48 protein-coding genes and 1 tRNA gene are annotated in these 55,141 nt (G+C 52.0%); 24 read left to right on the top strand and 25 right to left on the bottom strand.

The window, feature by feature from the left end; all coding sequences use genetic code 11:
- The 3 genes from MRY86_RS16560 to MRY86_RS16550 all read right to left on the bottom strand — a co-directional run.
- Window positions 1-181: hypothetical protein (locus MRY86_RS16560; RefSeq protein WP_293571657.1), on the bottom strand; the 181-nt coding region annotated here is incomplete at its 3' end.
- 55 nt (window positions 182-236) lie between these two features.
- Window positions 237-2,087, bottom strand: coding sequence for a hypothetical protein (locus tag MRY86_RS16555; RefSeq protein WP_293568307.1), 1,851 nt, complete (start codon window positions 2,085-2,087; stop codon window positions 237-239).
- Between the two features lie 54 nt (window positions 2,088-2,141).
- Window positions 2,142-4,547, bottom strand: coding sequence for an amino acid permease (locus MRY86_RS16550; protein ID WP_293568309.1), 2,406 nt, complete (start codon window positions 4,545-4,547; stop codon window positions 2,142-2,144).
- Window positions 4,548-4,661: 114 nt separating this feature from the next.
- Between MRY86_RS16550 and MRY86_RS16545 the strand changes: the two genes are divergently transcribed.
- The 8 genes from MRY86_RS16545 to MRY86_RS16510 all read left to right on the top strand — a co-directional run bounded on the left by MRY86_RS16545 (window position 4,662) and on the right by MRY86_RS16510 (window position 15,977).
- A complete protein-coding gene (locus MRY86_RS16545) occupies window positions 4,662-6,071 on the top strand; it encodes a hypothetical protein (protein WP_293568311.1) in 1,410 nt (469 codons plus the stop codon).
- Window positions 6,072-6,205: 134 nt separating this feature from the next.
- Window positions 6,206-9,223, top strand: coding sequence for a fibronectin type III domain-containing protein (locus MRY86_RS16540; RefSeq protein WP_293568313.1), 3,018 nt, complete (start codon window positions 6,206-6,208; stop codon window positions 9,221-9,223).
- 220 nt (window positions 9,224-9,443) lie between these two features.
- Entirely contained in the window at window positions 9,444-9,581 is a 138-nt protein-coding gene (locus tag MRY86_RS16535; RefSeq protein ID WP_293568315.1) for a hypothetical protein, read from the top strand.
- A 76-nt stretch (window positions 9,582-9,657) separates the two neighbouring features.
- The gene (locus tag MRY86_RS16530) at window positions 9,658-10,197 is read left to right on the top strand and encodes a carboxypeptidase-like regulatory domain-containing protein (RefSeq protein ID WP_293568317.1); all 540 of its coding nucleotides are present in this window, start codon (window positions 9,658-9,660) and stop codon (window positions 10,195-10,197) included.
- 88 nt (window positions 10,198-10,285) lie between these two features.
- Window positions 10,286-10,927, top strand: a complete 642-nt coding sequence (locus tag MRY86_RS16525) for a hypothetical protein (protein WP_293568319.1) — start codon at window positions 10,286-10,288, stop codon at window positions 10,925-10,927.
- 390 nt (window positions 10,928-11,317) lie between these two features.
- Window positions 11,318-13,087, top strand: a complete 1,770-nt coding sequence (gene aspS / locus MRY86_RS16520) for an aspartate--tRNA ligase (protein ID WP_293568321.1) — start codon at window positions 11,318-11,320, stop codon at window positions 13,085-13,087.
- A gap of 21 nt (window positions 13,088-13,108) precedes the next feature.
- Window positions 13,109-14,638, top strand: coding sequence for an aldehyde dehydrogenase family protein (locus tag MRY86_RS16515; RefSeq protein ID WP_293568323.1), 1,530 nt, complete (start codon window positions 13,109-13,111; stop codon window positions 14,636-14,638).
- A 433-nt stretch (window positions 14,639-15,071) separates the two neighbouring features.
- Complete coding sequence (locus tag MRY86_RS16510) at window positions 15,072-15,977, top strand: hypothetical protein (RefSeq protein WP_293568325.1); 906 nt, start codon at window positions 15,072-15,074, stop codon at window positions 15,975-15,977.
- A 565-nt stretch (window positions 15,978-16,542) separates the two neighbouring features.
- On the opposite strand, the gene MRY86_RS16505 is transcribed toward MRY86_RS16510, so the two are convergent.
- The 4 genes from MRY86_RS16505 to purH are packed head-to-tail and all read right to left on the bottom strand — an operon-like array spanning window position 16,543 to window position 21,574.
- Complete coding sequence (locus MRY86_RS16505) at window positions 16,543-17,952, bottom strand: hypothetical protein (RefSeq protein WP_293568327.1); 1,410 nt, start codon at window positions 17,950-17,952, stop codon at window positions 16,543-16,545.
- A 3-nt stretch (window positions 17,953-17,955) separates the two neighbouring features.
- Entirely contained in the window at window positions 17,956-19,323 is a 1,368-nt protein-coding gene (locus MRY86_RS16500; protein WP_293568329.1) for a hypothetical protein, read from the bottom strand.
- The gene (locus tag MRY86_RS16495) at window positions 19,304-20,038 is read right to left on the bottom strand and encodes a type III pantothenate kinase (protein ID WP_293568331.1); all 735 of its coding nucleotides are present in this window, start codon (window positions 20,036-20,038) and stop codon (window positions 19,304-19,306) included. The genes MRY86_RS16500 and MRY86_RS16495 overlap by 20 nt, the downstream gene beginning before the upstream one ends.
- 6 nt (window positions 20,039-20,044) lie before the next feature.
- Window positions 20,045-21,574 carry a bifunctional phosphoribosylaminoimidazolecarboxamide formyltransferase/IMP cyclohydrolase gene (purH, locus tag MRY86_RS16490; RefSeq protein WP_293568333.1) on the bottom strand — a complete coding sequence of 510 codons (1,530 nt, stop codon included), beginning with the start codon at window positions 21,572-21,574 and terminating at the stop codon, window positions 20,045-20,047.
- Window positions 21,575-21,910: 336 nt separating this feature from the next.
- Between purH and MRY86_RS16485 the strand changes: the two genes are divergently transcribed.
- Window positions 21,911-22,585, top strand: a complete 675-nt coding sequence (locus MRY86_RS16485; protein WP_293568335.1) for a T9SS type A sorting domain-containing protein — start codon at window positions 21,911-21,913, stop codon at window positions 22,583-22,585.
- 5 nt (window positions 22,586-22,590) lie between these two features.
- On the opposite strand, the gene MRY86_RS16480 is transcribed toward MRY86_RS16485, so the two are convergent.
- The 4 genes from MRY86_RS16480 to MRY86_RS16465 form a co-directional block, all read right to left on the bottom strand.
- Entirely contained in the window at window positions 22,591-23,490 is a 900-nt protein-coding gene (locus MRY86_RS16480; protein ID WP_293568336.1) for an aminotransferase class IV, read from the bottom strand.
- Between the two features lie 10 nt (window positions 23,491-23,500).
- Entirely contained in the window at window positions 23,501-25,402 is a 1,902-nt protein-coding gene (locus MRY86_RS16475) for a tetratricopeptide repeat protein (protein WP_293568337.1), read from the bottom strand.
- Between the two features lie 266 nt (window positions 25,403-25,668).
- On the bottom strand, window positions 25,669-26,412 hold the full coding sequence (locus MRY86_RS16470) for a hypothetical protein (RefSeq protein WP_293568339.1): 744 nt from the start codon (window positions 26,410-26,412) through the stop codon (window positions 25,669-25,671).
- A 92-nt stretch (window positions 26,413-26,504) separates the two neighbouring features.
- Entirely contained in the window at window positions 26,505-26,843 is a 339-nt protein-coding gene (locus MRY86_RS16465) for a YegP family protein (RefSeq protein WP_293568341.1), read from the bottom strand.
- Between the two features lie 242 nt (window positions 26,844-27,085).
- On the opposite strand from MRY86_RS16465, the gene MRY86_RS16460 reads away from it, so the two are divergent.
- Together MRY86_RS16460 and MRY86_RS16455 are read left to right on the top strand one after the other, a co-directional pair.
- Window positions 27,086-27,814 (top strand): hypothetical protein, encoded by a 729-nt coding sequence (locus tag MRY86_RS16460; protein WP_293571655.1) that lies wholly within the window; start codon window positions 27,086-27,088, stop codon window positions 27,812-27,814.
- Window positions 27,815-27,887: 73 nt separating this feature from the next.
- Complete coding sequence (locus tag MRY86_RS16455) at window positions 27,888-28,262, top strand: rhodanese-like domain-containing protein (protein ID WP_293570319.1); 375 nt, start codon at window positions 27,888-27,890, stop codon at window positions 28,260-28,262.
- Between the two features lie 37 nt (window positions 28,263-28,299).
- Here the strand turns inward: MRY86_RS16455 and MRY86_RS16450 are convergent, their stop codons facing one another.
- Window positions 28,300-28,983: a head GIN domain-containing protein gene (locus MRY86_RS16450; protein ID WP_293570318.1), complete on the bottom strand. Its 684-nt coding sequence runs from the start codon at window positions 28,981-28,983 to the stop codon at window positions 28,300-28,302.
- A gap of 154 nt (window positions 28,984-29,137) precedes the next feature.
- Between MRY86_RS16450 and MRY86_RS16445 the strand changes: the two genes are divergently transcribed.
- From MRY86_RS16445 to MRY86_RS16430, 4 genes are all read left to right on the top strand, one after another.
- Window positions 29,138-30,391, top strand: coding sequence for a hypothetical protein (locus tag MRY86_RS16445; RefSeq protein ID WP_293570317.1), 1,254 nt, complete (start codon window positions 29,138-29,140; stop codon window positions 30,389-30,391).
- A 114-nt stretch (window positions 30,392-30,505) separates the two neighbouring features.
- Complete coding sequence (locus tag MRY86_RS16440) at window positions 30,506-32,059, top strand: glycine--tRNA ligase (protein WP_293570316.1); 1,554 nt, start codon at window positions 30,506-30,508, stop codon at window positions 32,057-32,059.
- Window positions 32,060-32,167: 108 nt separating this feature from the next.
- The gene (locus tag MRY86_RS16435) at window positions 32,168-33,271 is read left to right on the top strand and encodes an aminopeptidase (protein ID WP_293570315.1); all 1,104 of its coding nucleotides are present in this window, start codon (window positions 32,168-32,170) and stop codon (window positions 33,269-33,271) included.
- 279 nt (window positions 33,272-33,550) lie between these two features.
- Window positions 33,551-34,282, top strand: coding sequence for a hypothetical protein (locus MRY86_RS16430; RefSeq protein ID WP_044147793.1), 732 nt, complete (start codon window positions 33,551-33,553; stop codon window positions 34,280-34,282).
- 131 nt (window positions 34,283-34,413) lie between these two features.
- Here the strand turns inward: MRY86_RS16430 and MRY86_RS16425 are convergent, their stop codons facing one another.
- The 4 genes from MRY86_RS16425 to MRY86_RS16410 all read right to left on the bottom strand — a co-directional run bounded on the left by MRY86_RS16425 (window position 34,414) and on the right by MRY86_RS16410 (window position 38,266).
- On the bottom strand, window positions 34,414-35,817 hold the full coding sequence (locus MRY86_RS16425) for an MBL fold metallo-hydrolase (RefSeq protein WP_293570314.1): 1,404 nt from the start codon (window positions 35,815-35,817) through the stop codon (window positions 34,414-34,416).
- 70 nt (window positions 35,818-35,887) lie between these two features.
- The gene (locus MRY86_RS16420; protein WP_293570313.1) at window positions 35,888-37,057 is read right to left on the bottom strand and encodes a hypothetical protein; all 1,170 of its coding nucleotides are present in this window, start codon (window positions 37,055-37,057) and stop codon (window positions 35,888-35,890) included.
- Window positions 37,041-37,601, bottom strand: a complete 561-nt coding sequence (locus MRY86_RS16415; RefSeq protein ID WP_293570312.1) for a hypothetical protein — start codon at window positions 37,599-37,601, stop codon at window positions 37,041-37,043. The genes MRY86_RS16420 and MRY86_RS16415 overlap by 17 nt, the downstream gene beginning before the upstream one ends.
- Window positions 37,602-37,675: 74 nt before the next feature.
- On the bottom strand, window positions 37,676-38,266 hold the full coding sequence (locus tag MRY86_RS16410) for an RNA polymerase sigma factor (RefSeq protein ID WP_293570311.1): 591 nt from the start codon (window positions 38,264-38,266) through the stop codon (window positions 37,676-37,678).
- Between the two features lie 121 nt (window positions 38,267-38,387).
- On the opposite strand from MRY86_RS16410, the gene MRY86_RS16405 reads away from it, so the two are divergent.
- From MRY86_RS16405 to pbpC, 5 genes are read left to right on the top strand one after another with little or no spacing between them, the layout of a single operon-like run.
- A complete protein-coding gene (locus MRY86_RS16405) occupies window positions 38,388-39,026 on the top strand; it encodes a ribonuclease H family protein (RefSeq protein ID WP_293570310.1) in 639 nt (212 codons plus the stop codon).
- Window positions 39,027-39,054: 28 nt separating this feature from the next.
- Window positions 39,055-40,095: a hypothetical protein gene (locus MRY86_RS16400; RefSeq protein ID WP_293570309.1), complete on the top strand. Its 1,041-nt coding sequence runs from the start codon at window positions 39,055-39,057 to the stop codon at window positions 40,093-40,095.
- Window positions 40,096-40,129: 34 nt separating this feature from the next.
- Complete coding sequence (locus MRY86_RS16395; RefSeq protein ID WP_293570308.1) at window positions 40,130-40,861, top strand: DUF2071 domain-containing protein; 732 nt, start codon at window positions 40,130-40,132, stop codon at window positions 40,859-40,861.
- Window positions 40,862-40,917: 56 nt separating this feature from the next.
- The gene (locus MRY86_RS16390; RefSeq protein WP_293570307.1) at window positions 40,918-41,373 is read left to right on the top strand and encodes a hypothetical protein; all 456 of its coding nucleotides are present in this window, start codon (window positions 40,918-40,920) and stop codon (window positions 41,371-41,373) included.
- Window positions 41,345-43,720 (top strand): penicillin-binding protein 1C, encoded by a 2,376-nt coding sequence (gene pbpC / locus MRY86_RS16385; protein ID WP_293570306.1) that lies wholly within the window; start codon window positions 41,345-41,347, stop codon window positions 43,718-43,720. Before MRY86_RS16390 ends, pbpC begins: the two co-directional genes overlap by 29 nt.
- A 2-nt stretch (window positions 43,721-43,722) precedes the next feature.
- On the opposite strand, the gene MRY86_RS16380 is transcribed toward pbpC, so the two are convergent.
- A complete protein-coding gene (locus MRY86_RS16380) occupies window positions 43,723-44,880 on the bottom strand; it encodes an FAD-dependent oxidoreductase (RefSeq protein ID WP_293570305.1) in 1,158 nt (385 codons plus the stop codon).
- Window positions 44,881-44,975: 95 nt separating this feature from the next.
- On the opposite strand from MRY86_RS16380, the gene MRY86_RS16375 reads away from it, so the two are divergent.
- The gene (locus MRY86_RS16375) at window positions 44,976-45,416 is read left to right on the top strand and encodes a DUF4293 domain-containing protein (RefSeq protein ID WP_293570304.1); all 441 of its coding nucleotides are present in this window, start codon (window positions 44,976-44,978) and stop codon (window positions 45,414-45,416) included.
- A gap of 90 nt (window positions 45,417-45,506) precedes the next feature.
- Here MRY86_RS16375 and MRY86_RS16370 read toward each other — a convergent pair whose 3' ends face one another.
- The 7 genes from MRY86_RS16370 to MRY86_RS16340 form a co-directional block, all read right to left on the bottom strand.
- Window positions 45,507-45,983, bottom strand: coding sequence for a biopolymer transporter ExbD (locus MRY86_RS16370; RefSeq protein WP_293570303.1), 477 nt, complete (start codon window positions 45,981-45,983; stop codon window positions 45,507-45,509).
- A 100-nt stretch (window positions 45,984-46,083) separates the two neighbouring features.
- Window positions 46,084-46,638: a biopolymer transporter ExbD gene (locus MRY86_RS16365; RefSeq protein ID WP_293570302.1), complete on the bottom strand. Its 555-nt coding sequence runs from the start codon at window positions 46,636-46,638 to the stop codon at window positions 46,084-46,086.
- Window positions 46,639-46,648: 10 nt separating this feature from the next.
- Window positions 46,649-47,134, bottom strand: a complete 486-nt coding sequence (locus MRY86_RS16360) for a hypothetical protein (protein ID WP_293570301.1) — start codon at window positions 47,132-47,134, stop codon at window positions 46,649-46,651.
- 15 nt (window positions 47,135-47,149) lie between these two features.
- Window positions 47,150-47,989 (bottom strand): MotA/TolQ/ExbB proton channel family protein, encoded by an 840-nt coding sequence (locus tag MRY86_RS16355; RefSeq protein ID WP_293570300.1) that lies wholly within the window; start codon window positions 47,987-47,989, stop codon window positions 47,150-47,152.
- Between the two features lie 107 nt (window positions 47,990-48,096).
- A tRNA-Ser gene (locus tag MRY86_RS16350) sits at window positions 48,097-48,184 on the bottom strand.
- A gap of 146 nt (window positions 48,185-48,330) precedes the next feature.
- Window positions 48,331-49,125, bottom strand: coding sequence for a TatD family hydrolase (locus MRY86_RS16345; RefSeq protein WP_293570299.1), 795 nt, complete (start codon window positions 49,123-49,125; stop codon window positions 48,331-48,333).
- A gap of 158 nt (window positions 49,126-49,283) precedes the next feature.
- Window positions 49,284-50,312, bottom strand: a complete 1,029-nt coding sequence (locus MRY86_RS16340; protein WP_293570298.1) for a tetratricopeptide repeat protein — start codon at window positions 50,310-50,312, stop codon at window positions 49,284-49,286.
- A 106-nt stretch (window positions 50,313-50,418) separates the two neighbouring features.
- On the opposite strand from MRY86_RS16340, the gene MRY86_RS16335 reads away from it, so the two are divergent.
- Complete coding sequence (locus tag MRY86_RS16335; RefSeq protein WP_293570297.1) at window positions 50,419-52,032, top strand: T9SS type A sorting domain-containing protein; 1,614 nt, start codon at window positions 50,419-50,421, stop codon at window positions 52,030-52,032.
- 1 nt (window position 52,033) lies between these two features.
- On the opposite strand, the gene tsaB is transcribed toward MRY86_RS16335, so the two are convergent.
- Window positions 52,034-52,720, bottom strand: a complete 687-nt coding sequence (gene tsaB / locus MRY86_RS16330) for a tRNA (adenosine(37)-N6)-threonylcarbamoyltransferase complex dimerization subunit type 1 TsaB (RefSeq protein ID WP_293570296.1) — start codon at window positions 52,718-52,720, stop codon at window positions 52,034-52,036.
- Between the two features lie 213 nt (window positions 52,721-52,933).
- Here tsaB and prfA point away from each other — a divergent pair, with 213 nt between their 5' ends.
- Window positions 52,934-54,010 (top strand): peptide chain release factor 1, encoded by a 1,077-nt coding sequence (gene prfA / locus MRY86_RS16325; RefSeq protein ID WP_293570295.1) that lies wholly within the window; start codon window positions 52,934-52,936, stop codon window positions 54,008-54,010.
- A gap of 80 nt (window positions 54,011-54,090) precedes the next feature.
- The coding region (locus tag MRY86_RS16320) for an Rpn family recombination-promoting nuclease/putative transposase (RefSeq protein WP_293570294.1) at window positions 54,091-55,141 on the top strand (1,051 nt) is incomplete at its 3' end.

The following is a 55,141-nucleotide window of genomic DNA, read 5'->3' as shown; positions in this document are numbered from 1 at the left end:
GTGTGCTTTTCGTTTTGCCGTAGTCAGCACGCCGGGCGAAGGGAGAGCGCCCGGCGAGGAAGCCAAGCCAAGCCACTGCCGGGGCATTCACCCGGTGTGCTTTTCGTTTGACCATAGTCAGCACGCCGGGCGAAGGGAGAGCGCCCGGCGAGGAGGCCAAGCCAGGCCATTGCCAGGGCATTCACCCGGTGCGCTGTAGGTGTGCTAATGGTTTGTAGGCGGGGCAAGCGCCGCAATCACTCACAAATACTCCCGTTCTGGCCACAGAACATCCCATCCGGCAAACCACAGTTCACGAAAGTGGTATTAGAGGCCTCTACCGAACCCGCACTCAGGATTTCCACCTGTTTTATGTTTTCCAGTACACTCCCAGGCTCAAGCACCACCCGGCCGGCAACCTGTAGCGCCTCTATGCGGCCCTCCGGGCAGTCCGTATGCAGTTTGCCGCTTTCTAAAATGAGCTCTCCACCATTTTCTACCGTAATTGAAGCCCCGGCCGGCAGGCTTAACTGACACTGCACCGTCAGGCGGGCATCAGCAGAAATGACCAGGCCGGAACGCAACGCCTGCGGAGCCTCCCACACGATGTCCGCACCCTGGGGAATCACCATATCTTCTGCTGTCGGGCGGCAGGGCACCGGATCAATGGTAAACCCGCCATTCCCATCCGGGAAGCGCTCAAAGTCCGGTTCCAATGCTGCAAAAAAGTGGTGCATCTTTCCAATTTGGCACTCCGTGAGGGCACAGCGCTCCTGAAAATTGCACCCCAGGCGGTTGTAATCGGACTTCCAGGGGGTATCCGCGCAGCCATCGCCTCCGTCAGCATGCTTCTTGTGCGCCTGCAATGGGCTAAGGTGGTCTACCGAAAGGACATGAAAAATCTCCCCGAGCATCCCTTCCCCCAGGCCGGCTTCCGAACCGGGATAATCCACTTCGCAGGTTTGCTCGCCCGGCGTGATGCCATGCTGCCATATGTTGTACACCCCAAATAAAGCCTGGGCGGGATAGTCGGGTACCTGCCCTCGCTGACAACCCATAGAGGAAGTCAGTCCGCCCCCACAAGGCCAATAGCAGTCGTTCTCATCCGGTATACGGGGGTCACCGGGCGGCTCGGGCATCCATTTGCCACCGGTAATAAAAACATGGAAGGCATCCTGGGTCTCCGGAGCAATCAATGCATCATAATCCGGGTGTGAGGGGTCTGGCGATTTCAAATAGCGGTCATCCACCTGATACCAGTACTGATACCCCCCGGGCTTACAGCCAGAGAAGCCGATGCCCCAGCCTTTGTTGTCGGGGTGAAAAAAAACATCCTTTCCCGGTGTGCCGGTATTGAGCAGCCGTATGCGGGCATCTTTCATATGCGGAGACCCATCTGTAGGGTCATCACAAAGGTTACTGAGCACCCCGTTGGGGCCATCAGGATCATCAAACCAGGAGCGGATGATATCAATGTGTTCTGCTGTGAAGTTACCGGGGTCGTCAGGGTGGCGCACCCACTGCCCCAGGCTATCCGGGTGTTCTTTCTGGAAAATATGCACAATGGTTTGCATATAGCGCACCTGGGTAAGCTCAGGGTAATCCGGATCCGGAGCATAATTAACGGATTGGTCGCAGGAAGCCTCGGCTTCTTCCGGTGGCCAGCAGTTGGGATACGGGCCGCCTGTCGTACCCGGAGGGCCGGGGCAAACCGAACACTGCTCGCGGGTGCGCCCGGCACGGCGATTGCGGAAACGGCACTGATCAAGGGCTGTAAAGGACGCCGTGAGCGAAAGCCACGTCTCGCGCGGCGTAGCCTGTATGGGCACCTTTTTAAAAGTATAGGCCCCGCCATCCAAAGCCGACACCTCAACTTCTGCGACCTTCAACAAATACGCTCCTTCGACCCGGAGCAGGCCCTGCGCAGGATGTTCAGTAAAGGTGACTTCTATATCACCATAGAATAGGTCATCGGTCCAGTCGAGCGTCTCCTGATCCTCGCAAAATGCACGCTTGGTCAGCGTCACCTCCACGATAGGGCAATCAGAAGTATTGGGTTGAAGCCACAGCCAGAAGCCAACTAATGCAGATAGGGCAGGAAAAATCATAAGCTTTTAATTCTGAGTCATTAAACGCTTTATGCACACAGGAGATTGCACCCCTTACTTTATCCGGATTTGAGCGGCAGCATTGACAAAGAGCGTATTCCCAATCTCCTCGTACCCTTTAAACAACTCTGCACCCTGATGCTTCACCGGCCCGTCCCGGAAGCCAATGATGGTGAGATCGGCATCCTTAGATTTTTCGGAGATGATCGTCTTGGGATCGATGTCCGGCTTGCGCGGAATGACCTCGATGTTATGCTTGGAAATCGGCAGTTGCCCGGCTTCGATCAGGGTAGACAGGCGTTCGCGCTCTGCCTCGACGTTGTCTTCCGGATAGAGGGCAAATATTTTGATCTGCCCGCGGCTCCACTCCCGGTGCCCCAGGATGATGTAGCCCAAAAGGATCATCAGGTTGGCATTCTCATAGTCGTTGGAGGTGATCCAGATGTGGATGCCCTGCTTTAGCCCGTAGCCCCGTTCCGAACTTCCAAGAATGACCAAATCAAAATCCACCGATTTGATGAGCTTGAAGTTATCCACGATGTCCTCCAGGTTATCGGGTTTCACTTTGCTGAATTCCACGAGCAGCAGGTTGTTCTCGGTACCGGAAATGCCAGGCAGCTGAATGACCTGCGCCACTGCTGAGGTATACGACGGGCTCGTCAGGGTATCAATGTAAATATTGCTGTCGGTCGCCTCTGCCATTTTGATCAGGCGGGCCTTTGAGGCACTTGCTTCCTGGTAGGTGCTGCGCGAAAGGTAGCCATTGATTTTATGGATGTAAGTACCAAAACCATAGCGCTGCGCGATCCACCGGAGCATATCAAAGGCCGCAAGACGGTCGAAGGAGTGCTCAGAAATACAGACCGCCGAAGGGCGCCAGCTGCCGGTCTGCTCCTTGTCGGCTTTCTGCAAAAACACCTGCAACTGACGGCTGATCTGGAAAATCACCCCCTGGAAAATGATCGCAATATTTTTCTTGTCCGGATTGAAGCGGCTGACCAGCAGGTAAATACCTACCATAAACAGCAGCGCCATGATGGCATAACCCGCATTCATAAAAAACATCAGTCCAAAACAGGCAATGGCCCCAAACAGAGAAATGTACCAGCGGGACCGGAACGTAGGGCGGTAGGACGGGTCAGCAGCAAAATGCTGCAGGAAGGAAATCAGGCACAGGGAACCATAAGTCACCATAAAAAACATGGAGATGATTTCCGCCACGGCATCCAGCCCGCCCATCATGATGAAAACGAAGGCCACCACTACGGTCACTACAGTAGCATTAAAAGGTTCATCATTCTTCCCCCTCCCCCGTGACAGCCAGAAATTCACAAACTTGGAAGGGATGAGCTGATCTCGGGCAATGGCCTGCAAGGTACGCGGGGCCACCAGAATAGACCCGATAGCGGAGGAAATGGTAGCCGCAGCGAGACCTACAGGAATCAGCCACCAGCCCTGCCAGGCAATTTCGCCCATCACCAGCCGGCTTGTGTCTGCCAGCTGCTCCGGGCTGGCAGATACCGCCAGCTTGTAGGCAATAAAAACATAGACCACCATGCCCGTCAGCGTCCCCGCAAGCGTACCTAAAGGAATGGAACGCCCCGGATTCTGCAAGTCGCCGGAAAGCCCCACTCCTGCCGTCATACCGGTAAATGCCGGGAAGATAATGGCGAAAACAGAAAAGAAGCTCAAAGCGACAATAGGTGGTATATTCTCCTCTTGCGCGGGCGGCTCGGCCGGGGCCGCTCTCAGCTCTGGCAAATTGGGGTTGGCGGGTGCGGAGCTCACTGCCGTATCGAGCTGAAAGGGCAAAGTGGCAGAATCAATCGCCGGCTGCACCGGATTGACCTCTACCTCCTGATAAGACTGCACATTGGCAAACGGGTCGAGCGGTGTGGTTTTGCCATATTCAGTTTGCCCGGCAAAGAAAGCGATCAGCGCAATGCCCAGGGTGGCCACCACAAAGTACAACATCTTCACCCCCAAATCGGCACCTTTGGAAAGCACCACAATGGTCAGCAGAATCAGTGCCGGGATGCTGACGATCTGTTTCTTATCCAGCAGCCACTCCACCGCAGGCGAAAAGTGATAGGTTTCCTTAAGGTATTCAAACAAAGGGGTGAAAGCTTCTGCGAAAGCGATGATGTAGAACGCCACGCTAATGCCCTGAGAAAAGTATAAAGCGATACCGATAGACGAACCGATCACCAGGCCAAAAGAACGGGAGATGATGTAGTACTCTCCCCCACCCTCTACTTTTTGGTTGGTCGCAATCTCGGCAATCGCCATAGCCGTGGGTATAGTCACGGCGTGCCCGATGAGGATAATAGCGATCGTACCCAGCAGCCCCACCTGCCCCACTGCAAAACCAAAGCGCAAAAACATGACCGCACCGAGAATAGTGGAGATGGCCGTGAAGAATACAGGGGCAGTGCCGAATTTGCGGGCGTTGGTGCTCATTAGGTGTGTACTTTGAGGAGTAAGATACTTCTTGTCGGGTAGTTTGACAAGTTTGTTTCGTGCTGTAGACGCGGGTCCGGCCCATCGTCACACAAAAGGCATTATATTTGCCACATGCAGCAGCCTACCTTTTTTCAGTTTGAATCCGCTACGCCCCGCCGCCTGGGGTACCTCGGCATGTTCGGTCTTTTGGTACTCGCTGCCCTGTTTTACCGGGAGCGGGCATGGATGCTGGATATCGCCTTCCAAACCTTCCTGATGATCAATGACGGCACCGTACAGGTCATGGTCAACCGGTTTGGCTCAGCATTGGTGCAACTGCTGCCGCTGAGCGCTATCAAGCTGGGGGCTCCGGTGGAGGTGATCTCCCTGCTCTACTCCATTTCCTTTCCGCTGCTGTTTCTGGCCTTCTACACGGTAACGGTGCGGGTACTGCGCAACGACTTCCTGGGCTGGGCCATCGTACTACTCTACACCCTCATCGTGTACGATGCCTTTTACTGGGCAACTTCTGAGCAACAGCAGGGGCTGGGCGCGGTGCTGGTCTTTTTTGCCTACTGGCTGCGCTATCCCCGGCAGGAAAAGCCCTGGATGTGGGCATTGAGTGCATTTTCAGTGGTGGCGCTGGCTTACTATCACCCCCTGGTTTTCATTTCCTTTTATTTCTTGTGGGCGTACTTTGGACTGCACTTCCGTGCAAAAATCAACGGTTGGGCCTACTGGGCGCTGGCCGGGTTCATGACCATAGTGCAGGGCGCGAAATCCTGGCTTTCCGCCAACTGGTACGACAATGCCAAGTACAGCTCCTTTTCGGACAACCTGGCCGCCTACTTCCCGAACTACTTTGACTTGCCGGCACACAGCAAATTTATTTATAACGCCCTCACCATTTGGTACGGCTTCCCCGCTTTACTGCTGGTAGTTACCGGTTTTTACCTCTACCGCCGCCACTGGCTTAAGCTCGGGCTGATGTGGCTGACTTGCTTTGGCTACCTTATGTTACTGCACATTGGCTCGCCGGAGTCCGAACATCGCTTTTACGTAGAGGTTAACTATATGGCGTTAAGTATTTTTGTCGGAGTGCCTTTCCTTTTTGAGGTCGCCCCATTGCTCAAAGGGCGCAGGCTGGCTTATCTCCTTGGGGGCATCCTTGCCCTGCGCCTTGGCACCATCGCTATCCACCACCAACCCTTTGAAGCCCGCTGGCGATGGGTGGAACAAGCCGTAGCTGCACCCGAATCCGGCAACCGGTTCTATCGCACAGAAGCAGAAGCACCGATGGATACCCTCCTGATGTCCTGGGGTGTCCCTTACGAAAGTCTGCTGATTTCCAACGCCCGAACCGAGGGGCAGAACGTGCGCACGCTGCTCATCCACCCGGATATGAAAGCCTTTGAAGAACCCCTTGAGCAAGACACGGTTTTTATTACGCCTTTCAAAACGTATCCGGTGCAAGCCCTCAACCCCATTTACTTCCCACTTGGGCAGGGGCGCTATAAAAGCTTACCCGCTGACATACACTAAAACAATGTTTGGAACAGGCTGACAAATGGGGTAAAACTTAGGCCCAGCCCCTGTTTTTCGTGTAACATTTGAACAAATGTGTATTATTCGTAATAGTTATGTTCAGTAACTTCAATACACAAAAACGGATAAGCATGAAAAAAAGACTTCTACCGCTCTTTGCCTTGTTGTTTTTCACCCTTGGCGCACAAGCCCAACGCAATTGCGGCGCCACCGAATACATGGAGCTACAGCAGCAAACCTATCCCAAATTCGAAGAAAACAGACAGCAAATTGAAAAACATACCAGCCGGATGCTCGCACAGCCCGGGCTGAGGTCTGTCAATGGGACCATTACCATACCGGTAGTAGTGCATGTGGTGTACAACAACCAAAGCGAAAACATCAGTATGGCGCAGATTCAAAGCCAGATTGACGTACTGAACGAAGATTTCCGCCGACTCAACCCTGACGCTTCCAATACTCCCGGTGACTTCCAGCCGGTGGCTGCAGATTCAGAAATTGAATTCTGCCTGGCAACGGTAGACCCGCAGGGCAACCCTACAGATGGCGTAACCCGCACCCAAACCTCTAATACCTCATTTGGCACCAACAATACCGTCAAGTTTTCCAGCAGCGGTGGCAAAGATGCCTGGCCCGCTGATCAGTACATGAACGTCTGGGTATGCGACATTAGTGGCGGTATTTTGGGATACGCACAGTTTCCCGGTGGCCCGGCAAGCACTGATGGTATCGTTGTGGACTATCAGTACTTTGGAACAATTGGTACAGCTACTGCCCCCTTTGACCTGGGCCGTACTGCCACACATGAAGTCGGCCACTACCTCAACCTCCGCCACATCTGGGGCGATGGAAACTGTAATGTAGACGATCAGGTGGGAGATACGCCCCGGGCTGGCGGCCCCAATTACACCGGTGGTGCCTGTAATTACCCTGGCCCCAACAGCTGTAACGAAGGTGCCGGCGACCTGCCCGATATGTTTCAGAACTACATGGACTATTCAGATGATGGCTGCATGAACCTTTTCACGCTCGGCCAGAAAGCCCGGATGCGCGCCCTGTTTGAGCCGGGCGGCTTCCGTGCAAGCCTGCTCAGCTCGACCGTCTGTGGGCCAGTCACACCCCCTACCTGCGATGATGGCATTCAGAACGGGGACGAAGAGGGCGTGGACTGCGGAGGCTCCTTCTGCGATGCCTGCCCCTGCAATACCGCTGACCTAACGCTGTCCATCACGCTTGACAATTATCCGGAAGAGACTTCCTGGTCCATCACCAATGCTTCCAATTCCATCGTCGCGTCCGGAGGCACCTACGGCAACCTGCCCGATGGCTCCACGGTGACCGAAAATATCAACCTGAGTGGAGGCAACTATACCTTCACCATCAACGATACCTATGGCGATGGCATTTGCTGTCAGTATGGCAGCGGCTCCTACGCCCTGACCGATAGCGATGGCGCCGTGATTGCCTCCGGCGGTGGATTTGGCAGCTCAGAAAGTACTGACTTCTGTACCGATCCACCGACAGCAACCTGCGATGATGGCATCCAAAATGGTACGGAGACCGGTATAGACTGTGGCGGCCCCGACTGCCCTGCCTGTCCGACCTGCAATGATGGCATTCAGAATGGTGCAGAAACCGGCATCGATTGCGGTGGGCCGGATTGCGCCCCCTGCATACAGAGCTGTGGCGACCCCGTCAACCTTGCTGTTTCGAATATTACGGCTACGAGCGCTACGCTTTCCTGGGCTCCACAGCCCAATGCCAACCTCTACCGTATCCGTTACCTGCCCGATGGCGGCAATTTGATGGTCCTCACTTCGACCTCAAACAGCCTAACGCTCACCGGGCTTACAGCGGGCACCAATCATCAATGGCAAGTGCGCACCGAATGCAGCAACGGCAATTCCACCTACATCACCGGCACACCATTCACGACACAGGCCGGTGCCTGCCCGGATAGCGACAACGACGGCATATGCGATGCCAATGACCAATGCCCGGGCTTCGATGACAACCTTATCGGTACAGCCTGTGATGATGGGGACGACTGTACTGAAAATGATACTTACGGCAACGATTGCAACTGCGCAGGCACGCTCATTGATGCGAACAATAACGACATTTGCGATTTAGATGAGGCCGGCTGTACCTCCCCTGTCAATCTGCAAGCCAGTAACCTTACTAGCAGCAGTGTACTCCTGAGTTGGGATGTTGTACTTGCGGCTGAAACTTACGAGCTGCAATATCTGGAACAGGGTGCCCCATTTGGCAACCTGGTTAGCCTGAATGTTAGCAGCAGCAGCTCAATGGTTACCGGGCTAGAAGCAAGCACCACCTACCTATGGCGGGTCCGGGCACTTTGCAGCGGGGACGATTCTCCATGGTCTTCCGTGGAGACGTTCACAACCTTATCCGGGGCATGTCCGGATGACGATAATGATGGCATTTGCAATGCAGAAGATCAATGCCCCGGCTTTGATGACAACCTCATCGGCACCGCCTGTGATGATGGGGATGACTGTACTGAAAATGACACCTACGGCAACGATTGCAACTGCACAGGTACGCTGATTGACAACAATAATAACAACATCTGCGATCTGGAGGAGGGCTGTAATGATCCGGTCAACCTTAATGCAATAGCCTTTTCGAATACCTCTGCTCAGTTCTCCTGGGATGCTGTACCGGCTGCGAGTGCCTACCGTTTACAGTACCGGCCGATTGGCGGCAACCCGGTTTCTTTGGATATCCCGGATAATATGTATGTGGCGAACGGGCTGCCCCCCGCTTCTACCGTACAATGGCGGGTCCGGGCGCTTTGCGACAATGAGAATTCAGGTTTCGTAGTAGGCCCGGCGGTGACCTTAAGCGACCCCACACGCACCTATGCCACAGAGACCGGCTTCGAACTCTTCCCTAACCCGACTTCCGGCACCTTCACGCTGTTGGTAAAGGAATGGGAAGACCGCAACGGTCGAATCCTCATCCGTAGTGCGGTAGGGCAGGTCCTTTATCAGACGTTTACGGCTGATTCGCAGCTCAAAATCGACTTGAGGACGCTGAATATCCCGGCGGGCGTGCTATTCATTACGGTTGAACAGGACGGACAAGCACCGGTAACGAAGCGGCTGCTGTACAACGGACAGTAACCATTGCAGGCAGGGTTTCAAAGTCCTCCATCTGCAAAAGGCAGGTGGGGGACTTTTTTCATTGACCGAGATGCTCACTAAAAAGCCACCTTCTAAGCAACTTCGGGAGTTAAGCTTTGAAGCGCTCCTTAATCCGGTCCGCCATCAGGCTACCCTGATCTAATCGAACCCCATACTGGAAGCAGAGGTGGTGGCCTACAGCCTGCTCGGGCAAGAATTGATGCGACAAAGCCTACGCGGCCTACAGATGCTGCAACTTGAGGTGGGCAGCGGAACCATCAGGCATGCCGCTGTAGTAATAGCCGTCTTTGAGCCCGGGCAGCCGCCCAAAACACAAAAGCTGCTTTTGGTGGAATGATGCACGCCACGGTGGAACTTGCTCCGGAACTAAACCACGGTCAGTTCCGTTTTTATAGCGTAAAGCAAACTAATCAATGAGCAAGCTCCGCCACTTTTTCCAACGTCTGGGCTGGCTGGATCCGGACCCACCGGAGGAGGCCACTCCCCCTAAGTCCTTTTGGGAGGAGCTTAAGGCTGAATTGCGCAAGCGGCTCGTAGGGTATTCCGCAACACTTATTTTCGGAGCGATCGGGCTTATCTTTTTCCTGATGGGCGGGTACATCGTTTATGATTGGATTCAGGATACTAAAGACCGCAGGCGTAACTTCCATGAGGTTTGTATTGACGGCAAAGTCACTGATGCTTTTACAGATGCCGGCATCGAAGGAGCAGCCGTCTACATTGAAGGCAACCCGGAGTGGACCGATAGCTCCAATACCAGTGGCTACTTCCGGATTTGCATCACCATCCCCAAAGCGCAGCGTGACGTTAACCTGACTATAGAAAAAGAAGGCTACCTCAGGCAGTACTTCAACAAAGTTTCGGTTCCAGACAGCGACATTACCCGCGAAAATGTGCAGCCTTTCTACATCAAAGATGTTAAAAACGCACAATCAGAGCCGTTCCTGAACTAATTCTGCGTTAGCTTATTGACATTGCTGCTGGTTTCCAGTATATTAGGGTGCAACACCTAAAAACCTCTATGCTAAACTGAACATCCCAATGGCTTCAAAACACTCCCTGCTCATCGTTACGGTCCTGCTTGTTGCTTGCTGGATTATCTTTTCCGCACTCAATCCCGGAGAGACCTCCTATGTTATCAAAGGGAACTTCGAGGGTATCTACGGCAACCCTGCCGGTGCTCAGGTTTTCATCACCCAGGAGCGCGAACTCGTCTCCGAATTCAAAGACGAACGCAAATATCATTCCTGCACGTTAGGGAAAAATGGCAAGCTGAATACCGAATTCAGCGGAGTGCCCAACCGGGAAACTTTTATCTACGTATTTAAGGACGGTTTTGTGCCTGCCCGCTACTCCATTATGCTAGGTGATCCGACTCAAAAGCAGGAAGTTGGGGAAGTAGCCCTTGTAAGCTATCCTCAGGATACAAACGAAGAGGTTGCTGAGGGTCATATCCCGTGCAGCGGACAAATAGCCGACAACTCCAGGCTCACCCAGGTACAATACCTGGAAAACTTTCGCCCGGTCAAGGACTTCCACTGCTCCGATAAAAGCCATACCATCGTATTCAAGGGCCGCCTTATCCAATCTGGGCAACTCGTGCATCAGCAAGACTTTTCCATTATTTACCCGCCTCATCAGCAGATGGGCGTCCTGCGGACAGGAACAGGCCGGGGAAAGTAAAATACCCCCCGGACTAATCAATCAGGTGGTTCAAATAAACCCTCAGCTCGTAGAGCATAGTATTCGATTGCTGTAAACCGCAAAGCCAGCTGGTTTCACTTCCTTTTCCGAGTTTTTTCTCAATGCTCTTGCTATTCCACTGGTCCAAAGCCCCTAATAAGCATTACGCCTCATTTCCAACGCTCTTCAACGATTTTCATCTGAAGAGCGCTCTCCCCCCCTATGCAAGACCTGTAGTGCAGGGAAACTCCGCCTCTACAAAAACCCCAGAATACTCCAATTTCCAATAGGACAGCCCCCGCAAATTCCCTACTTTTGTGGCTTCTTAGCGACGGAGAAAAAAATTCCGTCAAACTGCTTAAGCATCCCTGAACTCAAAACAAACAACGCATGTACCGTACTCATACCTGCGGAGAGCTCCGCATATCGCATGTTGGCCAGGAAGTGACCCTTAGCGGGTGGGCGCAAACCGTGCGCGACAAAGGCTATATGGTTTTCATTGACCTGCGCGACCGTTATGGCGTGACGCAGCTGCTGTTCAATGAGGACCTCTCTTCTCCTGAATTGCTGGCAAAAGCCCGGGAAGTGGGCCGCGAATTCGTGCTGCAAGCCAAGGGCAAAGTAGCGGAGCGGACTTCCAAAAATGATAAAATCCCAACGGGTGAAGTGGAAATTGAAGTCACCGAACTGACCATCTTGAATGCGTCAAAGGTGCCTCCCTTTACCATTGAGGCTGAAAGCGATGGGGGCGATGATCTGCGTATGAAGTACCGCTACCTCGACCTGCGCCGCGGACCGGTACAGGAAAACATTATGTTCCGCAGCCGCCTGGCCATTGAGACCCGCAAGCACCTGTCGGATGAGGGCTTCCTGGAAATTGAGACACCATTCCTCATCAAGAGTACGCCGGAGGGGGCACGCGACTTTGTGGTGCCTTCCCGTATGAACCCCGGGCAGTTCTATGCGCTGCCGCAGAGCCCGCAGACCTTTAAGCAAATCCTGATGGTCTCCGGTTTTGACAAGTACTTCCAGATTGTGAAGTGTTTCAGGGATGAGGACCTGCGTGCCGACCGGCAGCCGGAGTTTACGCAGATTGACTGCGAAATGGCTTTCGTAACCCAAGAACAGGTGCTCAACACCTTCGAAGGGCTGACCCGCCACCTTTTCAAAACCCTGAAGGGCATCGAACTGCCTGAATTCCCACGCATGTCTTACGACGAGGCGATGACCCGCTTTGGCTCGGACAAGCCGGACCTGCGCTTCGGCATGGAATTCACCGAACTGAATGATGTAGCGCAAAACAAAGGCTTCAAGGTTTTTGACAGCGTTGAGCTGATCGTGGGCATCGTGGCTGAAGGCTGCGCCGAATACTCCCGTAAGCAGGTGGACGAGCTTACAAAGTGGATGCAACGCCCGCAAATCGGCGCCAAAGGGCTGGTTTACGTCAAGTACAATGAAGATGGTACTTTCAAGTCTTCTGTAGATAAATTTTTCTCCGCCGAAGACCTCAAAGCCTGGGCGGACAAAATGGGAGCCAAGCCTGGCGATCTGATGCTCGTCCTGGCCGGCGAAACCGATAAAACCCGCAAGCAGCTCAACGAACTCCGCCTGGAAATGGGCCGCCGCCTCGGCCTGATGAAGGAGGGCGACTTCAAACCGCTTTGGGTAGTCGACTTCCCCCTCCTCGAATGGGATGAAGAAACCGAGCGCTTCTACGCCATGCACCACCCCTTCACTTCTCCGAAGAAGGAGGATGTGGCCCGCATGTTGGATGGAGACCATGAGACCATGAAAGCACTGCGCGCCGATGCGTACGATCTGGTGATCAACGGGTCTGAGATCGGTGGAGGCTCCATTCGTATCCACGACCGTAAACTGCAGGAGCGCAACTTTAAACTTCTCGGCTTCACAGACGAAGAGGCAGAAGCGCAGTTTGGCTTCCTTATGGGCGCCTTCGAATACGGTGCGCCGCCCCACGGTGGCATTGCCTTCGGTTTTGACCGCCTGTGCGCCGTGATGAACGGGCAGAGCTCTATCCGGGACTTCATCGCTTTCCCCAAAAACAACATGGGCCGCGATATGATGATCGATGCCCCCGCTCCGGTGCATACAGAGCAGCTTGATGAGTTGTACCTGGCGCAAAAGCAGATTGAAGAATAAGATAAAAACCAAATTATAACTATGGATACCAAATTCCTCCAAGAACTTGGACTGCATACTGAAAACGCCGGTACCAGCACCGGTCAAAAATCGATGGACTCCGGTCAGTACATCGAGTCCTTTTCTCCCGTGGATGGCAAGCTCATCGGCAAGGTGAGCCAAACCACCCGCGAGGAGTACGAGCAAGTGATAGCTACGGCTCAGGAAGCCTTCAAAACCTGGCGTATGATGCCTGCTCCCGCCCGGGGCGAGGTGGTGCGGCAGTATGGGCTGAAGCTGCGCGAACATAAAGATGCACTCGGCCGCCTTGTTTCCTACGAAATGGGCAAAAGCCTGCAGGAAGGCTGGGGCGAAGTACAGGAGATGATCGACATCTGTGACTTTGCCGTAGGGCAGTCCCGTCAGCTGTATGGCCTGACGATGCACTCTGAGCGCCCGAGCCACCGCATGTACGAGCAGTACCACCCGCTGGGTATTGTGGGCATTATTTCGGCCTTCAACTTCCCGGTAGCGGTATGGTCCTGGAATTCCATGATCGCACTCATCTGTGGTGATGTGACGGTTTGGAAAGCGTCTGAGAAGTCTCCCCTATGCTCCGTAGCCTGCCAAAACCTGCTGCGCGATGTGCTGAAGGAGAATAATGTGCCCGAGGGCGTAAGCTGCATCATCAATGGTAACTACAAGGTGGGCGAGTTTATGACCAAAGACCACCGTGTACCCCTCGTTTCGGCGACCGGCAGCACCCGTATGGGTAAAATTGTGGCGGCAGAAGTGGGTGGCCGTCTGGGCAAAACCATCCTGGAGTTGGGTGGCAATAACGCCATCATCGTTACGCCAAGCGCTGACACGAACGTCGTACTCACCGGTGCCCTCTTCGGTGCAGTGGGTACAGCCGGGCAGCGTTGTACCTCCACCCGCCGCCTGATTGTACACGAGAGCCTCTTTGACGAGGTGAAGGAGAAAATGACCAAAGCCTACGGCCAATTGCGCATCGGCAACCCACTGGATGAAAACAACCACGTGGGCCCGCTGATTGATAAGGATGCCGTACAAAACTACCTGAACGCTATCGAAGCGGTTCAGAAAGAAGGCGGTAAACTCCTTGTGGAAGGCGGTGTACTTGAAGGGGCCGGGTATGAAAGCGGCTGCTACGTGAAGCCTTGCATTGTGGAAGCGGAGCACGACTACAAAACGGTACATACCGAGACCTTCGCCCCTATCCTCTACCTCATCAGGTACAAAGACATGGATGAGGCGATTGCTTACCACAATGAGGTGCCACAGGGCCTGTCATCGGCCATTATGACCAACAACCTGCGGGAAGCAGAGCGTTTCCTTTCCCATGCCGGTTCCGACTGTGGTATTGCCAACGTCAATATCGGTACAAGCGGTGCGGAAATCGGTGGCGCTTTCGGTGGAGAAAAGGAAACCGGCGGTGGCCGCGAGAGTGGCTCCGATGCCTGGAAAGCCTACATGCGCCGTCAGACCAATACCATCAACTACAGCACGGAAGTGCCGTTAGCGCAGGGTATTAAGTTTGACCTGGACTAATAACGGAACGCCCGGCCCTTTTTAAAAGAGGCGGGCAAGCCAGATATGCAATTACGCCCGGTGGAGGTAGCTCTGCCGGGCGTTTTTTTTTAGCATTGAGCCGTGCAACTCTACTTGGCTGTACCGCGCAGACAGGCACCGCGAAATTGGCAGGCATGGGATAGATTTCGAGGTTGATTCCTTCGAGGTCAATTTCATCATTCCCGATGTGCCTTTAGGCACAAAATGTCGGTAAAAAACGCCCGAGGATCAGACCTCGTGCCGTAGGTACGAAATGTAAAATCAGGAACGCAAACACATTCCCTACATTTGGTGCTCAGCGAGACAGAAAAAAATCAAAAAAAATTATTGCCGGCATGAGTACAGGAGGAGGAGGTCTTGCCTTATTGGGGTGTAAGACATCGAAAACAATACATCACCAAACATCAAACTTATGACATCCCGAATATTGAAAATCACCGCACTGCTCTTTTTCGCTGCGACGCTTTTTGTAGCCTGCGATAAAGAAGCTACGACCGACAGCTTCGGCGAGATCGAAACCCAGGAAGCTTTTATGCAAATGGAAGAAGCCGGCCATCTGGGCTGCAACGGCTGTTTCCAGCTGGTCTTCCCAGTCACCCTTGTTTTTGAAGATGGCACCACCGCTGCTGTCGATAGCCGCATCGCCATCCGTCAGGCGATCCGGGCATGGATTCAGGATAATGGGCGCCCGACTCAGCGCCCGCAGTTTGCGTACCCTTTTGATGTAACACTGAGAGACGGTACGGTGCAGACCATTGCCTCCGATGAGGACCTGCGCGAACTGGTTCAGGGCTGTCGCCCAAATGGCCCGCACGACCGCACCCCTTGCTACGATTTGGTCTTCCCCGTTACGCTGGTATACCCGGATGGTACGGAGGCAGAAGCCGCCGGTCCGCTGGCACTCCGGCAATTGCTGCGCCAATGGAAGCAAGACAATCCGGACAGCGACGAGCGCCCTACCCTTGGCTTCCCGATAGAGGTGACCCTGTCTGCCAATGACTCCCTCGTCACGGTAAACAGTCAGGAAGAACTGATGGCCCTGCGAGAGGACTGTGCGCCTGGCAACTTCGGCCCTTGCTTCACCATCAACTACCCGGTAACGATTGCGCTGCCGGACGGCACAACGGCTGAAGCGGATAGCCCTCAGGCGGCTCGCCAGATTTTCCAGGACTGGCGCGAGAACAACCCTGGCCCGCCAACCGCAGGTGAACGCCCAGGCTTCGTCTTCCCAATCGAAGTGACCCTGACCGAAGACGACTCAGTAGTGAGTGTTGAAAGCCCGGAGGAACTCCGCGCACTTTGGAATGACTGCCACTAGCGCTGTGTAGCGTGCGACGCTACCTGCCTGCGCCGGGTAGAAAGGTTCTACGAAGTTTTCTTCAGGTGCACGATCGCTCTTCTGTCCTACTGAAGGTATTTGAAAAAAGTTTGACTATTCTGGAAAGCCGGGTGCCTAGAGGGTGCCCGGCTTTTTTCATAGCGGTGGCAGCGATACGATTCGAAAGTGGGAACCATATCGCTGTATGAACAGTGGCAAAGTACTATACTTCCCTATCCCCTTACAATGCTAACTGATCCCCACCTTGGAAAAATTGCAACCGGGGTTATCAGGATACAGACCTCTAGAAATAAAATGACCCGGCACACTTATTAGCGAACCAGGCCATATTTTTACTTTTCATCCTTAATTCACCCTTGCTGCTTCGACTTTGAGTGCTGGTGCTTAAAGGTATATGTTGTTGAAGTAGCACTTCCCAAAGCGAAGTATAACGTGCGACTTCTACGAAGTCGACCTGTCATAGCATTATCAGGGATACAAAAATGCGACTTCTACGAAGTCTTTGATTGTACGCAGTGAGGGGTGCCCCCTTCCGACACTTGATCTAATCCTTAAAGCGCACGGTTACCGTTTCGCCGATACCGCAGCCCACAGATACCTGCTGCCCTTCGGAAACGTTACGCATGAAGCCTTCCTGCTTTTCTGGCATGGCACCGTAGTACTGGCTTAGGCGCTTGTCGGCATCATCAGCTACTTCACCATCTACTGACTTAGCATAGCGGTACTTTTCCATAGCCGCCAAGATGGCCAGACGAGAGGTCCAGTCGTCGCAATTACGGCCCAATTTGGCGTAGCAGTCACCAATCAGGAGGTAAGGCCGGCCCCAGCCATCGGTCAGGCTTGCTGCTTTGCGGGCAGCAGAAAGTGCACCACCGGCATTATTCTTGCGATACAGCTTGATAGACGCGATACTGTAGTAAATCTGGGCTCTGCCCTCGTCGTCCATTTCCTGGTCAGAGTTGAGGCACTCCTCGTAACGAGCAAGGGCTTCGTCGTACTTCCCTTCTTTCTGAAGCTGTGTGGCATCGTAGCAAGCATTGCGCTCCCGTCGTGCCGTCTCCAGCGAGTCATTAACCGCCTTTGCCAGCTGCTCGTAGTTGGACTTCATTTCCTGCATGAAGGTTTCAGTGGAATCACAGCCTTGCTGACGCAGCTTTACGTATACGTACTTCACGACTTCCAGATCGGTAGGATTCTCCTCATACTGTGGCATGAGCTTTTTCTTGAAGTAGCCACAGTCAAACACCTGGTCCTCCACTTCCTTGAAAGCGTTGTCCATACGTGCTTTAGAAGCTTCGTAGTATTCCCCGTAGGTATCGTTGTTTTCCTGGTTGTATTCGGCAATCGCTTCCAGCTTGCTGTACATTTCCTGAGCTTCAGGTTGCTCAATCTTGCCCGACTTGAAAAAATAGGCCAGGATTTGACCCATAGGTTCAAGAAGGATATACTCAGCGTCATTGCCGCCTTTTTCAACAGCCGCTTTCATGACATCATAAGTAGACTGACGGAAGCCATACTCTGGCATGTAGAACATATCGAAGCCTTTACGGCCCAGCAGGAACGCTTCGTTTTCGTAACATTCAATTTGCTGATCGTATAGAGTCAGGATCCGCTCGGCGATCGCCTTTTTTTCTTCCGCATCTGTAGTCTTTTTATATTTGGCTTTGAGCAGGTCAATTCCATCGGAGAAGTGAGAGGGGCGCTGACCATCCGCTGCGGGTGCCAGTTTGTACGCCTTTTCCCAGTTTTCATAAGCAATCTTGAACTCTTCTTCAGGCAGTGCCTCAAGATCAGCTACGGTTTTGCCCTTAACGACTCCACGGTAAAGTACATGAGCATTCGTTGCTTCTTCCTCAAAGGGTTTACCATTCCAGGTCTCGCACTGCGCCCCTGCAGCGGTTGCAAAAAGCACAGAAAGCGAAAGGGCGATCAGTGAAATACGTAACTCTTTCATAGTTTAATTAAATTTTCGTTTGAAGAACCAAGTGTTATCATTTAATGTAAATCCAAGTGTCATATTGATGTAGGTTTCCCGAAGGGCCTCTTGTAGCCCAAACTGACCAGCCTCCACTGTAAAGTTAATAAAGGAGGTCCGCTGACGGGGCAGGATGATCGGGAAGCCCAAACCGAGACTAAGCCCGTAATCCAGCAACTGATCCCCTTCAAAAGAACGGGGATCATTGCCATAGAAGGCCCCAACCCGGTAACGCACACGCTCCCAGTAGCTGTCGTAAGACAAATAATCCGGGACATACTCGCCTCCAACGCGCACCTGCCATGAATTGGACAAGTCGGTATTGGATTGCGCGTCATTGCGGTAATTGCTCCACTGCGCCAGGCCCATTTCCACACCCAGCCGTACTTTGTTGACGCGCTCGTAAGTTACACCAGCGGTAAACTCAGCAGGCAGCTTCCCTGTACCTTCCACGGCTACCTCGTTGAACAGGGTATCCACCAGTGCGACAGGCCCGAAACTATTGTTAAACCTCCGCCCAAAGCGGTAGGCTTCGGTATTGAACGAGTTGGCGGTATTGCCATGCAAGCCAAAAATCAGCCTGCGGCCTGTTGGTTTCAGCTCGCCGTTTTCATCGGCTTTTTTGAAGGCATAAGTGTACTGAAGGCCTAACCGCCAGAATAGCCCGGTCATGGTATACTCATCCAGAAACTCAGTAGTGTAGCTCAGTGGCAAATCGTCAAATTCCACCCGCCGGCTATTTTCCAATGTGCCCCAGTTGTAACCCAGGGTTAGTCCGCCGGAAAACCCGCCGTAGCGGACGCCATTGCTCCAGCTCAGGCGGTAGGTCTCTCCCCTGCCTCTCAGGAAATTCGTACTCAACCCTGCGGAACCGGCTTCCTGTGTCGTCTCCACATTGTATCCCACTGTCGTGTAGGGCTGCAAAATAAATGCCATGCCCAGCCCAAGTTTGGTGTCCTTTCGGTCCAGGACTTCGTTGATAGGGTTGATGAGTGGAAAAGCCAGCGCAAGGTAGGTCAGATTGCCCGTCCAAAGCGATTCGGAAGCATCCTCTGTAGTGAGGGTACTGTACCGCGCATCAATACCGATTTCAAAAGCCGTAGCGTCAAGCCGGGATAGCGCGGCAGGGTTTAAGGGGTTGATGTGATAGGGGTCGTGGTAGGCAGCCGTAAGTCCTCCCATACCTCCTTGTGCGGGCATGTACTGAGCATTGAAGTCGCCCAGTCCAAACCGCGAGTAAGGAGAATTGATCTTCGGGTCTGCTTCCACAGCAGCGTTCTGTCCCAACACCACAAAGGCACTGCTGCATAAACAGGCCAATACAATTATTCTACTCCAGACGCTTGACATTATATTCCAGAATTTTATTTAGCCCCAGCAGGACCAAATGATGGTTCACAAATATCTCGCTTTTGAGCTTATTCGCCAAAAAAATGGCATCTCCCCCGGTCAGTAATACCTTAACAGGGCCCAAATTAGCTGCTGACCACTCCCGGTAGCCTTCTATTTCAAACAAAACACCTTGCTGCGCACCATTGCGCATGGCTTTTTCGGTAGATCGACCGATCAGCGCCGTTGCTTCCCCCCGCTTTACCTCAGGCAACCGGGCTGTAAACCGGTGCATAGCCTGTAGCCGCATGGATAGGCCCGGTGCAATATTCCCACCGAGGTAAACCCCTTCAGCGCTCAGCCAGTCGTAGGTGATGCAGGTGCCTGCATCTACAACCAGGCAATGCTGCCGGGGCAATAACGCATAAGCACCCACTACAGCAGCCAGGCGGTCTTTGCCCAGGGTTTCGGGGGTCTCGTACTCGTGGCTAATAGGTATAGGAGTTGTTGGGTGTAGCTCAAAAAAGCGAAAATGATGCTGTAACTGTTCCTGCACATCTAAATGCACAGCACCAGCTACATTGGATAAGATGATATTTTGGACGGCTTGGTTGGTTGCATACTCAAAAAAATTGGGCACACTTCCGTTTGGCCATTCCTCGTGCTGAACCAAAGCACCATCGTTAAAAACGGCAGCTTTGGTCCTGGTATTGCCTATGTCGATGGCTAAATTCAAACGGTATTAGTGTTTAAAGTGGCGTACGCCGGTAAATACCATGGACATACCGTTGGCATCGCAATACTCAATGCTGTCTTTATCCCGAATAGAACCGCCCGGCTGTACCACCGCTGTAACCCCAGCTTCACGGGCGATTTCCACGCTGTCCGCAAAAGGGAAAAAAGCATCGGAAGCCATGACCGCTCCGTCCAGCTCAAAACCGAAATGCCTGGCTTTGTCGATCGCCTGCTTCAGCGCATCTACCCGGGAGGTTTGCCCGCAGCCCATGCCCAGCAGTTGCTGCCCGCGCGCCAGTACGATGGTGTTAGACTTGAGGTGCTTGGCGCATTTCAGCGCGAAGATCAGATCTTCCTTTTCCGCCGCTGTTGGTGCCTTTTGGGTTACCGTTTCCAGTTCTGCTGCCGTTTCCATCTTCAGGTCGGCATCCTGCTCGATGACGCCATTGAGCAAACTCTTGAAGCTACGCTCGTGCGCATAAAAAGCCTTGATACGGAGCAAAATGCGTTTTTTCTTTTTGGAAAGAAATTCCTGTGCCTCCGATGCGAAATCTGGTGCGATGAGCACTTCGTAGAAAATCTTGTCAATTTCCTGGGCCGTTGCCAGGTCTACCGTCGTGTTGGCAATCAGAATGCCACCGAATGCGGAAACGTTGTCTGCGGCAAGGGCATCCGTCCATGCCTGAAGCAGCGTGGGGCGTGTTGCTACACCGCATGAGTTGGTGTGCTTGAGGATCGCAAAGGTCGGGGCTGCATCCTCAAATTCGCGCATCAGGCCCACCGCCGCATCGATATCCACCAGGTTATTGAAGGACAAGGCTTTGCCGCCCAGGATATCGAACATATCCTCCAGCTTCCCGTAGAAAGTGCCCGCCTGATGTGGGTTTTCGCCGTAGCGAAGGGCCTGGGCCTCCGGTATGCTTTGCTTGAAAGCCGCCTCAGCCGCTTCTCCCTGATTGAAATAATTGAAAATGGCTGTATCGTAGTGAGAGGAAACGCCAAAGGAACGCAGGGCCAGCGCCTTGCGGTCAGACAACTCCGTTACGCCATCTTTTTCTTTGAGCAGTTTTTCCAGCATACCATATTCTGCCTTGGAAGGCACTACAACCACATCTTTGTAGTTTTTAGCCGCGGCCCGGATCAGCGAGATGCCCCCGATGTCAATCTTCTCAATAATCGCTGCCTCATCGTCTGTGCTGGCTACCGTTTCCTCGAAGGGGTACAGGTCTACAATCACCAGATCAATTTCCGGGATATCATACTGCTTCAGCTGTTCCTGATGGCGCTCCTCTCGCCGGGCCAGGATGCCGCCAAAAACTTTAGGATGTAGTGTCTTTACCCGTCCATCGAGTATAGAAGGATAGGAAGTCAGATCTTCCACCGCATTTACTTCCGCTCCAAGGGACTCCAGGAATTGCTGTGTGCCACCAGTGGAATAGATTTGAACGCCCAAACGTTTGAGCTCTTCCACGATAGGCTCCAGGCCCTCTTTGTGGTAGACGGAAATGAGTGCAGATTGTATTTTTTTGCTTGCCATGGCAGAGGTTTGTTGAACAAGCTGCAAAGGTAGGGATTCAGCCCGAGATGGCAAAGGCGAAAGCCCGTCGCCTTAAGGCAATCAGAAACCTGACATAAGCCCTTTTTTCGGTTGGTTTACGGCCAGCATCGCCCTTACCTTTGAATTGTACGAAACAACAAGCTATGAGAACAAGCGCGCTTGCTCTGACACAGGGTTAACAAGCAGTACTGCCGCCTAAAAAGGTGGCAGTACGCTTCCCCAGGAAATCAAGAACTCTTCATACAAAGCAATTTTAGGTACGCCGGGGCGTCATGTCCCGGCTTTTTTATTCTTTTCAAACTTGAAGCTATGAAAATGAAATGTACATTCATCCTGACTGGCCTGCTGCTCTTTGGCAGCTCGCTGCTTTTGGCGCAGACCGCCCTTGCGGGCCAAATCAATGATGCGGAGGGGCACGCACTATATGGGGCAAATATTGTGCTTTTCAAAAGGGGTGTTTTGATTACAGGTACGGCCTCTGAAGATGACGGGCATGTTGAACTTTCCGGGCTGAATCCGGGAATTTATGATATTCAAATATCTTACCTCGGGCACGAACCCAAAAGCATCCGTGGGTTTAAGATGTTTGCTGGCAAACAGAACTGGCTTTATATTGAACTTATACCGGAACCTGTAAACTTGAATTCAGTGGTCGTCACTGCTCCAAAGCCAAAGTACCTTGACCATTCAAATGGTTGTTCCACATGGGTCTGGTTCGAGAAACCACAAAAAGCTATTCCAACACCTCCATCTTCGATGCCTGATATACACTACTATCCTAATCCCGCTACCGAAGTCGTGACTGTGGAATTGACTCAGCCATTGAAAACGCTGCAAGTTTACACGGCATCAGGGCAGATGATAGCGCAATACCAAAACTTATCTCCCGCTCACTTCAGGCTGAGGGTCGATCAATGGCCAACGGGCACCTACTTTCTGCGGTGTATGGAAACGGACCGGCAGGTGACCTTACCACTAATCGTCGAGTGAAACAGTTAGAATGGTAAAGGCTCCCCTCCCGACCGGGTCATTGCCCGGAAGTAGCCCTTGATTTGTTCTAACAGGTCTTCTTCCATGCGGCTGCGGATGGTGCGCCCGTCGATTTCCGCGACTTTGGTGAGCTCGCCCATCGTGCCCGTGGTGAAGACCTGATCGGCCGTGTAGAATTCGGTAAGCGACAGATTTTTCTCCACGATGGGGATACCTTGTTCCCGGCACAGGTTAATCACATGCTGACGGGTGATGCCCGGCAGGCAGCTGTCGGCATGCGGCGTGTAGACAATGCCTTTGCGGATACAAAATACATTTACCCCATTGGCCTCCGAGACGAAGCCATCTTTGTCAAGCATGAGCCCTGCATCTGCGCCGGCGTGGTTGGCTTCGATCTTGGCCAGGATGTTGTTGATGAGGTTATTGTGGTGGATTTTGGAATCCAGAGACATGGCAGAATTCCGGCGGACCGAAGAGGTGACCAGCGTGATTTCCGGTGGATATACGGGTGGTTTCCATTCCGCCACAATGATCAGTGTGGGCCCAAACTGATTGAGGCGTGGGTCCATGCCTGAGGTTATTTTTTTGCCACGGGTCAGCGTCAGTCTGATGTGGGTTTCGTCCCGCATACCATTGGCTTCCAGGGTTTTAAAAAGCGCTGCTTTGATTTCTTCACTGGAGGGCACCTGTCGGAAAGCCATGGCGTGGGCGGAGTTTTGCAGGCGCTCCAGATGCTCGTCCAGAGAGAATATCCGGCCATCGTACACCCGAATGCCTTCCCAGACCGCATCCCCCCCCTGTACGGCGCTGTCAAAAACAGAGATTTTGGCTTCTTCTCTTGGATACAGCTCCCCATCGATATAAATTAGGAGGTGCTCATTTCTCGGATCGTATTGTTGCAACATGCTAATCAGATCATTTTGGCAAGTAAACTAAAAAACGGGTCCCTTCCCCGAGTACAGACTCCAGTTCGATTTTGCCGCGGTGGCGAGCCACAATCTTCTGACAAATCGCCAGGCCCAGACCCGTACCCTTGTACTTGTTTTTTTCCAGGCGGTGAAAGATCTGAAAAACTTTAGACTTGAAGGCTTCATCAATGCCAATTCCGTTATCCTCTACCGTAATCTGATGCATATCCCCCTGATCCATATAACGCACCCAAACCTTTTTCTCTGGTTTATCATTGAACTTCATGGCATTCGCGATCAGATTCTGGAAGAGCTGGGAAAGCAGTGCCCGGTTACCATTGACCACCGGCAATTGATCCACTTTTATGTTGGCTTGGGTATCCTCAATTTCTGCATCCAATATTTCCAGTACATTCCCGACTACGGTATTCAGATTAAGCGGCTCTAATGCGAGGGACTCCGTATTGCTGACCTTTGCATAGGAAAGCAGCCCATCGAGCAGCAAGCTCATGTGTTTTGTCCCCTTTACGATGAAGTTAATGTATTCTCTGCTCTGATTATCCAGGTCATTAGGAAAACGCCGGGCCAGCAAAGTCGTAAAAGACCCTATGGTACGAAGCGGCTCCCGTAAATCATGAGATACCACATAGGCGAATTCCCGCAGGGAGTCGTTAGAGTTCCGTAAGTCTTCATTCTGAGTTGCCAATACCTTATTGACTCGTTCAATTTCATTAGCTTTTTCCTTCAGCTTACGGTCCGTACGCTGAAGGCGCCTGTTTTTTACATACATCAAGCGAATAAATAAAATGAGTAGAGCTACAATTACTACGGACAGCCAAATCAGGAGCCGGTTGCTACGCTGTTGCTTCAGCAAGAGGCCCGTTTTCTCCAGTTGTGACCGGTATTGCTCCTGTACATCAAAGAGCACACGTGCTTGTTTCTCACCGGTGATTTTTTCTTCTGCAATTTGATAATTGATGGCATAAAAATAGGCACTGTCAAACTGTTCCAGGGCAGCATAATTATGGCTCAGCCCTTTAAGTGCCTCGGCCTCCAGGTCATTAGCGTCGATTACACGGCTAATCTTTACTGATTCGTACAGCGCATTTATTGCAGACCGATAGGCTCCTTTGAGCGCTTCAACCGAAGCGATTTCCAGTAAATTATCAGCGAGTTGATTTTGGTTTTCGATTCTACGATTTATGGAGGCAGCATCCATAAAATAATTCAAAGCCTCATTGAGCTGCTTTTTGCTTAACATAATATGCCCGAGGTGTTCATAGCAGAATGCTTCCGCATCAGGCTTTTGTATTTGCCTGGCCAAATCAAGTGCCTGTAGCCCGTAGCGCTGCGCTTCTTTGAGGTCATCCTGCCGGGCAGCCACTTCTGCCAGGCTTACCAGAGAATACACCATACCGGAACTATCCTGCAGCTCCTGCCGAAGATCCATGGACCGCTTGTAGTACAAGCTGGCTTCCTGAAAGTTATTTTGCCAGCTAAAGACATTGCCAATGTTGTTATAAGAACGCGCCAATCCCAGTTTATCATCAATTTTTTCCCGGATTTCCAATGCTTTGAAGAATGCCTTTGAGGCTTCTGCTACTTTGCCCTGATACCAATACACAATACCTTCCACGTGGAGGGCATCAGCAATAGCTTGCTGGTTGTCGAGCTGTTCTGCGATTTCCAGGGAGCTTCGCGCGTAGCTGTGCGCAGTAGCGGGACGGTCTGATTTATAATGAAAAGCCAGTTCCTTCAGCCAAAAGGCATGCCGTGCTCCGGTTTTGGCCTGATCGAGAGAGTCAAGCAGAGATTGTTCCGTTATGCTGTTTGGCTGAGCAGTTCCGCTCATCGTGAGGAACAAAAGAATGCCTGCAATCGTGGCAATATAATTTTTTTGATGCTGCATATTTATGAGCAAGCCATTCTGGGGCGCGCTGATACGGGTTAATTTAGGTGAATTGTAGCCGGCTGATGGGGCTACACCTGCCTGAACCCTTTATTTTTGGAGCCTTCACTGCCGAGCCTTAGCGGAGTGTGCCTTTCACTTACGATTGGGTCCTAACCGGTGCGCCTGTCCCTTCCAACCATTCGGTCTACGCAAGGGACAAGTTAAGCATTTTACACAAAACATTCCTAATCCCGCTGTAACAGAAGACAGATATCGCTTTCTGATTAAACCGATCCTGCTTTAAGGGCTACCTCAAACAGGGTATGGTAATAAGGAGTACAGCTTTTCGCCAGCGCTTCCAGTTTCGGGGGCAATTCATAGGTACGCTCCTCGTAGGCCTGGAAACCAGTTGAGGTATGCACCCGGCTATACCAATAGCTGGCCCAAACACCGTCTTCAGGGCGCGGACCGGGATGCCATTGCAGCATACCTTCATCAAATGCCAGCCCCAGGCGTTCACAAAGCTGCCGCAGTACCCCCGGTGGGTCCAGTAGCAATTGACGGGCATCCACTACAGCTCTGAGCGTGCCCATTGCTTGCAGCTTTTGGAACAGATAGTACTGTTGTTCTACCCCAATATCATCTATCCCCGGATTAGGGATGACTTTGGCGTAGGAGGCAATGATTGCTCTGGGGTCCCGGATGAGCATAATATTGTCCATATGCTGCAGGAAGGACTCATCCATGTCTACCAGGTGGTGGGTCATTTGCTTAAAAAAGACCACTGGTGTGGAACTGGGACCCATCAGGACCTGCTTCACCACCTCTTCTCCATTATTCAGCTGGCTGCCGAGGATTGCTGATGCCCCCGGATGCACAACCTTTGTCTGCCCATGCTTCAGAAAATGCGCGTACAGGGGCTCATCGACCACCGTGGTATCGGCTCTTTGCCGAAAGGCGTACATCAGGGCGGTGCTTATGTTGCGGGGGCTGGACCATGCATTAATACGTTGTACGGAAGTAGGCATAAATTAAGTACGCTGATGAAACGCTAAAGTAAGAAAAGCTCCTGCAAACCAGTTGATGCAGGAGCTTTTCTAAACTATAAAACGCATTGAGGCTAACTCTCAACCGTCAGGTCTTCAATCGTCGCTTCCGGAGCGTTCGTTTTTACAGACTCAATACCTTTTTCCATGCCCGACTTGGCGGCGTACATTTGGCTGCTACCAATGATTTGCTTGTTACCAGCGAGCAGGTTGAAGTGGAATTTGCCGTTGGCGGCTTCCTTGCGCTCAAAGAGCTCATCTTTGGCGGAGTTTTTCTTTACACTCTCAATGCCGTTCTTAGCGCCCGATTTATTAGCATAGCCCTGGCTGGAGAGAATGACCTGCCCGTTTTTCGCTTTAAGGCGGAAGTAGTATTTCTCGTTATTCTCGCTCTGAAAAATCTCGAATTTCATAGAGGTCTTTGGTTTGGTAGTGTTTTGAATTAAGTGAAATTAATCTTTTGGTTGGGGATTGCCTAAAAGTAGACGCGCTTTTTACGGTAAAGTCACGATGTAACGCATTAAAATTATCTCTTTTTCGCGTTTGCAGCAAGTTTTTATGGCAATTTACCGTTCTGGCACTGCAAACTATGCACCCGGGCCCAACTCTTAAGCCCTCCCTGATGTTCGAATTTGGAAACCTAAACGGAGCTCTAATGCTTAGAACTATCCTGTTTTGCACTTTACTGAATGCCGGGGTTGTTGCGCTGCACGCGCAAGAAAGCGAACCGGACCGCTATCCATTTTATATGCAAATCGGCGGCCACCTATCGGTATTAAATCCCGTGGAAGGCTTCCGGCAAGTGCTGGATCAGAACGGCATCGGCGGTGGTGGCCAGCTCCTTTTTCAGATGGGCCCCGGACGGCCGGTCTTTGCCGGGCTGGACTTCAGCGTAGTCCGCTTCGATGAGGAGACGGTCGGATTTACCACCACTCAAAATGGGTTTCCGGAAAACTACGAGCTGCGCACCCGTACCAATATGCTGCTGGGGCATGTACTCCTCCGTTTTAAACCTTTTACCAACTTCTTTCTGCAGCCTTATGCCGATGGGCTCATCGGGTTAAAACGCCCCTATACCCGCACGCAATACGTACAGCTTTTTGATGAAGGAGAGGAGGATTTGATCGAAGCCTACCCGGAGCTCAATGACAATACGTTCAGTGCCGGGCTGGGCGCTGGCGTGCAGGCCCGATTGACTTCATGGCCGGACTTGCTGCTTGATGCCCGCTGTACTTACCTCATGGGAGGAAGCGCGCGTTACCTGGTGCGCATGGACGATCCACCTGCCGTTTTCGATGACCCTATCGAAGTTTTTGAAGAACGCATCACTGCGACAACCACGCTGCAGTTTCAAATTGGCCTTACGCTACAGTTTGGCCTTTAATACAGCTGTGATCTGCATTACTGAGCCCGCAGCAACAAGCCTCTATCTTTGCCACCAATAAAATCAACATCCAATGTACAAGACACTTTTTATCGCCATCCTTTCCGTTTTCACCCTGAATGCCTGCCAAAGCCAAAGCGCTGCGGAGGAGCAATACGTACTCTCTAAAAAGGAGTATCAGGAGAAAATGACCGCTATCGAGGACTTGCAATTGCTGGATGTTCGCACGCCGGATGAATACAATGCCGGGCATATTGAAGGTGCAGAACTGATCAATTTCTTTGATGATGACTTTGTACAGCAGGTCGAAGCCAGGTTTGATAAGGAGGAACCGCTAATGCTTTACTGCCGTTCCGGCAACCGAAGCGCTAAAGCCACGGCCAAACTCAAAGCGGTGGGCTTCAAAGAGATATACGACCTGAAAGGGGGGTATAAAACCTGGGAGTAGAAAACCGGGGGGCACTGCCCCCCATTCCACTTTTGTATTACAGCTTCCGAATTCCGCCGGAAATCAGGGACCGGATATTTTTAATTTCAGGTTCGCCTGTGTACTCAATACTGCCACCGGTATTGGCATTAGCATCGAGGCGCTTTTGGGCAACGACCTCTGCCATGCCACCCGTATTGGACTTCACGTAAGTGCGCATGCACTGCAATTCCAATCCTTCATACATACCGCCGGTGGATACGGTCACTTCCTGGTCTTCTGTCTGCCCCGAAACCGTGAGCACGCCGCCTTCAGAAGCAGATGCCTCGATAGCGTTCACGTCTACCTCCGCAAACAGCTGCCCGCCACTTGAAGCCCGCAGGTTGAGCTCATCTCCGGTGATGGGGCCTGAGGTACGAACGGACGCTCCCGCACTGGAACGAATGGCCCGCAGGTGATTATAGGTCAGTGTGATTTCGACCCGGTCGAAGTCCTTGAACAAGCCTTCGATAAGCTGTATTTTCAGGGTCTTACCTTTGACGTAAAGCGTAATCTCATCCGCATCAATCCCATCGGTCTCAATCAGAGCGGAAGGCGAATCGCCCTTTACCAATGTCACTGAAATATCGCCGGTCACCGATACCGCGTCGAAGTGGTCTAGTTTTCTGGTCTCTTGTGCATTGGAGGCTACTGCAAAGCCAAGGAGGAGGAGTAAAACAATTGCTCTGAGAATGGTATTCATAACTTCTGGTTTTTTACGTTCAGCTATTTGATGACTTTGGGCAACTTGTTCCCCTATTCTGCGTAGTATATTTTCTGGTTCTTCTGTTTCAGAGGAACTTGGCCACACTTTCATAAGTTCTTAAAACCGATTCCCAAAACTAACCTGATAACCTATGAACCGTTATTCGCTCTTACTCATCCTGGCCATTGGGCTGTGGAGTGGTTGCAATAAAGACGATGATGAGCAGGATTGCACTCCACCAGAGTATACCTGGAATACCCCCACCTTTGAAAGCCAGGGCAGCTGGCTTTGGGTAACGGACACCTCTGGTGCTATCCTTGCCCGTACGGAGGCAGAAAGCCAAAGCAGTGTGCTCTTAATGGCAGAGCAATGCACAGACCGCCCCAATCTCAACCTGTTGGAAATCGCTTCCACTGTAGCACCAGACAATACCAACCGTACCGTTTTCAACCTGACCACCGTTCTAAATGCACCGGACGGATTGAGTTGGGATACCCTGCCCGCTCCCCGCCCCGAACAATGGGAGGTAGCGGTAAGTGGCGTCAGCAGCCTGGACGAACTCCTTTGGCCGGCACAAAGCAAAGAGCTATTTACCGGCGATATCTTCATCGATCCGGCGGCCGACTTACTGAGTTTTGCGCTTCAGGTTCCGGAAGCGGCACCAGCTTATGCCACCCTGCAGGCCAATGGGGAGGCAACGCCCCGTTATCTCTGGGCACCTGCTGCCGGACCGGAAGCTTTCAGTTTTGACTATGATGCTCTGCCCGCTCCGGTACAGGCAGGCCCGATCGGGCTGCCCAATGCCGGCAACTGGCGGTACCGGGTCTTTGGCCTTGCCCCAAATGGTGAAGCCGTTCTGGATTATTCCTCAACGCCAGACCTGGTCAGTGGCAGCTTCGCCCCGCTACTTCCGGCCAGCCTGCCTGATGGGTTCCGGCTGCTGGCCCGGGAAGAAAATACCTTTGAAGGGCTACCCTTTGCGGCGAACCGCTACAACAAGGTCGTCAGTACCCTTCCAGGCAGTATCGCCGCTTCCAATGCAATATTCAGCATGGAGCGGGCAGGCGACACCCTCAGCGTGAGCACCACCGGCGACACTCCCGACCTTTACGTACTGCGCATTATTGACTATCGGGGCGCAGGCCCGTGGCTCAATTGGACGATCTACGGTACTGCTCAGGATTTTGATCGCCTGGTCCTCCCGCAATGGCCGGAAGTTTTCGAGGCCAACCGCTCTGCATTGCTGGGCAACGACAGGCAAACGGTTGCATTGCTCAGCGCACGCTCCTATGACTCCCGCCCCACTTATGGGCAGGTATTGGAAGCCATTGCACAACAACAAACCCACTGGGAAGCTGAACAGGGAATGCTCGAACGGACCCGCGCTTTCCAATTCCAACCGTAAATCTCCGCATTTTCCGGGCATTCAGTTCCGGATAAGTGATGTTTTTACGACCTTAGCGGGCTCGAAAACGGGCGGTGCGACAGCGTACAGCCTTGTATAATCAATCAGGAAACTATGGCACAGCAAAATGATCTGTTCAAAAAACTGGTAGCCCACTGCAAAGAGTATGGCTTTATTTACCAGTCCAGCGAAATATACGATGGCCTGAGCGCTGTATATGATTACGGCCCCTATGGTGTTGAGCTCAAAAATAACCTCAAGGATTATTGGTGGAAAAGCATGGTGCAGATGCACGACAATATCGTCGGGCTTGACTCTGCCATTTTCATGCATCCCAAGACCTGGAAGGCTTCCGGCCACGTTGATGCCTTCAACGATCCACTGATCGACAATAAAGACAGCAAGCGCCGTTTCCGGGCCGACGTCCTCATCGAGGAGCATATGGAAAAAATTGAGGGCAAGATCGATAAAGAGATCACCAAAGCCCGCAAGCGCTTCGGTGATGACTTTGACGAAGCGATGTACAGGGAAACCAATCCGCGTGTGTCCGGCTACATCAAGGAGCTGTCGGAGATTGAAGCCCGCCTGGGTGCCGCTATGTCCAACAGCGACCTGGCAGACCTGAAGCAAATGATTGAGGACCTGGACATCACAGACCCGGATACCGGCTCCCGCAACTGGACGGACGTGCGGCAGTTCAATCTGATGTTCTCTACACAACTGGGCAACATCGCTGGTGCGGAAGGCAAGCTTTATCTGCGCCCGGAAACCGCACAGGGTATCTTTGTCAACTTCCTCAATGTACAGAAGACGACCCGGCAGAAGCTACCTTTCGGTATTGCCCAGATTGGCAAGGCATTCCGGAATGAGATCGTTGCCCGGCAGTTCATTTTCCGCATGCGGGAATTCGAGCAGATGGAGATGCAGTACTTCATCAAGCCCGGCGAGCAAATGAAGTGGTACGAATACTGGAAAGAAACGCGCCTCAAGTGGCACCTTGCCCTGGGTACACCTAAGGAAATGCTGCGCTTCCATGACCACGGTGAGAATCTGGCGCACTACGCTGATGCCGCTGCCGATATTCAGTTCAACTTCCCTTTCGGGTTCAAGGAACTGGAAGGCATCCACAGCCGGACAGACTTCGACCTGGGTGCTCATCAGGAGCTTTCCGGCAAGAAGCTGCAGTTCTTCGACCCCGAAACCAAGGAAAGCTACGTGCCTTATGTGCTGGAGACTTCTATTGGCTGCGACCGGATGTTCCTGGCTACCATGTCGCAAGCCCTTCAGGAAGAGACCGTAACAGGCGCCAACGGAAAGGAGAGCACCCGGGAAGTGCTGAAGCTACACCCTGCCCTTTCGCCCATCAAGTGCGCCATTTTGCCGCTTAAGCGCAATGACGAACGCCTGGTGAATATGGCACAGGATATCTTCAACAACCTCCGCTTGTCCTTCAATGTGCAATACGACGATACCGGCAGTATTGGCAAACTGTACCGCCGTCAGGATGCCATCGGCACGCCTTTCTGTGTAACGGTGGACTTTGAAGCCCTCGATGATCAGACGGTGACCCTCCGCGACCGGGACACCCTGGAACAGGAACGCGTACATGTAGATCAGCTGGAGCAGATCATCCGCAAGCGGGTAGACATGAAGCAGCTTCTAGTGTGACAAGCATCCAATCCTTTTAAAATAAACAAAAAGGCGGGGTCGTCTCGCAGGCGCCCCGCCTCCTTTATGTAACCGTTCACCTCCGGCCGCTAACCAAACCTACGAGCTATGGAACACATCCTTCAAAAGTACGCCCACCTATTGGTCCACTATTGCCTAAGCACTAAGCCAGGAGATAAAATGTACCTGCGCAGCACCACACTGGCTGAGCCCCTCGTGCGTGAAGTCTACCGGGAAGCGGTCAGGGCGGGTGCCGTCGTAGAAACAGACCTCTCCTTCCGTGAACAAGGCCGGATTCTGCTGGAAGAAGCGGGAGCGGAACAGCTAAAGTTCATTTCGCCTCTTTACAAAAAGGCGATGGAAGAATTCGATACCTACTTGTACATCATCGCACCTTACAACCTGCGGGAAGACCAAAACGTAAACCCCGACAAGCGCAAAATCCGTCAGGAAGCCCACGCGCCAGTGATGAAAAAGTACTTCGAGCGCACCGCCACGCTGGATATGCGCCGCAGCCTTTGCCAGTATCCCACCCTTGCCAACGCCCAGGAAGCAGGGATGTCTTTAGAGGAATACGAAAAATTTGTCTTTACTGCCTGCCGTCTCTATGATGAGGACCCCATCCAAAGCTGGACAGAAGTCCGGGAGCAGCAACAGCAAATCGTAGACCTGCTCAACGACCGGGAAGAAGTATATTACAAAGGTGATGGTGTGGACATCCGTTTCAAAATCGACAAGACCCGCCGCTGGATCAACTCTGACGGGCGCACCAACATGCCTTCCGGAGAGGTCTACACTTCCCCGCTTGAGGACTCCGTCAACGGGGTGATCCGCTTTTCTTACCCAGCCCTGTACATGGGGCACGAGGTGGAAGGCGCCACGTTGTATGTCAAAGACGGTTATGTGGAGAAATGGGAAGCCACACGAGGCAAGGATTTCCTGGACCAGATTTTCCAAATCGAAGGTGCCAGGCGTTTTGGGGAAGCCGCCATCGGGACCAACTACCGCATTCAGCAGATGACAAAGAATATTCTGTTTGACGAAAAAATCGGAGGGACCGTGCACATGGCCATCGGGCAATCCTACCTGCAGGCCGGAGGAAAAAACCAGTCAACCGTGCACTGGGATATGATCACTGACATGACCAAAGAGGGTGAAATTTATGCCGATGGAGAGAAAATTTACGAAAAAGGCAAGTTTTTATTCCTCTGAAATTAAACTAAACCGGGTATTCATTTGTGAAAGAGTACGGCAAGATAAAAAGCCGTTTTCGACTTTAAAAGTCTGATGTCTTGTAGGTTTTATTGAAATTTCAGCCTTTCAAAATTTAATGGATTTGAATTTTCTGTATAACTTGCGAATAGAAATGCTTTTTGCCAAAGCCAAATGAATGAAAACGAAAAGCCCTGGTCATCAAGCAAATTATGCATTGGAAAGAGAAAACTCGACGAAACACAATTAAATTAAACCAACATTTAATCTCCTTAAACCGTGAACAATAATATTGCATTTCTAGAATTAAAGTACGGCAACATTTACGGAGGATATCCCAATTTCTACGCCATTAGTGAAATCTGCCTGCTGGTATTTGAACAAGACACCAACCGAATTTTCATAGAAACCTTTATCAACAACGCTAATGTTGACTTCGTGAGCGTCTACTCCAAAGTAGATGAGCTGGGGCATACCGTGGGGCGTGTCAAAGAGGTGGTTAATATGCGCACGCACCGTCGCAAACCATTCCGCGAAGATTTCCGGTTAGATGAAAAAGAACTGGCGGGAGCCTTCAATCAGCTGCGCCCGTCCCGAATGCCGATCAAAAACTTTTTGATCAAGAACCTTCGCAAATACCGTTTCCGTGACCTCATCACCTTTGATGGGCGGCGGGACGTATTCCTCTGCGAGCGCTCCGGCGGCCGTTTCGACCGTTACAACATTATTGACCTGCAAAAGGAGCTCAATAAGGAGACAGATTACCTGTTCTCTCTCAATAAGTTATCCAAGGTCATTAACTTTGAGCATGACCGCAGCTACCTGCGTTCCCACAACCTGGAATATTGGCTGCACCCCATCGCCGACCGTCAGATTGTACCTAAATCTGCCGCTTACGATGCCGCACGCCTGCTGATGATCCACAATGAGTACCGGGACCACCATGACGACTTTATGATGAAAGGGGCACTGCTGCTCAATAAAATCCAGCAAAACAAGCAATCCGAATAGTAATCGCACAGCCTTCTGCGCTCACCGGGCAGAAGACCAGCGTCTCATTGCATAAAATTAGCCCCGCAGTACCCATTGGGTTTATTGCGGGGCTTCCCCTTTTAAGCCCCGCATTGTGGGGCGTACGCTTTTTAAATCCGGTATTCCTGGTGCAATTCGGGAATCTCCACCTGATCAAAGCCATTTTCATTTAAGAATCCCCGGAAGGCTTCCTGTCGGTCCAATGTACCATGCACCAGGAATAGCTGCCGGAGCTTGGGCTTTTGGTTGCGCAAAAAATCCAGGATTTCATGCCGGTCAGCGTGGGCGGAGAAGGAGTCCATAACTTCCACATCGGCATTTACGGGCCGCTCCTGACCAAACACCCGTACTTCCTTCGCGCCATCGCGCAGCCGCCCGCCGGGCGTGTGAGGCGCACAGTAGCCTACGATCAGGAAGGTATTGCGCGGATCTACAACATGGTGGTAAAGGTGGTGCTTGACCCGGCCGGCATTCATCATACCTGACGAACTGATGATGATGCAGGGCGCATTAGAATTGTTCAGCTCCTTGGAAACAGAAGCTTTGCGTACGTACTGTAGCCCATTGAAACCAAAGGGGTCATCGTCTTCCAGCAAGTATTCATTCAATTCATTGTCGTAGCACTCCGGATGGGCACCAAAGATGGTAGTGGCGTTAACCGCAAGGGGGCTATCCACATAGACCGGTATACGCGGCAGTTCGCCGGCAGATGCCAACTGATCCAGCATGTATACAATCTCTTGTGTTCGGCCAATGCTAAAAGCCGGGATAATCAGCTTGCCTTGTTTCTCCACACAAGTCCGCTCAATGATCCGCTGAAATCGCTTGATTTCATTAGGTGCGTTCTCATGGTCTTTGTTGCCGTAGGTGGACTCACAAATGAGATAGTCGACTTCAGGCATAGGTATAGGGTCCCGAAGGATAGGACGGTTGGGCCGCCCGATATCTCCGGTAAACCCAATGGAGGTTTTGCGCCCCAGCTGATCAATGCGCAAGGTAACAGAGGCACTACCCAGGATATGACCGGCATCCCGGAAAAGGACTTCTACCCCATCGTGTATGGTAAACCAGCGGTTGTAGCCATGCCCCTCGAAGAGATTCCAGGCCTGTTCCGCATCTTTTGGAGTGTACAAAGGCTCCACAAAGCCATCCGTACGTCCTTTTTTACGAAGCCGCTTATTGTGGTACTCCGCATCATACCCCTGTATTTTTGCGCTATCCAGAAGCATAATCGCGCAAAGGCTGCGAGTAGCGTGCGTACAATAAATATTCCCCTGGAAGCCATCTTTGACCAGCTTGGGAATACGCCCGCTGTGATCAATATGGGCATGAGAAAGAATCAGACAGTCAATCTTGGCAGGGTCAAAAGGCCACTGTGCATTGAAATCTTCCATGTCATCATCACTCCCCTGATACAGGCCACAGTCCAGCAAAATCGTATAGCCGTCGTCCAGCGTAATAAGGTGAGCACTACCCGTCACTTCCTGAGCAGCTCCGCAGAATTTTATCTTCATGGCTTGGATTGAATTCAGGTTTTGAATTTGTCTGCCATCAAGATAGTAAAATCCAGGGACGCGCAGAATCTTAATCCGCTTCAATCGTCAGCCCACCGTAATCCAGTGAAGCCTCCACCCGGCCAGCACTACTTTGCCGCTGTCCGAAATAACCGGACACGGTATGCCGGTCGCTGGTTTCGATTTCCTCCATCAGGTGCAAGGTATAAGGATAGCGAATGCCGGCGTGCCGCGCCGTAGCCCGGAGCTGGCAATTGACCGAGGGGTTGAGAACCAACCTAAAATCAGTAAACCGGCCTTCAAGCTTAACAGTCCGGAACTGATCGGGCAAGTCCGTAATGCGGACCCTGCTGCTGTCTGCTTCGATGGTTGCGTTGTGGCGGAGCCGATTCACGTAAAGGCGGGAAAGCGAGGTACTTACCTGTACTTCCCGGACCCGGTCGAGCGAGATCTCATCGTACCGCCCCTGATTGGTAAAAATACCGCCTCCATCAACGTAGTAGTTGTCGTAGCGCGTTTCACTCTCCAGTCGGCCGATATTCCGGAACTTCAGGATGGCAGAGCGGCTCCGGACTTTCACCCAATCCCCGGAAGTCAGGCTACCCTCAACATTAACCAAATCGGCATTCAGTCGGGTGATTTGTTCGAGGTTGAGGGTGCCGTCTTTCTGGTTGAGCGTCACTTCGCCCTTAAGGTTTGCACCAAATACATCTCCGCTAAGCACTTCTGCGGACACATTGCCCGTAATATTCTTCACCGTAACCGCCCCGTGCTTGTTCAGTAGGGAAATCGCTGCCGGTTGAGGCAAAAACACCCGGATGGACACGGAGTAATCAGCCGTTTGTAAGCTCGGAAAGGGCCACCAGGTCTGCTCAACCGGTGCAATATTGGTTTGAATATTCACCAACCGCTGCTGTAGGTTCATCTCCGTTTCGATGCGGTCAAAAACCCGGGCTGCTGCAGCCTCGTGTTCCGCCTCTACTTCCGTAAGCGCTTCCACCCGGATACGGTTGTGCGCCCACCCTTCCACACTGACCGGACCGTATTTATTGGAAATATTGACCAATACGGTTGGATAGACCTGGTATTCTTTCTTGATCAGCCTGGAAAAGGTCTCACAATCACAGGAGGACTGCCCCTGAAGAGACCCTGCAAACAGCGTGGCCAACAGCACAAGCGCAATGGTAAAGGTAGCGCCATTGCGCTGCTCTGTTGCCGGAAGCTTAGAGAATCCGGTCATCCGTATTGGCTTTCTTCGGTGGAGTGGACTCAAAATCAGGATCTGCCATCTGTATGCGGTTCAAAACCCGCTCCAGGATGTACACCTTGGCCTGGTAATTTTCCAGCAGGTCTTTTACGATATCTTCTGCTTTGCCGGGAGGAGCAGCCTGAAGCTCTTTGCGCAATTCCGCAATCGTAGCATCCAGGTGCTTCAAATCCTGCTGCACTGCGCCCGCTTGTTCGTAGCTGACCAGCTGTTGGTATTTCTGCTGTATTTCTTCCTGATAGGCCGCTTCCTGAGCGGCATACTGCGCCCCTACGTCTTCCAGAGCTACAATTGAATGGGGCGTTGGCGAATTGAGGTAGCCGCCCAGGGCCACCCCGCAGAAGAGCAGTCCGATTACAGCGGCAGCGATACCCGCTACCCGCCAAAGCAGGAGGCGGCGGTGCTTTCGGCGGTCAAGGTCCTGCCGGATACCGCCCCAGACCTTCAGTTCGGGCACATCGCTATCGAAAGCGTCCCGGTTATCGTGAATGAATTGTTCAAATTGATCGCGGTGCATAGTCTACTTGTCTTAAAACGGGCTTTGCCCGCTTTACCCTGTGATGAAAAATGTGGCACTCCGAGATAACACTTTTAGCTCATCTCGCTAATAATACTTCGGAGTTTCTTTTTGGCACGGCTGTACTGCGACTTGGAAGTAGCTTCGGAAACCTCGAGGATTTCAGCAATTTCCTTGTGGTCATACCCTTCCATAGCGTAAAGGGTAAAGACCACCCGGTACCCATCGGGCAATTGCTGTACCCCACGCTTTACCAGCTCAACGCTGAGGTTGGGGTCATCAGCAGTGGTGCTTTCCCGGTCAGGCTCGTCTGCCACAAACCGGTCTTCCAGTTCCTCCAGCTCTAAACGGTTGCGCTTCAGGTGGTTGATGCAGTTGTTCACTACAATGCGCTTGATCCAGGCCCCAACCGAAGATTGGTACCTGAACGTATGCAGCTTGGTAAATACATCAACGAAGGAGTTCTGTAACAAATCCTCAGCATCATGCTCGTGCCGGAGCATACGCAGGCACACATTGTACATGGCACGGGAGTAAAGCCGGTAAAGCTCAAATTGAGCACGGCGATTGCCGCGCTTGCACTTCTCGACAATGTCCTGATGTGTACTTGCGTAATCCAATTTCAGGTGTTTGTAATCAACAGCGGGTGACTTTAATGCATGCATGACTTTCAGTTGATCGTCTGTACTACATCAATGACTTTATGGTTTTATAAAGGTTGCACGAAAATCCGGAATTCGGAAATTCTCCCTGATGTACCTTATCTTGGCGGCGAAACGAATTGACATGGCGAAGAAAAAAAAGTACTATACGGTTTGGGAGGGTATGACACCCGGGGTTTACGATTCTTGGGCGGCCTGTCAGGCACAAATCAAAGGTTTTCCGAATGCGCGGTATAAGTCCTTTAAAAGCCGGGAGGAAGCAGAAGCGGCTTTCAGGGGTAATTTTGCAGACCATATTTCCAGCGGCAGCCCTTCCACCCGCAAAGCCAAGCCGATAGTCACGGAGGAAGCCCGCAAAGAGATCGTCTGGGATAGCGTCAGCGTGGATGCTGCCTGTAGTGGCAATCCAGGCGTTATGGAATATCAGGGCGTTGACACCAAGACGGAGGCGCAGATTTTCCACAAAAAATTCAGCCTGGGCACCAATAATATTGGCGAATTCCTAGCCATTGTCCATGCCTTGGCCTTATTCCAGCAACAAGGCAAAGACACGCCAATTTATACCGACTCCAGAACAGCTATGGGCTGGGTCAAACGCAAAAAAGCCAACACCAAACTCGTCAAAAATGCCAAAACCAAGCTGCTGCATGAGCTCATCGCCCGGGCAGAAGTCTGGCTGCGCAATAACACCTACAGCAATCCTATTATGAAGTGGGATACGGAGCGCTGGGGCGAAATCCCCGCCGATTTCGGGCGGAAGTAAGCCGGCATTGAATAACCATTGAACCATAATGAGCTATCAGTCCATAAATTCCTGGTGGGTCGTCTTCGCCTTTGGGGTTCTGCTCCCGGGTTGTCAAACGACGACAGAGGTGGAAAATACCATTGAGCCCTCTCCCGGCAAAGTGGTGCACCTGCTGGATAGCATTCAGGCCGCGCAGCAGCTCCAAACGGATAAAAAGGAAGGCTTCTTTGAAAAAATCAGCCCCCTGGATACCCGGCTGCAAATGGGTATACCGCTGGATAGTGCGATTCCAGCGCCTGTCCTCCGAAAAAACTACAAACCCTTCCTGGCCAAACAGGCGATGCCCCTCAAGGCTACAGACCGGGCACTGCTAAAAGCTGCCTTCGAGCAAGCTTATGCCTTATGTGATTCGCTCAACCCCAATTTATTGCCCGATACCGTGCTCTTGGGCAAAATGGAAACCAACATCTTCGGCCCCTCGGTCTATTTCACCCGGGAAAAAGCCATTTTCATTCCCAAAAATGAGCTTTACGAAGGCAACAGGGCGCTGCTCCCGGTTCTACTGCACGAGTTGTTCCACATTATCTCTCGCTATAATTCCGCATTGCGCACCGAACTGTACGCTTTGATCGGATACCAAAGGTTGAATGCCCCGCTGCACTTTCCTCCCCAATTACTGGAGCGGCGCCTGCTCAATCCGGATGGCATAGACCATAACTATGCTATTGAACTGCCTGACAGTACCGGTAAGGCCCAACACTATATTTCCGTCATCACCGCAGATACGGCTGATAACTATCCCGGTAAACGCTATTTTGATTATATTGACTTTAGCCTGTATCCGCTGCTGCCCACAGACACGGGGTATATTGTGCAGCCACAAGGCCTAGCGCCAGAAATCGCGCCCGGTTTTTTCGGGCAGATTGGCGATAATACGGGGTATATTATCCATCCAGACGAAATTCTGGCAGACAATTTCGTACTACTCGTTTTGCGAAAAGCTGGTCCAAAAAACTACGCTGCCCGCCCGCTTTCGGAGCGGGGAGAGACCCTGATCAGACAAATGGAAGCCGTACTAAAGCGCTAAGCAACATGTTTTGATGCCGGAACGTTTTTAAAATATGGCACGAACTTTCCTCACCGCCCACTGGCGCAACCTGATTATGGCCAACTACCTGGTCGACCCCGCCCTGCTCCAACCCTACGTCCCACCCGGTACTGAGCTGGACACCTGGAATGGGCGCTGCTACGCCAGTTTAGTCGGCTTTTTATTTGACCGGACTCGGGTACTTGGGCTGCCCATTCCTTTCCATCAGCGGTTTGAGGAGGTCAACCTGCGGTTTTATGTCCGTTACAATGATGCAGGCGAGTGGAAGCGGGGCGTGGTCTTCATCAGTGAGATTGTTCCAAAGCGGGCCATCACCTGGGTGGCCAATGGGTTGTACGGCGAGCGCTATGCTGCCATGCCCATGCGCCACCTTTGGGAAGAAGGCCCGGAGCAGCAGCGCTACCGCTACGAGTGGCGGCATGCCGGTCATTGGAACCATTTGGAAGTCATGACGCGGGGAGCACCTCAACCTCTGTTGGAAGGTAGCGAGGAGCAATTCATCGCAGAGCATTACTGGGGCTATGCCCGGCGGGGCTCAAAGGGGACGACCGAATACGAAGTCGTGCACCCTTCCTGGGAACTCCGCCCTGTAGTCGGTTATGAGATTAATTGCGATGCGGCCGCCCTTTACGGTGAGGCTTTTGCAGCCCCGCTCTCCGTACGGCCCTCTTCGGTCTTTTTGGCAATCGGTTCAGCAGTAGCCGTAAAAGCCGGGCAGCGTCTGATTCTGGACAAAAACACTTAATTTCAGGTTCAAAAATACGGCAGCCCTATTGCCAACGTTAACAATCAAAACAACGGATGAAAGCTACACTTACCATTCTCGCCCTCCTTGCCCTCCCCTTCCTGGCTGTTGCTCAGGATAAGACGGACCTTGTTCAATGCATTCAGGCCACCCTGGAATATCCGGAGATAGCGAAGGTCCTTGAGGCAGAGTGGGCCAATCAGGAGAAAGTCTACCTGCGCCATAGCGCCACTACGATGACGAATCCACCCCACTTTACCCGCTTGTTTAAGCAACTGCAGGATTCAGATCTGGAAGGGATGGACTTTGAGGTCCATCTGGTTCTGCCTGGGGAAGAAGGCTTTATGCCCAGTGAAGCCAGGGATAGCGGTATCATTGATATCAGCGGTGCCTTTCGGGGCGACCGTATGAGCATTACGCTTTTTGCCTGGTTCCCCAACAATCCCCGGCAGAAGCTGAGCGAAGCCTATGTGCTGGAGCGGTATGAAGACGGCTGGAAAGTTGTTGACTAAAACGCTATCCGTCAAACGATGGGCCTTGCTTCTGGCAGGTCTGATCTTCCTCCTTTGGTATGCCTTTTGCCTGCCCCGGCCTCTGTTCGACGCTCCGCTAAGCGTGGTTTTGGAAGACCGTAACGGACAACTGCTGAGCGCCCGTATCGCAGCAGACGAGCAATGGCGGTTTCCTCCTCCGGATACTATTCCCGGGCGCTTTGAAATTGCCCTGCTCACCTTTGAGGACCAGCGATTTTATAACCATCCTGGCATTGACCCGATTGGGCTTGGGCGTGCTGTTGTGCAAAACCTGCGTGCAGGGCGGATTGTAAGTGGTGGTTCCACACTCAGTATGCAGGTCATCCGGATGGCGCAGGGCAATCCACCCCGGACCTTTTTGAGAAAAATTCAGGAGATGCTCCTCGCTACACGTCTGGAGCTCCGGTTTTCCAAGTCCGAGATCCTCCGGCACTACGCTACGCATGCCCCCTTTGGTGGAAATGTGGTTGGGCTTGAAGCCGCTTCCTGGCGCTACTTTGGCAAGCCCCCTACCCTGCTGTCCTGGGCAGAGGCGGCTATGCTCGCCGTACTCCCCAATCAGCCTGGGCTCATCCACCCCAGCCGCAACCGGAAAGCCCTATTTCAAAAGCGTAACCGCCTGCTCAACCGGCTGGGAGCAGCAGGCCATCTCGATACCCTGACCCTGGAATTGGCACTGGATGAACCGTTGCCGGAAGCCCCCCTGCCGCTACCCCAACACGCCCCACACCTTTTGGGCAGCGCGATGAACAACGGGCAGTCCGGCCGCCTGCAAACCACCCTTGACGCCCAGTTGCAACAGCAAGCTACCCGACTGCTCCAGGCACATCAGGCGCAGCTGGCGGGCAATCAGATTCACAATCTCGCGGCCCTGATCCTGGATGTGGAGACCGGTGATGTACTCGCTTACGTAGGTAATGTCCTTGGTGCCGGAGCAGTGCACGACGATTGGGTGGATATTATCCCGGCTCCGAGAAGCACGGGCAGTATCCTAAAGCCCTTTTTGTACGCCTTTGCCTTGCAGGAGGGGCTCATTACACCCCAGCGGCTGCTTTCTGATATCCCCATGCGGCTCAGTGGGTATCAGCCGGAAAATTATCATGAAGATTTTGATGGCGTGGTTGCCGCTGAGCGGGCCCTTGCCCGTTCCCTCAATGTACCGATGGTGGAGTTGCTGTCCGCCTATGGCCTGGAGAAATTCCACTACCGCCTGGAACAGATTGGTATGACGACGCTGGTACATCCACCGGGGCACTATGGCCTCCCGCTTGTATTAGGGGGTGCGGAAGGATCCCTTTGGGAGATCACCGGCATCTATGCCAGTATGGCCCGGATGCTTAGCCATACCTACGATTACAATGGCCAGTACAACCCGGCTGACTTTCGCCCTGCACGTTACCTGCCCGCCATTGATCCAAAAGTACCGCTGCAGGATGCCCCTCAACCTATGAGTGCTGGTGCTGCCTGGCTGACCTTTCAGGCGATGCAGCAGGTGGAACGCCCGGCCAGTGAGGGCGGGTGGAAAGTTTTTGAATCCAGCCGGCGGATTGCCTGGAAAACCGGCACCAGCTTTGGATTTCGGGATGCCTGGGCCATTGGCGTAACGCCTCGGTTTGCGGTAGGAGTCTGGGCAGGGAATGCCGATGGTGAAGGACGCCCCGGCCTGGTGGGGGTGAAAGCCGCAGCACCGGTACTGTTCGACCTTTTTAAGCTGCTGCCTTCATCAGGAGATTGGTTCCCTGCGCCTTATGACAACCTCCAACCAACAGTCATTTGCCGGGAAAGCGGTTACCAGGCCGGACCGGCTTGCCCAAAGGATACCATACAAGTTCCCCGAACAGCAACCGGGCTTCAGCCCTGCCCTTTTCATGAAGTCATACACCTGGATGAGAGCGGTCAATTCAGGGTAAATGCAGATTGTTATCCGCCTGAGCGGATGCAGCCCGCTCCCTGGTTCGTCCTCCCCCCCACCGAAGCGCATTACTATGCCCGACGCAACCCTGCTCATAAGCCGCTCCCGCCCTATCTCACAGGTTGCGGTGAGTTGGGAGATAGCCCTATGGAACTGGTCTACCCGAAATATCCGACCCGCATCCTTGTGCCCCGCGACCTGGATGGCAGCCGCTCCCGTACGGTATTCACGGTAGCGCACCGGCAGCCTGAGACGGAAATCTACTGGCATCTGAACGAGACCTTCATCGGGCGTACTACTCAGTTTCACACTATGGAACTCGATCCGCCTCCCGGAAAGCATTTGCTGACGCTTGTAGATGAGGAGGGGCATCGGCTGGAACAGCCCTTTGAGATTATTGCAAAGCAGGAGTAATTTTACCTTAGCAACTCATCGATTCCTTCCTCTCCAATAAGAGTGCCAATGGCGACCCCCATGCCCCCCAGGCGCACCGACGCTACTACGCGGTCAGAGATGTGCCGGATGACTGGCCGTTTGCGGCGGCCAACGCCCAGTATCCCACTCCACCAATGAGCTACTCCAACGTCCTGCCCGGGAAGGATAACCTCCCGCAGCAAACGGACCAAGGCAGAACGGATGAGCGGTGTGGTGCCAAATTCAGAAGTCGCCTCGGCTTCGGTATCGAGATTGCGGCCGCCTCCGAGTAATATGCGGTTATCAATATTGCGGAAGTAAAAATAGCCCCGGTCGTAGTGAAAGGCACCGCGGATTTTTAGCGCTTTGACAGGCTCTGTGATCAGTACCTGATTGCGGGCAGGCCGAACTTTCAAATCAGGTAATAGCTGCCGGGCGAAGCCATTGGTGCAAACCAGAACCTGTCGGGCACTGACGGACCAGCCCAGGGTTGTTTCCACTTCCACTTTTGTACCTGTATCGTGCACAGCTTCTACCCCCAGGCCTGTATAGATGAAAATGTTAGCGGCCCGGGCCTTTTCGAGCAAGGCTCTGACCATCTCGCCAGTATGCAGTTGTCCTTCTGCCTGATTTTTGATCAGGTAGCGTACGCCTTTCAGACCAAAATCCGCAGCAGCATCGTGCCTCCTTTGATAGGTTTCTGCCAGCCCGGTAATGGATTTTAGTCTGCGGTTGAAACCGGTAATTTGGTCCGCACAGGTCTGATATCGTTCCGCTTCTTCGGCACGGAAGAGTTCAAATCCACCCAGAGGTTCATACCGGATAGCCGCATCACCAAGGAGTGCTCTAAGCCGTTGCAGCCCTTTCCAGCGCCGCTCCACCAACGCCCAGACCTCGTCTTCCGGGCTTTCGGTCATATCATCGAGCAGCTCGGAGACACTCCCAAAGCAGGCGAAGCCCGCATTGCGGGTACTGGCCCCCACAGGCAAGGGGCCACGTTCCAGTATAAGGATTTTGGCATTGGGTGCTTTTTCCCGGGCGCGCAGCGCAGCGCTCAGCCCTACGATACCAGCACCGATGATGACGATATCAATATCCGAAAAGAAGGAAGCATGCTCCCAGTAGCTGAGCTGATAACGTAAAGAAGTGAGTTGTGGCAATGTATCAATAGTTTTAGCGGAAAGCTAATATACGGCCTGCTGATGAGAGTCTTTCAAATGATCCTTATCTTCGCGCTAAACAACCGAAACAGACTATGATTCAAAGAATTCAATCTATCTTCTTGTTTTTGGCAGGAGGGGCTTCGCTAGGTGTGTTTGGACTACCTTTTGCCACAACACCACAGGCGATTGAAAGCTCAATGATTTTTGGAGATGCGTTGTACAATGTGAATGATCAGGTAGGGCTTTCTGTGCTCTTTGGCCTGGCCGGGGCATTAGCGCTCATCGCAATTTTTCTTTTCCGTAACCGTGGCTTACAGTCTAAGGCGAGCCTTTCTGCACTCATCCTGAATATTGGAGGGTTAGCATTTGCCCTTTACTACCTCACTCAAAACCTGACGGAAGCAGGCAAAGCAGCGATTGAGTTTGCCTTTGGGGCTACATTCCCGGTCATTGCGGTTTTTTTCTGCTTCCTGGCTTACCGGTTTATTAAGAAGGATGACAAACTTGTTAAGTCAATGGACCGCTTACGGTAGCTACTGATCTCTATTAAACCTAAAAGCGCCTTTTACCAGATGATTGTCCAGTAAAAGGCGCTTTTTATGAAATAATGAACAGAGTAAAATCTATTCTTTCGCGTTCGGATCCTTCTTAGCAGAGTAGTTCACTTTAAGCTGGCCCGACTTACGAAGCTGGGTCTTCACATCCGTAACGATGCCCATTGTCACTTCACCATCTACGCGGAGGGAAGAAGTGATCTGACCGTGACGTGCTTCCGGCACTTTGATCTTGTGCTTTTCCAGAAACAGTGGAATGTCAGAAATGGTAGCGAACTTATCACCGAGTTGAAGCCTTGGCTTTGTACCGTAAATGTCTCGGTACTTCTGCGTTGGCCGACCGATATACAAGTAGTTAACCAGCGACTTTTCCTCCAGCTTTGTGAGCTCCGATGCGTAAGGTGTAGAAACCTTCACCATCAACTCTGCATCTCGCAGTACGGTTACCACCATAAAGAAGAACAGCAGCATGAAGATAATATCAGGAAGCGAAGCTGTAGAAACTTCTGGTTTAGATTTTCCTCTCTTTTTAGAAAACTTAGCCATAGTTAATCAATTTTAACTGCCCATTCAGGCAAAGGGGTGAAAGAAATAAGGCGGTAGTTTTTCGACTGAGGGGATAAGCCCAAACCTATCCCCATACCGTCTACTCCTCACCGAAGGCTGTTGGTTCAGCTTCCGAGAGTACAAAAGGTATCTCTTCCCGAATTGCTTTCTTGTACGCAAAGGGCATATCTTCGCTGTACGGAATACCGTATCTACGCTGACTGAGCTCATCCCACAGCTCAGAGTAAGCTGCTTTCAACTCATTGTAAACGGTCAGGTAGGCATCATAAGATGTACCCCGGTCGTTTTTGAGTGAAATAATGGCTTTAGTAGGCTTTTCGGCCAAATTCTCTAATTTGCTGGGATTGCTAATGAACTCTTTCGCACGTCCACGCAGTTCTTCAACACGTGACGGTTCACCACGAACCAAAAGCTGATCCTGCGCATTAACAAGTACTGAAAAGACATTCCGCTTTTTCAGCTTGGTAATATCAGGCTCCTCTTCAGACCAAGGTGGTAGTTTAACTGTAATCCCCTTGTCCTCGACGATAGTTGTCGTGACGAGGAAGAAGATCAGGAGCAGGAAGGCAATATCGGCCATAGAGCCTGCATTGATCTCATTACTCATCCGATCTCTGGTGCTCGTTTTTGCCATAATGCCTTATTTATTTGAACAGGTTAGTAATCTCAGATACCACAAAGGCTGCTGCCGCCACCACTACCAAGACGATAGTTGTGGAGATGCCGCCGCTGATGAACTTGAGGTTCCCTTCGGTAAATACAGCACCACCTTGCTCAAACTTGTCGATAGCACCCTGAATATATGGACTTACACTTGTATCTGTCATAGAATAGGAGACAAAGAAGATAACCAGCAGCGCAGCGAAGCCTAAAATCCCCTTCATGGAGCTTTTGAAGCTGGTTACTACCTGAAACAGACCGAAGATGACCATCGCGAAGGCTGCAATGATTGCCAGTGCAATCGCACCGTACAAGCCAAAGTCGAAGATGGTGGTTTCCATCTGCTTCTCTTCCGCCATCGCTGTAAATTCACCCATATTGGAGACTACAGAGATCAGGAAGATCACGGTTATCAGAACTCCTAAACCGAAGGCCAGTGTTTGACCATTTTTGGTTAGAAATTTATACATAATAGTTGGTTTCTCTTACTGCTTGAAAATGTTGTTTGACGCCATGATGTCTACCAGTGCGATAGATGCATCTTCCATTTTGTTTACGATACCGTCGATCTTGGAGACGATATAGTTGTAGAAGATTTGCAGGATAATCGCAGTGATCAGACCGAATACGGTCGTCAAAAGGGCTACCTTAATACCACCAGCAACTACTGAAGGAGAAAGGTCACCTACCGCCTCGATACGGTCGAATGCCTGAATCATACCGATTACGGTACCCATAAAGCCAAGCATCGGTGCAATTGCGATGAAAAGAGAAATCCAAACCAGACCACGCTCAAGCAAGCCCATCTGGACGCTACCGTAGGAAACGATGGCTTTTTCAACAGCTTCAGCGCCATCATCAGCGTTCTTCAGCCCTTCGTAAAGGATGCTCGCAGTTGGACCCTGAGTAGACTTGCATACTTCCATTGCGCCCTGTACATCACCAGACTTGAGGTGCTCGTCGATACGGGCAAGCAGCTTGTCGGTGTTGGTGGTTGCGATGTTCAGTGTGATGATACGCTCAATACAGAACGCAAGACCGAGGATCAGACACACGAGTACGAAACTCATAAAGCGCCAGTCACCATCGATGAAGTACTTTTTCAGCACTTGATAGCCGCTTTGCTCAGCGCCTGCTTCTTCTTCACCTGCTTCATCAACAGGTGCTTCAGGCTCGATGGGGTCCACTTCTGCCTCAGCAGCGGTGGTGGTGTCTTCCATTTGCTCAGTTGCAGTAGTGTCGGTATCGCCATCCTGAGCATACACGAAATTCCCGGAGAAAACTGCTAAGCCGAGTACCAGCAGCAGTGCTATTAATTTTCGCATAGTCAATAAGGTTTTTTCGATTGTTTTTTAAAAGTTAGTCAAACCAGTTAAAGTTGGAAATCGTACAAAATCTGCTCCGGAAATCCCAGCTACAGATATTGCGCTTGCGGAGAGAGAGGGATTCGAACCCTCGATACTGGGTTACAGTATACACGCTTTCCAGGCGTGCCTCTTCAGCCACTCGAGCACCTCTCCGTTCAATATTCCAACGCCGCTTCTACCAGCGGCGCACGAGCAAATATAATTATTAAGCGTCTTTTGCCAATATCAAGGCACACAAAAATTGTAAAAAGATATTACAAATCCTAATTAGCGCTTATTCAAACTGATTTATACCTTAATTATAATAAGGCTTGGGAAGCCAGTTTCTCTACCTTAAACAGAGCTTCTGCATTTGCGGTAGTCTGACGGGCGACTTCCGCAAAGGGCACCTGCTGTACGGCCGCGATCTTCTCGGCCACCAGACGGACATAGGCACTTTCATTGCGCTTGCCTCGTTTGGGGGCAGGAGCCAGGTAAGGCGCATCAGTCTCCAGCACCAGGTGCTCCAGGCGGATATCCTTCACCACTTTATCCAGGCCGCCGTTCTTAAAGGTCACTACACCTCCAATACCCAGGTAAAAATCTAAATCAATAATACGCTTTGCTTCTTCCAGCGAACCGGTGAAACAGTGAAAAATCCCCCGAAGTTGCTCGTCCTTTTGCTCTTCCAGGATTTCCAGCACTTCTGCCGTAGCATCACGGGAATGAATCACGATCGGGATATCAAGGGATTTTGCCCATTGGATTTGCTGACGGAAAGCGTCTTGCTGCTGACGAAAATGGGTTTTGTCCCAATATAAGTCGATACCGATCTCCCCGATGGCACAAAACGGCCGCTCTCCCAGCCACTTTTCCACTACCGCCAGTTCTTCCTTATAGTCTTCTTTGATAGAGCACGGATGGATGCCCATCATTGCAAAACATTGCCCCGGATAGTCTTCTTCCATCTGTAGCATGCCCTCGATAGAGGCGTGGTCTATATTGGGCAGAAAAAACCAGTCGACCCCGCTGTCCATAGCCCGCTCCATCATCTCTGCCCGGTCGGCATCAAATTTCCGGGAGTACAAATGCGCGTGTGTGTCTATCAGCCTCATGTATTCATTTTAGATTCTGTCAACGCTGCAAAGGTAAAGATTCAAAATGAAGGTTTTTTGGTGGGCAGCAGGAAGATTTATTTATATCTGGTACTTCACTAGCCATTTATGGTGTACCTGAGTTCCTTAAATCACATATTGCCCCCATAAAGATTTGCCTAACCCGCTTCCTTTAACCCGTCCAATCGTTGCTGTGCCTGCTCATAGTCCGGCGCCATGCGCAGGGCCTGCTCGTAATCCGCTTTAGCCTCGGCTGCTTTGCCCTGCATTTCCCGGCTCAGCCCACGAAAGTAGTAACCTCTGATGTGGGTTGGGGAAGTTTTGACAGTTAGGTCGAATTGTTGCTCAGCTTTAGCCACAGAGTCCATATCGAGATACAACAGGCCTGAATTGAAGTAAGCTTCGTCGTACTGCGGGTCAATCGTGATGATCTTACGGTACAATTCAACTGCGCCTTCCAGGTCATTAGTTGTGGTCAGGTAATCCGCTTTGGCATGCAGGGCAGTGATATCATTTGGTGCGATCCGGGTGGCATTATCAAAGTAACGCAGCGCCAGGGGATCGCCCAACCCGGCGTAAAGCTGCCCCAGGTTGATCCAGCCATCAATAATGTTCGCATCGAGCTCCACTGCCTTTTGATAACTGTTAATGGCCCGCACCGTATCCTGCCGCTCTTCAAAGTTCATCCCGAACATAAAATAGGCTTCTGCGTTCTGCGGGTCAATTTTGAGCACCCGGTCGATGGCTTTCATAGACTCCTCATATTGAGTGAGAATGAGATGGTATTCGCTCAGCTTCAGCAGGGTGGGAATGTTCTCCGGGAAGCGCTCCGCCGCACGCTTAAGAATTTCAACAGCCTGCCGGGATTTGAAATAGTCCATATGGGCATCCGCCAGCTTATGGTAATAAACGGGCTGTGTCGTGTCCAGCTGAATGGCCTTGGTATAGTCGCGGATGGCTTCATCGTAGCCGCGGTTTTCATAAAACACATCGCCCCGCTGCACGTATAACTCGGGGTCAGTCCGATCAGCAGCGATCGCCTGCGTCAAGCCATCGATCGTCGGATTGCCGGTCTGACCCAGCTCAGGCTCATCACTTTGGCCCTGCTCTTGTGTACCGCCGCCACAGGCGTTTATCGCCAGTGCCGCCAACAGTGTGAGAAAGGGGAAAAACATTTTAGCTTTCATAGAGTATGTAACGTTGATTACAATTAAGATGCGCGAAGTTAGTTATTTTACCGATTCTTCAAGAGCGGATGGTGCATCCGCAGTTGTCACGAAAACTTCATTCCGCATGAAAACGCTCTGCCTTCTCCTTCTGTTTGGCCCGGTGCTGGTCTTTTCCCAAACCTGGCCACTGCTCCGGACCGTGGATGGGGACAACTTTGAGTCCGTGGATGCCCTGCTGCCACTACGAGACGGGGGTACCCTCATCGCTGGGACTTACTTTGGCTCTTCTGCATTCCCGGATGGCACGCCCAGCTCCGGAAAAGCAGACCTGTTTTTGGCAGGTTATGATGTAAATGGCGATCTAAACTGGTTTTTGGAAGGCGGCGATCAGGAAAACGAAACCGTAAGCGGTTTAGCCGAACTCCCAAATGGCGACATCGCAATAGCTGGCAGCTACTGGTTCAATTTGCCCCTCGGAGATACCGTACTGACAACCGGCAGCAGTGTAAGGTCGTTATTTTTGGGCCGGCTCACCCCGCAAGGACATTTGGTTTGGGCTAAGCGCCTAAGCGGTGACGGGCTGAAAGACATCGCCGATGTAGGAGTTCTGCCCGACAGCTCAATCGTCATCGCCGGTTTTTTCAGAAATACGCTGGAGCTTGGAGACAGCACGCTTGTGACCGAAGCCGAACCGGGCAGCACCTCTCTTTTTGTTGCGGCCTATGCTCCCGATGGCCAACTGCGTTGGGTAAGTCAGGCTGGCGGAGCAGATGACCTGCGCATTACAGCCATGGCGGTCGGCCCGGAAGGCCAAATCGGCGTAGGCGGTAATTTCAATGGCGTTTCTGAACTGGCCGGTACTACGCTCGATGCTGGCTTTTTCAATCAGGATGTGTTTCTCGCCGCCTTCTCCCCTACCGGCATACCGCTCTGGGCACGTGACCTGGGGGGCGTAATTGACGACAACCTGCAGGACGTTGCCATCGACACCGCCGGAAACCTATACGCTACCGGCAACATCATCGGCGTCATGAACCTGTCTGAGGATTTCAGCATCGAAAGCAGCAATGGCAATGACGACTGCTTCCTGGTCAAGTACAGTGCTGACGGCATACCGCTCTGGGGACGGGCATTGGGTGGCCCTGATGTACAGGATGGGCTAAGTATCGCAGTACAACGCGACTTCGTGGTCATTGGTGGCGGCTTTCAGGGCAGCATTGGCTGGGATGGGCTGGGTGCTGACGTAGGCGAGGACGGCATCATCTGGGGGCTCATTGCCGCTTTTACACCTGATGGCGATGCCCGGTGGCTGCGTACACTGCCTACCAATGACTTTGGACTGATCGAATGCCTGGCTTTCTCCAGTGAGCAGCAACTGTATGCCGGGGGGAGTTTTGGGAAAACGGGCGCTTTCAACGGTGAAACAATTCTGAGCGATGGCCCCAATAGCGGCTTCTGGGGTCGGCTAACCGACCTTTTATCTCCAATCCCAATGGATTCAGAACCAGAGGCAGTCCCTGTCGTGGCATTCCCAAACCCAACAAAGGGCAAGGTACAGCTGGCAAATATCCCTATGAATGCTAAGGTCTCCATATTCAACGCAGTAGGGCAACCTGTAGGCCCATCCGTTTCCGCGACCATGACGGTCGATCTCTCCTACTTGCCAAAAGGCTGGTATGTGCTGCGGGTGGAAAATGAACTTGGGGCAATCCGTACATTAAGGATACTAAAGCAGTAAGTTAAAGCAATTTCTTTTTCGATTTAGTGACATTCGGCGCCTTGAGGTAGAAAGGGCTGTAGTAAGCCACATCTTCAAACTGTTCCGCTTCGTACCGCTTTAAGGCTAGTGGGATCAGGTGCGCAGCCGAGCAAACCACCGGGCTAAAGACGATTCCGGATGCCGGAAGTACCTTTTTGCATTTTTCAGCCCCGTTACCGGAAAGAATCAGCGGGATGCCTTTATCCAGCTCCTCTTGAAAGGTCTCCGCTGCCACGATAAGCGGGGCTGCTTCAGTGAGTCGCTCATTGGTGGCATCAAAACGAGCCGTGTAGACCTCCATGCGGCGGGCATCGATCATGGGCAGATAGAGCCCTTCTTCCCGTTCCTTGTTCAGGCTGGCCAGGGCGAGAGATTGTAAAGTGTCTACGGCAATCAGGGGCTTATCCAGCGTGTAGCAGATGCCTTTGGCAGTTGAAGTACCCACCCGCAGGGACGTGTAGGACCCCGGGCCGCTACTCACACTAACCGCATCCAATTCTGACAGGGAGAGGCGGGCTTGTCCGAGCACCGATTGAATCAGGAGGGTGATCTGTGCCGCGTGCTGCCGGACACCATCTGCCGTTTGTATGCTGAGCAATTGCAACCCATCACTGACTGCAATGGAGCAAATATCTGTCGCCGTTTCTATGTGGAGTATTCTAGCCATATTGACGTGCAAAAGTAAGAAAGCCCGGGCAGGGAACTCAAATTCCGCTCCTTTTTGTTTTCTCTGTGCGGTACAGGTGTTAACTTTGCCGTCCAAATTGAAGCAGAATGAACCTCATCAACAGCATTCCGTACCAGTTCATGTAGCGTAGTGTACCGCACTACCCCTCTCCTTTTTTTCTTTTCCATCCTCATTTAACAAACGATAAGAATCATGCTGGATAAGCTCGAAGCCATAAAAGACCGTTACCTCTACCTGGAAGAACAGATGGCCGACCCGGAAGTCATTTCCGATATGGACCGCTACACTAAAATTGGTAAGGAGTATAAAGACCTTAAGCCTATTGTGGAAGCCCACGACGCCTACGCGGAGTTGCTCGGCAATATTGAGACCGCCCAGGAAATGATCAAAGAGGAAGATGGCGAAATGCGTGAAATGGCTAAAATGGAGCTGGAGGAGCTCCTGCCCCAAAGAGAACAAATGGAAGAGGAAATCAAAATGCTCCTCATCCCGAAAGACCCCGAAGACACCAAAGATGTGATCTTCGAAATCCGCTCCGGTACCGGGGGGGACGAAGCCAGCCTGTTTGCCGGCGATCTCTACCGTATGTATTCCCGCTACTTTGACACCAAGGGGCTCAAAACGGAAGCCGTAAGCGTTAACGAAGGCACCGTAGGCGGTTATAACAAAATCGTCCTGGAAGTCAGTGGTGAAGATGTGTACGGTTTGTTGAAATTCGAATCTGGTGCCCACCGGGTACAGCGCATTCCCCAAACAGAGTCTCAGGGCCGGGTGCATACGTCTGCCGCCACTGTGGTCGTAATGCCCAAGCTCGAGATGGAGGACGTAGATATTAACAAGGCTGATCTTAAAGTCGATACCTACCGTTCCAGCGGTGCGGGTGGTCAGCACGTCAACAAGACAGAATCAGCGGTACGGATTACCCACCTGCCAACCGGTATTGTCTCGGAAAGCCAGGACGGGCGCTCACAAATCAAGAACCGCGAAATTGCCCTAAACCGCCTGTATGTAAAGATCATGGAAGTCCGCCGGCAGGAGTACGAATCCGAGCAGGCCGCCAAGCGGAAATCTCTCGTTGGCTCGGGCGACCGGGCGGGTAAAATCCGTACCTACAACTACCCGCAAAACCGCGTCACCGACCACCGCCTCGAAGGGGAGCACAAGAACTTCCCACTTCAAACCATCATTGAAGGCGACCTCGACCCCATCATCGAGCAGCTGAAGGTGACGGAAAATGCCGAGCGCATGAAGGAAGGGGCGGATGCATAAATCAACTCGATACATTTTGCGTTAAAAAATACTTTATTTAAATAAATTTTGTATTTTGGGGCAGGCGCAACCTCTGTACCATGCCCCAAAACATAAATGTCCATCAACCAGATGACCGCTTCTTCAAGTCAGCTATGAGCGACCCGGAGGTGGTCAAAGCTTATCTTCAGCATTTCTATCCTGAAATTGCTGCTATTGCTGACCTCAATACGCTGCAGCAGCAGAATACGCAGTCTATGCGCCCCAATTTAAAGCTGTTCAGCGCTGATGTCGTGTACCGGTGCCAGCTGAAAGGCGGCAGTGGGCAGCATTTTCATTTCTGCCTGCTGTTCGAGCACAAATCAGAGCCGGACGAGCACGTTGCTGTACAAATAGGACTGTATATTTTCCTGCTCCTGCGCGAACAAGTGAAAGCTCAAAAGCAGCCGTTGGAACCGGTGCTGCCTTTATTGTTTTACAATGGGAAAGCAACATGGCGGCCTAAGCGCATCAGAGAAATCTTTAGGGGGCACCCTGGTTGTGAGGTTTTGAAGCCCTACCTGCCGGATTTTGATTTCCTGTTTGAAGATGCCCACCGTTTGCCACCGGAAGTGCTGCTGAAGCTTGACCTGAGCTACTTCCGATCCACTGTACTGTCGATGGCGCTTCGGCACAAGCCAGACTTGATCTTTGAGTATATAGCGTTTATCTTTGAAGGGGCAGAAGACAGCGATCAGGTGCTTTCCATCATAACGTATATCCTGGGCGTAGCTGAGCGCTCCCCGAAGAGATTCCTGGAGGAACTGGAAAACACCGAATTCACGACAAAACCGAATGTGATGAGTACATTAGAACAATTATTGGAAATGGGCCGGGAGGAAGGCTTGGAGAGAGGTCGGGAGGAAGGCATCTACAAAAACAGCATCCTAAACCTGCTCAAAACCGCTGTGCATTTCCCAGACTGGCCCGCTAAAAAATTAGCAGACTTCACAGAGCTGAGCATGGAGGTGGTGGCCGCTTTTCTGTCTGTCAAATCAGAGGGAGATGCCGCCGCATTGAATAAATATGTTCGCGAAGACTTACTTACAGATATCCCCCTGAGCGGCGAAGAGAAGGATAAACTGCACGGGCTGATTGGCCAGTTGGTGGATG

Source organism: Phaeodactylibacter sp., assembly GCF_022763345.1.
Classification (GTDB): Bacteria; Bacteroidota; Bacteroidia; order Chitinophagales; family Saprospiraceae; genus Phaeodactylibacter.
Note: the sequence above shows the minus strand (reverse complement) of the source record. Positions and strands in the feature narration are given on the sequence as shown.

Bases quoted from the DNA above. Each gene is read 5' to 3' on its own strand.
- MRY86_RS16550 (WP_293568309.1), bottom strand. From the start codon at position 4,547: ATGAGCACCAACGCCCGCAAATTCGGCACTGCCCCTGTATTCTTCACG.
- MRY86_RS16485 (WP_293568335.1), top strand. From the start codon at position 21,911: ATGAAATGTACATTCATCCTGACTGGCCTGCTGCTCTTTGGCAGCTCG.
- MRY86_RS16445 (WP_293570317.1), top strand. From the start codon at position 29,138: ATGAACCGTTATTCGCTCTTACTCATCCTGGCCATTGGGCTGTGGAGT.
- MRY86_RS16395 (WP_293570308.1), top strand. From the start codon at position 40,130: ATGGCACGAACTTTCCTCACCGCCCACTGGCGCAACCTGATTATGGCC.
- MRY86_RS16540 (WP_293568313.1), top strand. From the start codon at position 6,206: ATGAAAAAAAGACTTCTACCGCTCTTTGCCTTGTTGTTTTTCACCCTT.
- MRY86_RS16535 (WP_293568315.1), top strand. From the start codon at position 9,444: ATGCGACAAAGCCTACGCGGCCTACAGATGCTGCAACTTGAGGTGGGC.
- MRY86_RS16335 (WP_293570297.1), top strand. From the start codon at position 50,419: ATGAAAACGCTCTGCCTTCTCCTTCTGTTTGGCCCGGTGCTGGTCTTT.
- MRY86_RS16360 (WP_293570301.1), bottom strand. From the start codon at position 47,134: ATGTATAAATTTCTAACCAAAAATGGTCAAACACTGGCCTTCGGTTTA.
- MRY86_RS16470 (WP_293568339.1), bottom strand. From the start codon at position 26,412: ATGCCTACTTCCGTACAACGTATTAATGCATGGTCCAGCCCCCGCAAC.
- MRY86_RS16455 (WP_293570319.1), top strand. From the start codon at position 27,888: ATGTACAAGACACTTTTTATCGCCATCCTTTCCGTTTTCACCCTGAAT.
- MRY86_RS16500 (WP_293568329.1), bottom strand. From the start codon at position 19,323: ATGTCAAGCGTCTGGAGTAGAATAATTGTATTGGCCTGTTTATGCAGC.
- MRY86_RS16400 (WP_293570309.1), top strand. From the start codon at position 39,055: ATGAGCTATCAGTCCATAAATTCCTGGTGGGTCGTCTTCGCCTTTGGG.
- MRY86_RS16510 (WP_293568325.1), top strand. From the start codon at position 15,072: ATGACATCCCGAATATTGAAAATCACCGCACTGCTCTTTTTCGCTGCG.
- MRY86_RS16435 (WP_293570315.1), top strand. From the start codon at position 32,168: ATGGAACACATCCTTCAAAAGTACGCCCACCTATTGGTCCACTATTGC.
- aspS (WP_293568321.1), top strand. From the start codon at position 11,318: ATGTACCGTACTCATACCTGCGGAGAGCTCCGCATATCGCATGTTGGC.
- MRY86_RS16555 (WP_293568307.1), bottom strand. From the start codon at position 2,087: ATGATTTTTCCTGCCCTATCTGCATTAGTTGGCTTCTGGCTGTGGCTT.
- MRY86_RS16480 (WP_293568336.1), bottom strand. From the start codon at position 23,490: ATGTTGCAACAATACGATCCGAGAAATGAGCACCTCCTAATTTATATC.
- MRY86_RS16370 (WP_293570303.1), bottom strand. From the start codon at position 45,983: ATGGCTAAGTTTTCTAAAAAGAGAGGAAAATCTAAACCAGAAGTTTCT.
- MRY86_RS16405 (WP_293570310.1), top strand. From the start codon at position 38,388: ATGGCGAAGAAAAAAAAGTACTATACGGTTTGGGAGGGTATGACACCC.
- purH (WP_293568333.1), bottom strand. From the start codon at position 21,574: ATGGCAAGCAAAAAAATACAATCTGCACTCATTTCCGTCTACCACAAA.
- MRY86_RS16340 (WP_293570298.1), bottom strand. From the start codon at position 50,312: ATGAAAGCTAAAATGTTTTTCCCCTTTCTCACACTGTTGGCGGCACTG.
- MRY86_RS16465 (WP_293568341.1), bottom strand. From the start codon at position 26,843: ATGAAATTCGAGATTTTTCAGAGCGAGAATAACGAGAAATACTACTTC.
- MRY86_RS16475 (WP_293568337.1), bottom strand. From the start codon at position 25,402: ATGCAGCATCAAAAAAATTATATTGCCACGATTGCAGGCATTCTTTTG.
- MRY86_RS16460 (WP_293571655.1), top strand. From the start codon at position 27,086: ATGCTTAGAACTATCCTGTTTTGCACTTTACTGAATGCCGGGGTTGTT.
- MRY86_RS16420 (WP_293570313.1), bottom strand. From the start codon at position 37,057: ATGACCGGATTCTCTAAGCTTCCGGCAACAGAGCAGCGCAATGGCGCT.
- MRY86_RS16415 (WP_293570312.1), bottom strand. From the start codon at position 37,601: ATGCACCGCGATCAATTTGAACAATTCATTCACGATAACCGGGACGCT.
- MRY86_RS16525 (WP_293568319.1), top strand. From the start codon at position 10,286: ATGGCTTCAAAACACTCCCTGCTCATCGTTACGGTCCTGCTTGTTGCT.
- MRY86_RS16440 (WP_293570316.1), top strand. From the start codon at position 30,506: ATGGCACAGCAAAATGATCTGTTCAAAAAACTGGTAGCCCACTGCAAA.
- MRY86_RS16425 (WP_293570314.1), bottom strand. From the start codon at position 35,817: ATGAAGATAAAATTCTGCGGAGCTGCTCAGGAAGTGACGGGTAGTGCT.
- prfA (WP_293570295.1), top strand. From the start codon at position 52,934: ATGCTGGATAAGCTCGAAGCCATAAAAGACCGTTACCTCTACCTGGAA.
- MRY86_RS16530 (WP_293568317.1), top strand. From the start codon at position 9,658: ATGAGCAAGCTCCGCCACTTTTTCCAACGTCTGGGCTGGCTGGATCCG.
- MRY86_RS16450 (WP_293570318.1), bottom strand. From the start codon at position 28,983: ATGAATACCATTCTCAGAGCAATTGTTTTACTCCTCCTCCTTGGCTTT.
- MRY86_RS16375 (WP_293570304.1), top strand. From the start codon at position 44,976: ATGATTCAAAGAATTCAATCTATCTTCTTGTTTTTGGCAGGAGGGGCT.
- MRY86_RS16505 (WP_293568327.1), bottom strand. From the start codon at position 17,952: ATGAAAGAGTTACGTATTTCACTGATCGCCCTTTCGCTTTCTGTGCTT.
- MRY86_RS16365 (WP_293570302.1), bottom strand. From the start codon at position 46,638: ATGGCAAAAACGAGCACCAGAGATCGGATGAGTAATGAGATCAATGCA.
- MRY86_RS16545 (WP_293568311.1), top strand. From the start codon at position 4,662: ATGCAGCAGCCTACCTTTTTTCAGTTTGAATCCGCTACGCCCCGCCGC.
- MRY86_RS16390 (WP_293570307.1), top strand. From the start codon at position 40,918: ATGAAAGCTACACTTACCATTCTCGCCCTCCTTGCCCTCCCCTTCCTG.
- MRY86_RS16355 (WP_293570300.1), bottom strand. From the start codon at position 47,989: ATGCGAAAATTAATAGCACTGCTGCTGGTACTCGGCTTAGCAGTTTTC.
- MRY86_RS16345 (WP_293570299.1), bottom strand. From the start codon at position 49,125: ATGAGGCTGATAGACACACACGCGCATTTGTACTCCCGGAAATTTGAT.
- tsaB (WP_293570296.1), bottom strand. From the start codon at position 52,720: ATGGCTAGAATACTCCACATAGAAACGGCGACAGATATTTGCTCCATT.
- MRY86_RS16410 (WP_293570311.1), bottom strand. From the start codon at position 38,266: ATGCATGCATTAAAGTCACCCGCTGTTGATTACAAACACCTGAAATTG.
- MRY86_RS16515 (WP_293568323.1), top strand. From the start codon at position 13,109: ATGGATACCAAATTCCTCCAAGAACTTGGACTGCATACTGAAAACGCC.
- pbpC (WP_293570306.1), top strand. From the start codon at position 41,345: ATGAAGACGGCTGGAAAGTTGTTGACTAAAACGCTATCCGTCAAACGA.